A 47,406-nucleotide genomic window follows, 5' to 3' on the forward strand; every position below is an offset into this window, starting at 1 on the left:
GGCTACCTCGCCGACGTCCTCACCAGGATCGTCAACGGCCACCCCAACAGCCAGATCGACGATCTCCTGCCGTGGGCCTACATCCGGGCTCCCGCGCTCAGGGCTGTGGCCTGAGGACACCGCTTACGCTCAAGCGCTGAGGCTCACGCGTGTTAGAGGCTCTCGAATGTGTAGTATTTGAAACCTCCATTCACCTGGCCGATGAGACGTTCATACGGCATCTGATTCCGGCTCAGATCAGTCTGGCGATACGGTCCATGATCGAGAGTCGGCTTTCGCCACAGTATTCTCACCGGGCGCCTGCACTGATGAGGCACGAACCGTCTTCAACAGTTCGTCTCGCGTCAGCCAAACGAGCCAATCGTCGTCATCTATCCCGTGCGCGGGCAAGTGCAGGACTGATCCGTGTGGCTCCTGATGTAGATACCCATACTGATCGACAACGCCCTTTTGGATGTGCCAATCGGCAACCAGCGCATAGATGAAGTCCGGCGACCATTTAGCCCAGGCTAGTCCAAATGCAATGCGACCGATAAAGGTAGAGAGACCGCGGCCTCTGAAGTCCTCGCGCAACCAGATGTCGCCATGATAGGCGACCAGCCCAGTCATGCTGCGGCCAGTGGGCGCATCGCAGCGAGACGAGGAACCAGACCCGGCTATGAAGGTAGGATCCGCGAACCAGGCTCTCAACGACCCAAGGTGCTCAGCAACGTCTGTGTTGGATAGATGATATAGACGCATTGCTTGTACATGCGCTACTCTTCCATACTGATCACGCCCGACGATCCAAAAGGCCTTTCCAGGCGGAAGATAAGAACAGTCGGGACGGAAGCTTGGATACGTCGGTGACTTCCCGGGAAGTCTGCTGGTGATCCCAACGTACTCTTCAAAATCTTCGCCCATGGTAATGTGAAGGCCCATCTTGCGCCCCAACTCGTCTGCCGCACAGATGCACCTCGCAAGCTCTAGGGTCGTGACGTTGCTCTGCATGCCGATGCACCCTTCAGTGCGCTGAACACACGGTGACTTCTAGAGCTTGCGGGAAAGCACTGATACTACGGCATCTAGTAGTTGACGCGTCCGCTTATAGGCGGGAATGACTTTTAGCATGACGAACAGCAAGCGCACGGAACATAGGATATCCTTCGGGATCGTCGCTCGTCCGAGCGCCACGCCGTTAAAGGCGGGCCGCACACGGTCTCGCCAGGGGTGGCGTAACGTGCCGGCGCGAGCTGGAAGAAGATCGGCTAGGTCGCATCGGTGCGATGACTGCAAGATAGCGGCTAAACTTGACGAAATTGCTCACGCGGCCGTCTCGACATTCATTCCGCTTGTCATCCTAGCTGATTCTCGGCCTCTTACCAACTACTAGGGTGTAGTGTGGATTTCCTACGGCACCATGACGTATTTAGCTGCCTGACGAGTGATCCTCTGCTGGGGGGGCCTAATATTGCCCGTTATCCCTCGTCTGAGCATCATGTGAATAGGGGGAGGCTTGTGTGGTTTTCGATTATATCGTGATCGGTGGCGGTTCCTCTGGATCCGTCGTAGCGAGCAGGCTCTCCGCCGATGGACATCGCGTACTGCTCATCGAAGCCGGTCCTGATACGCCCCCGAATGCCGTCCCTGATGACATCTTGGAAGGCAATCCAACACGTGCTTACTTCAATCCTGATTATCAATGGCCTTTACTCGACGCGACCACAGTCCGGGATGGCCGCAAGCCCATTCATTACGAGCAGGCCCGGGTGATGGGCGGCGGCTCCAGCATCAATGCCCAGGTGGCCAACCGCGGTGGTCCCGAAGACTACAATGACTGGGCCTCGAGCGGTGCAGCGGGCTGGAGTTGGGAGGAGGTTCTACCCTACTTCCGTCGCCTCGAATGCGATCTGGATTTCGGCGGCGAATTTCACGGCAAGGCTGGTCCGCTGCCGATAAGACGGGTGCGGCGATCAGACTGGTCCGGCTTTATCCGAGCGGTATCGAGAGCGTATGAAAATGAGGGTATTCATTTCAGGCCGGACTTCAATGGTGGTTTTGGTGACGGCTACTCCGTCGTTCCCTTGACCAACCGAAACGGCCACCGCGTTTCCGCTGCGATGGCCTACTTGTCCGAGAGCGTCCGCTCTCGACGCAATTTGACAATCTTGCCGGCAACGACGGTTGTGCGTCTGGCCTTTTCAGGCCGCACCGTCACGGGGGTCGAGACGGAAAACAACTTCGGCCAGCAGTCGTATCTCGCTTCAAGTGTGATCCTCTGCGCCGGAGCTGTCCACTCCCCCACCATATTGATGCGCTCCGGGGTCGGCCCGGCCGAGCAACTGACAAATCTCGGTATTCCGGTTGTGGCAGATGTAAGAGGTGTGGGCCAGAACCTTCAAGAACATCCAGGGATCGCCGTTTCTGCGTATTTGAAACCAAGCGATCGCATGGCGCCCAATGTGAGCGGCCACATCCAGATGCACGCCCGTTACTCGTCGGGCTACAATGGGTGCCCGTCGACGGACATGGCAATATCGGGAGTTGCGAAGTCGGCCTGGCACCCGCTGGGCAAGCGCCTCGGCTCCCTCTATTTGTGGGTCAACCGAGTTTACTCGACAGGAACGATCGTGCTCAAGGATCGCTCTCATACCGTAGAGCCGCAGGTAGATTTCAACTGGTTGAGCGACAAGCGGGACGCCGATCGACTGAAGCACGGCTTCTGTTTCATGGCCCGCCTACTGAAGCAGGATTCCCTGTCGGCGGTCGCGCTTGACCCTTTTCCCTCAGCTTGGAATGCACGAGCGAAGCAGGTCAGTAAGGTCAATTGCGTTAATTACGGACTCACCTCGGTGCTTGCTTTGCTTATGGACAGTTCTCCACGCTTGCGCCGCGCCCTCATTAGTCATGTCATAACCGATGGTCATAGCATTGCAGATCTTATCAAAAACGAGGAGCATCTCGACCGATTTGTCCGACAGAATGTGACCGGCAATTGGCACCCGACTTCGAGCTGCAAGATAGGGCAAGCCTCCGACCCTGCTGCGGTGACTGATCCGTCGGGCCGGGTTCGGGGCGTTTCGGGTTTGAGGATTGCCGATGCTTCGGTGATGCCGTTCTGCCCCCGGGCCAATACAAACATTCCAACGATCATGGTGGCTGAGAAGATGGCTGACGCAATTTTAAAAGAAAACCGGGAATCACCAGCGAAAAGGTGATCAAAAAACTTCTTGTGGCCGGATTCGTTTTTGGCCAAGCGAATCGAGGTTTATGAGCTGCCAAATGCCAGACAAGTCCCGAAGAGGTAGAACTTGCCGTTGCTTTCACCCACACAAGCTTGGCAATTCCGTCCCTATCAACATGCATACTGATGCTTGCTGTTGCGCATTGCCAACGCACTGGAACGTGGCGGTCATTCGCCTGTATCAACATCGCAAGGCGATACGGGCTGGGTGTACGGCGTCCACACCCTGGCCAGCGTGAATTTGGGCAGATCTCGCGCAGATCATCCAACAGGCTTTCGCATTTGCAGGAAAGTGCTCATCGTCCCTTCTTGAACTCGAGGGCGGTCACAAACCTCGCCTGCTACGGATGTTCAGGGACCGTTAAGTCCAATTGTACAGTAATTTCGCATATTCTTAACATATTTTCTGTTGCGCCGGTGGGTAATCTAGAGGATATTCGCTTCGACAGAGAATAGATCTGTGAATGTAAAACAAGCTTTTGGCTTAAGTAGCCCCACAGGGGCACAGCACCGACGGAGGAGCGACTATGACTACGCTACCGCAAATCTCATTGGCGAAACTGTCATCCGATGCAACGCGACGTGAAGAGCAACAGCGATTATGCACGGCCTGCGAGGAGTACGGATTCTTCTACCTTATCGAGCACGGAATCCCGAAAGAACAGATTACACAAGCGATCGATGCTTCCCGGCGCTTCTTCGCGTTGCCCCTGGCTACGAAGGAACGCTATGGTCACGCCTTTCAAAACGTCCACCCCACCACCGCCCGTGGATACAGTCCGTTGCACGGTGAAATGCTGCATCCCGAGGCCGGACCGGACCCAAAGGAAATGTTCGACCTCGGTATCGAGAATGAAAGCGACCGGCGTCCATTTGCCGGACGCACACGCCTTCCGGACGACGCCTTAGCTCCAGGTTTCGCGCGGAGCCTCCTAGCTTTGCAGGCCACCGTGCTTAATGGCGTCGTCCCGCCGCTCGGGAACGCGCTGGCCGACCTGCTCGATATGGAAAAAGGCTGGTTCCAACGCCATTTCAGCCCGCCGACGGTTCTGCAACGCGTGATCCGATATCCGTCTACCGGTGGCGCGGCCGCTAAGCATACCGACAATGGTTTTTTCACGCTGCTGCTGCAGGAGGAACTCCCCACGCGATCCTTGCAGGTGTGGTTCCACGGGCGTTGGATACCGGCGCCGAGCCTCCCCGATAGTCTCGTTGTCAATCTGGGCGACATGCTTCAGGTGTTGAGCGATAACCGGTTCAAGAGTACGCCGCATCAGGTCGTGCACAGTGGTCCGGCCGAACGAATTTCCCTGCCCTTCTTTATCTATCCCGACATCGATGCTCGCCTGGCTTCGCGGCAAGGCAATCACACCTTTGGTGTCGCGGAGATGATGCTGCGAAACTACGAGTCAATATGGGAAAAGGGGAATGGGGCCGGGCGCGCACGTGAGTTGCAGTAGGTGTTCGGCTTTATGAAACGGGAGCAAACTGCGGCGACGATGTAGCACACCCTGACGTGAGCCCTAGAAGAACTCTCTGAGTGCCGCCGTCGCGTAACGCGGCGGCCTCTAGGCCCTTGGAATTAGGCACGCTGGGACTGCCAAATTGTTTAGATTGCGCCGATCGAGATCCTAGCGCTGCGCTGAGGCGAGGATTTCTGACGCGGAAACTGAGCGATTAATCTGGATGCAAGGAGATAATTATAACCAAAGGGAGTGTTTGTCTGGGTCGAGCCGTGCCCGCACGAGCACGAACTCCAGCTTGGCCTCTGGAACTACTTCGCTACCGGAAGGCCTCTTTTCCAAGGGGGTCATCTGTCAGGCATCGCTTCGCTCGCCACGGACGGAAGCCATTTTTGTGGTCCTCGTCTTTGCAGCGCTAGTCTCGCCTGACCAGGTCAACTTCAAGGCCGATGAGGCGCATTCGAGATCCTGGCAACCTTCAAGGAAATGAGAAAAGCCAATGTGCGCGAGGCATGATTTCAACAACGCATTAGAAGTAACTCAGAATTGGATCAGCGATCTGATGTGGAGACTTCGCTGGCATGATCGCGAGCGGGTCTACCAAGCTCTGATTGCGACGCTGCACGCTCTGCGCGACTGCCTGGATCGCGACCACGCCGTTTACATGGGCGCACGGTTGCCAGCTTTGCTTCGCGGCTTCTACTACGAGGGTTGGAATCCCGGCCGGCGCGCCAACGCCAGAAACCGGAATTCATTTCTCGAACGGATCCACGTCGGCGTCCAGCGAGACCCGGCGGTCGATCCGGAAGTGGTTGCCCGCTTAGTGCTGGCCCAATTTGTCGACCGTTTGTCCAGAGCAGAGGTCAAGCGTGCCAAGGCTGCCACTCCAAGAGTGCTGCAAAACCTTTGGCCCTGAGACGGGCGTCTGCCCACGAGCGCCCGCTGTCCGCGTGGCACTTGGTTCCTTAACGCTGGCCTTGGTTTGGGCAGGGATTGAGTTTGGCCCGGAGGTGTAGGGGGCGGGCCGCAAGGTTGGAACTCGTCGCGGGCATCCCCCGATCCTAGTAATGCCCCGATCGAGCTCCAGAATGCGTTTGAGTGTGATTCAACAAAATGATCGAATGAGCCGAAGCTGTCGATCGCCCTGGCCGAGTTCGTGCCACAGCAATCAACCAATCGGCTGGCCGTGCGAGTCGTCCACTAATCCGCCGGCGTCTGGTTGCTGACGAGCATGCAGGAAACCCGCCGAGCGGCTCCCGCCACCAAGGTCGACGCGTAGCAGCGGTGCTGAGTGGACAACTGGTTGAGCCCTTTGGAAGGATCAGCCTATGTGACGAAAGGCAAAGCAATGACCACGCCAATCAGCTTGATGACAGGCGAGCACACCGATATCTATGTCGACGGCGAGCTCCGGCCGGCCCATTCGTCGGCTAGGATTCCGGTCGTGAACCCGGCGGATGAGCTGGAATTTGCGACAATCCCCAATGGCGACAAGCACGACGTTTCTGCGGCAGTGGATGCCGCACGTGCGGCGTTCCGGAACTCCGGGTGGCCTCAGCTGCCGCCGTCGCAGCGAGCCCATTATTTGCGCAGACTCGCGCGTGCAATCGAGGATCGCGCCGAGCAGCTGGGCGCCGTTGTCACGGCGCAGATCGGGATGCCCCTGGTAAGCTCCGTGCAATCCAATGGGAGCGGCACATCGAAATTTTACCGCTACTATGCCGAGCTTGCCGATCAACTAGAAGTCGAATCCGAGCGCATAGGACACGAGTTGCGAACTGTCATTCGGAGGGAGCCGGTAGGTGTTGCCGGATTGATTGTACCGTGGAACGGCCCTCAGGGCGCAATCGCATGGAAGCTGGCACCAGCGTTGGCCGCTGGTTGTACGACGGTCGTTAAGCCCGCACCGGAAGCATCACTGGACTCATACCTGCTCGCTGAAGCCTTAGGCGAGGCAGGCATTCCCCCCGGCGTCGTCAATATCGTGTTCGGTGCGCGCGAAACAGGAGCATTGGTTGCGTCGCATCCGGGTGTCGACAAAGTGTCATTTACCGGTTCAACGCACGCTGGTCGCCAGGTTGCACTGGCCTGTGCCAAGCGCTTCGCGCGCGTTACGCTCGAGCTTGGCGGCAAGTCGGCGGCGTTGCTGCTCGAGGATGTCGATCTTGACACGTTTCTCCCCTTAGTCGCGCCGGCGTGCATCCCGTTCAGCGGTCAGATCTGTCACGCCCTGACCCGCGTCCTTGCTCCGCGCGCACGGTACGACGAAGTCGTCGAAGGAATTGCGAACAAGGTGGCTGGGCTAGTCGTGGGCCACCCGCTCAATCCAGCGACGCAGGTCGGGCCACTGGTGGCGAAGCGGCAGCGTGTTCGCGTCGAGGAGTACATTGCATCTGGATGCGTGCAGGGCGCGAAGGTCGTTACCGGCGGTCGGCGTCCGCAGGGACTTGACGTCGGATATTATCTCGAGCCAACGGTCTTCCGTGATGTCGACACATCTATGCGGATCGCGCAGGAGGAGATCTTCGGGCCGGTGGTGTCTGTGATCCCGTACCACAACGAGGAGGAGGCGATCGCGATCTGCAACGGCACTACGTATGGCCTGGGTGGTGCGGTGTTCACGTCCGACCCTGAGCGGGGCATGGCGATTGCGCGCCGAGTGGAGGCTGGTGTTGTCGGCATCAACCGTTACGCGCTTCACATCGACGCGCCATTCGGCGGTGTCAAGGAAAGCGGCCTTGGTCGGGAACTCGGACCTGAGGGGCTGGCAGCATTCCTCGAGATTAAGTCGATCTTTCCGGCCCAACGTTCGAGTGCAGTGTAATGCGTGCCCAACTGCGCGGGACCAGTGAGATTATTGAAGTGCAGGGATTGGCGTGGACGCGAGAACCAGAACCTGAGCTCAAAATTTCCAGGCTCGCGTGTCTGTCCGTGCGCGCTTCGGCCCGCGTGGCCGCCCAACGCCGAAGCATAGCTCGTAGGCACGCTCGGCATTCTCGGCCACGGCTTTATCGCTGTTTCGCAAACTCTTCACGTTGTAGGCGTGAGCCGAACCGCGACGACCGAGACCGCGGTCGCCCGGCGCGCCAGCCTTGAGAGCGAGCTGCCTCTGCTTTGCTGCCACCAGCGCCGCGCGAGCCCAGAAGTAGTCCTGCTCTTTCGTCAGCAGATGCCTCATCAACATCGTGAGCTTGCGGGCGACCGCCACGGCTGCGACCTGATGGCCACGCTTGTTGCGGATGCGCAGAAAGAAGGCTCTGAGCGGTCCGGGCGCCTTCGCCGCAGACCAGGCGCTTCGCCGCAGACCGGGCGCCTCGACCAGCATGGCGCGGGCATGGGAACGCCCATGCTTGCTGATCCGCCCATATTGCGCCAAAGCCAAGACCGGATTGGCGCACGCGCGGATTGAGGCCGAAGTAGCTCACCAGCCTCTGCGGTTGCCGGAACCGCCGATGTCGCCCACGGCGGCGATGATACCGCTCGCGAGATCGCATTGAGCCGGTCGTCGTCTGAAGCCGCCGGCTTGCACATCATCAACCGCTTCCCAGGCGATGTCGCGATCGAGGTCAGCCAGATCTTCGGCCAGGCGATCGATCTCGCGGATGTGTGACGATCGCGGCCCCGCTCGTTGTCAGGAAGCACCTGCCGCTCGAGCCAGGCGCGAGCGGCACTTTGGCACGAGGTGCGCCTGCAAGATGCATCTCGTTCTTCACGCGCGTCCGATGCCGCACCGGCCTGGTTGCACCGCGCGACCAGACCGCGAAGCCGCTCGGCCCGCTCATCGGGAACCCAGACCTCAAGCAGAAAGCCGCTGGCATGGAGCTGCGCCAGAACGCCGGCATCGATCTTGCCGGTCCTGATACTGGCATGGGCGATCGCCTTCACCTGCATCGGGTTGGCCACAATCACCCGGCCGAAATAGGGCGACAGAACCCGCACTACCGCCATGCGTCGCAAACTGCGGCCAACCCCTTTTAGTCCCGAGCGGGTCATGTCGACCCCTCCGTGATGGCGCAGCCGGCCGTCTTCCCAAACTACCACCTCCGCAAAGGTGCGGTGGATATCCATTCCAATCACACATCTGATCGGCTCCCTCTCCTCAAACAGTCGGGAGCCAACGGACGGCACACCTACGGATCCGCGCTCTGGGCGCAACCGGGCAAGTCGCAGGGAACGCGAGTCGCAGCTCATCGAATTGATCGGTCTGCCCGTACGTGCTCCCGGCGCTCCTGTCCCGGATGGTCGCACCATCCCCGAAAATCGCTCATCTCCAGCGGGGATCGGATGGCGCCGTCATGGGTCATACCGGTTACAAACGCCACGAGGCGTCGAACCCAACGCGGTCATGTCCCAATGCCCGCAATGAACCTGCTATACTGGTTCTCAACCACGCCGCCGAGGAATGGAAACGCGCCCCGCGCGAGTGGTTCATGGCCAGGACATAATTCGCCATCGTCTTCGGCGAAGGTTCGTCAGCTATGAAGCCGCCGATTTCGCCTTCGCCGATCACCGCCGTATCCATAAGACCGTCGAGCACGTCACGAGGAGCGCCGCTCAACGCCTCGAAAGCAGCGGCATGGCAACGTATAAGCAGCAGCAGATCCTGTCGAAGCGGGCCAAATCAAGCGGCTGAAGCCGAGCACCAGAGAGAATAGCTGCGTGTTTCGGTAATTCCCGGACACCCTTTTCGCTAAATCCCGGACAGTGATTTCAGTAATTCGCGGACAGCGATTCCGCTAAATCCCGGACAGTTTTCGGAAGCGGATTTAGCGGTCGGTTCTTGGCTGCGCCGTTCTGGCAGTTTGGCCTCTCACGATGATGTTGAGAGGGGCCATGCCGAGACGGAAGCAAGCGAGACGAACGAGCGTGAGGGACATCCAAGCGATGTTGCGCCTGACCCATGAGCAGGGTCTTTCGGTGCGTGAAGTGTCGGAACGGCTGAAGATCAGCAAGACGACAGTATCGACCTATTTGCTACGGGCGCGGGAGGCCGGGCTGTCATGCTGGCCTTTGCCGCCGCGACGCGACACTTGAGCGGCTGCTGTTTGGCCGTGCCGGTCGTCCGCCGCAAGACCTAAGCGAACCGAACTTTGCGCTGATCGCCAGGGAGTTGAAGCGCAAGGGGGTGACGCTGACGCTGTTGTGGCAGGAGTATCGCGCCGCCCACCCCGACGGCTACGGCTACACCTGGTTCTGCGAGCACTTCGCCGCTTTCGAGCGCCGGACGAGCGCGACATTCCGCAACCGGCATGCGGCGGGCGCGGTGATGCAGACGGACTATGCCGGGCAGACGGTGCCGGTGATCGATCCGGCGACCGGCATCATTTACCCGGCGCAGATTTTTGTCGCGGTGCTGGGCGCCTCCAATCTGACCTTCGCCTTTGCCAGCTCCAGCCAGAAGCTGCCGGACTGGATCGAGGGCCAGGTGCGAGCGCTCGCCTTCTTCGGCGGCGTCACCAGAGCGATCGTGTGCGACAACCTGAAGGCCGGTGTCGTCAAGGCGCTGTGGTTCGAGCCGACGCTGAACGCGACCTTTGCCGCGATGGGCACTACGACACCACTATCCTGCCGACCCGCAGCCGCAAGCCGCGCGACAAGGCCAAGGTCGAAGGCGCGGTGCTGATTGTCGAGCGCTGGATTCTGGCGCGGCTGAGGAACCGATCCTTCTTCTCGATCGCCGAGCTCAACGCGGTGATCGCCGAACTGCTCGAGGAGCTGAACAACCGGCCGATGCGCCATGTCGGCCAAAGCCGCCGCGAACTGTTCGGGGAGATCGAGCGGCTGCCTTGAAGCCGCTGCCGGCGGCACCGTTCGAATACGCCGAGTGGAAGTCGGCGAAGGTCCATCCTGACTACCATGTCGAGGTCGACAAGACGTTTTACTCGGTGCCGCACCGGCTGATCGGGCGCACCGTCGAGGTGCGGCTCACGCATCGAGTGGTCGAGATCTTCCACGATCACCAGCGTGTCGCCAGCCATGTCCGTCGCTCGCAGCGTTCCGGCCATGTCACCGTCAACGAACACATGCCCAAGGCGCACCAGCGCTACGCCAACACCACGCCGGCCAGCCTGATCAGCAGGGCGGCCAGGATCGGCCCCAACGCCGCCATCCTGGTCGAGCGCATGATGCGCGAGCGGCCGCATCCGGAACAGGGATACCGCTCGGCCATGGGCATCCTGTCGCTGGCGCCGCGCTATGGGCCGGAGCGTCTCGATGCCGCCTGCGAGCGGGCGCTGCTGATCAACGCGATCGCCTACTCCTCCGTCACCGCCATCCTCAAAGCCGGCCTCGACCGGGCCAGCTCCGCAGAACCGGCAAAGCCGACACCCCAGCACGCCAACATCCGCGGCTCCACCTATTACCAGTGAAGGAAAGGAAGAAAGAATGCTGACGAACCCCACCCTCGACCAGATGCAGGCCCTCGGTCTGGCCGGCATGGCTGCCGCCTGGCGCGAACTGGCCGAACGCAACAACGCCAACGAGCTCAGCCGTGACGAGTGGCTCGGCCTGATGCTCGACCGGGAGGTCGCCATGCGGGCCGACAAGCGCGTCCGGAACCGGCTCGCCTCAGCCAGGCTGCGCTTTCCCGAAGCCTGCATCGAGGACATCGACTTTGCCGCGCCGCGCGGACTCGACCGGCGCAGCACCATGGCGCTCGCCCAGGGCGAATGGCTGAAAGCGCATGAAAACCTGATCGTCACCGGCCAGACCGGAACCGGCAAGTCGTGGCTGGCCTGCGCCTTCGGACGGCAAGCGGCACGGCTCGATCATTCCGTGCTCTATGTGCGCGTGCCGCGCCTGTTCGAGGATTTGGCGCTCGCTCGTCTCGATGGCCGCTTCCCACGCCTCATCGACAAACTCACCCGCGCGCAACTGCTCATCCTCGATGACTTCGGAACCCACAGCCTCACCGACCAACAGCGCTTCCATCTGTTCGAAATCGTCGAGGAACGCTATCGCCGCAAATCCACCCTGATCACCGCCCAGGTCCCGGTGGCAAGATGGCATGACCTGATCGCAGACCCCACCGTCGCCGACGCCATTCTCGACCGGATCGTGCACAACGCCCACCGCATCGTGCTCCAGGGCGACAGCATGCGAAAGCAAAAGGCCGCGCCCCTCTTGACCGGCGCCGAAAACGGCGAAATCAATCATCCATGAACGCAACAAGGCACCCAAGGACCGACGCCGCCAGACTGTCCCGACATTAGCGAAACCACTGTCCGGGAATTAGCGGAACCCCTGTCCGGCTTTTGCGAAATACGCAAATAGCCAGATGATCCTCGGTGTCGTTGGTTCGTCGGTGAAGACGACATGTGAGGCAAAGTCGACCTGCGCCTGCTCGCCGGGCGGGGTCTCGAAGAATCCTATCCGCGCTCCTATGCCTTTTCCCGTTCGTCAACAGTGGGCAATGGCGTTATCGACCAACCAATTGAGGCGACGGCACGCTGGACTATCGCTTCCGTCTGAGCATAGGTGGGTGAAGCGGCGACGACATGCCCGATGCAGTCTCGGTAATCGCCTTTCCTTACGATTGGCGCCTTAGACTTAACATACAATCTTATCTCTGCGACACCTGGTAAAGCAGCTGCCCGGCCAGCGCCATCGGTCCAATCGAGGGTGCCATCGCTATCAGCAACAAGAAATCGCCCAACCGCAGTCCGCGAGTCTCTTTTGCGCAAGTTCGGTTCATCGCCGATGACAAGCTTGATGTGCTCGGTAATGAGATCGACACCGTGAGCAAGCTTAATCAGTAGAGGAGTGGGCGCACCACTAAGACGCGGATTGACTTCAATGACGACTGGGCCACGTTTGGTCAACCGGAGTTCAACACTTTTTGGCCCCCAGTCAAGGCCGAGAGCTGGCAAACAGCTCAGCGAAACATCGGCCATACGCTCATGCTCCTCATCAGTTAGCGGGGCCGGAAAAGTGCACTCTCGATAGACGAAGTGCGGTGGCGGATGGTAGTCAGCGGCGACAATCCCCACGACCTCATGTCCCATCACTGCAGCGACATACGCAGGGCCTTCTGCGAATTCTTCGACCAGCACTCTTGGCGGAGACCGCCATATGTGCTTCCCCTCCAACAGATAGGCCGTATGTTCGGCCAGCTCATCGGGGCTGCGGCACAATCGGACACCCATGCTGCCACTGCCTACGGCTGGCTTAACAATCACGGGAAGGCCGATCTCCGCGGCAGAGCTTTCTACGTCCGTCGCATTCGCTGCCAGGCGATAAGCAGGTATTGCAACGCCGGCCTCTGCGAGGAGCTGACGTTGAACGAATTTGTCGTAGCATTGTTCAATCGACGCGGGATCGGGACCCGGTAGATCAAAACACCGGCAGAGCTTACCAACTGTGGCAGAGACCGACTCGTCGTCGCCCGCAAAGCCGGTGATGCCGGCAATGCCAAATGTGGCATGCAGCCGGGAACATTCCTGGATTAGCGCATCGAGATTGTCTATATCGACACGGATTGTCTGAAGGTTTTCCGCTGCAAGATATTCGTACTGAGTCGGATCAGCCGACAGTGTAATCGGATGTAAGCCAAGACGCTGAGCCGCTTGGACATAGAGCTGACCATTACCCCTATGACCTTCGATCAGGATGAGCGCTTTCCTTGCCATTGGCTGTCTCCTACGTTGTGTTCCTGCGACCTGCAGGAGCAAAAAATTGGCATCAGCCCGTTCGGCTTAGCCTGACCTCAGAAGTGAAAGTACCATCGCCGACGATTTGCGGTTGCAAAGATTGTGTATTTTTATGCGAAGGATCTGCAACGGCTGGGCTAGCGGGTAGTGTGCCGAGAGTTCGGCAATACGCTGAGGGAAGCCCCACGAATGTGACACCCGCCTTGGAATTGATCTTTCATTCTCGATTGAAGACAAGTCATGCGAGGCGTGGAGCCAGCTTGGGTCGGCCTATTGCGGGGCGGTGCGGTAGTAGCTTAGTTTCGACGTTGAGGCTTGGGCAAGGTTCAGAGCTGACACGTCTGATCGGGGTGCCAAGTCGTCTCAAGTGAGCGGGCCGAACACGTGGATAATCAGATCGAGCTTCGCGCCCTCAGGCATTTCATCCGAGTGTCCGAACTTGGCAGCATCAGCCGAGCTGCGGTCGAGTTGCGCATAGCGCAACCCGCTTTATCCAGGCAAATGCGTCGCCTGGAGGAAACGCTCGGGGTGCAATTGTTCATTCGCGATGGCCGCGGAGTGAGGTTGACGGAAACTGCCGCCAAGCTCCGCGACGAAGTTGCGAATGTCTTGCTGCGGCTAGACAACGCTTGCCTTCAAGCTCGGATCGATGAAGGGAGTCCCTCCGGCGTCATTCGCGTGGGAGTTCTGCCCAACCTGGGTCCAACCTTCATGGCGGAGCTTATTTTAGGCTGCCGTCAACAATTCCCCCGTGTTAAGCTGAAATTGATCGAGGGGTTCACCTTTCAAACCGCGAACTGGATCCAGAGCAAGCAGATAGATCTAGGCTTCGCTTACGATGTCGATAGTTATCGCCATCTGAGTCCCGAATTCCTTTTCAAAGAAAAGGTTTATTTGGTTGGATCAACAAAGAATTGGCCCTTCGGTGAGAGGGTCTTGTTGTCTGAATTGGAGGGCCTTCCGCTGATTATTCCGGCGCCGCCGAGTTACACGCGGCGACGCCTGGAGGCAGCCGCACACGACCAACAGGTGGAATTGACATTCAAGTACGAGATCGACTCGATACCTCTCATTAAGCGAATGATTGCACTGGATGAAGGCTACGGGATTTTTAGTCGTGCGTGCTTGTGGGAAGATCTCGAAGGCCCGAATCTATCTGTCGCGGCGATTGAGCGGTCTTCGCTAAGCTTTGAATTGGCGCTAACAACCGCATATGGGACAATACTGCCGCCCGCCGCACGGCACATCATATCATTTGTTGAGCAGATGGTTCGACGTTATGTCGAGCTCGGGCGCTGGTCGGGCGAGTTTATCACTGGCGGCCCGAGTTCATCGACCAACACTTGAAGTGGCTGGAGCACCGGCGGGCCGCTGGCTAACTGACTATTTGTGATCGCCTGCAACGCACCTACTCGCGAGGTGGTTGCCGATCTTCGGAGGGCGCAGGTGTGCTACTGGCGCGCTTCCATTCTATTCGTCAATTGGTAGAGCCAATGATGCCTTAATTCGATCCATTACGACCATGGTTTTAAAGCCCTTGATATCGGGGTGCTCATGAAAAAAGCGACGGGTAAATGCCTCGTACTCGACCATATCACGCACCGAAATTGCGAGAACAAAATCGGCCTCACCTGTCACGTAATATCCGTTCATAATCTCGGGCGTGCGCCGGATCGCTTGTTTGAAACGATCGATGATGTCAGCGCGATCGCGCTCTAAAGTGATAGAGGCTAGCATGAGCATGGGCCTGCCGATCGCTTCTGGCGAGATTACAGCAACATCTGCCTGAATTACGCGCGCATCTCGAAGTCGCTTCAATCGCCGCTGGCATGCGGTTGCCGAAAGGCCTGCAAGTTCGCCCAATTCCTCTGTGGTAAGGCGATTATTACGCTGTACGGCAATGAGGAGTTTCCGATCAATTCGGTCCAAGTCTGGCGGCGGGGTATGCAACATTGGGGGCTCCTCGCAGGAAAACTGCACGTTCTTGCCAATATTAGCCCAACTTCTGCGATGTCTCGCTCATACCGATTCCATATATCCGTTATGCGCTGGCTGTCTCCGGGTCGCCTGGCAGGGCGCGGACGCCCAATACGACCGCGTGATTGGGAACGGCCCGGCTGCTACGGGTGAGGCCATCATCGCCCTCGGCGCATCGGAAGAGGCATGGTATCGATTTCTTGAGATGCGCCCGTCATCGGACCGATCCACGCCAATGGATCGAAGTTTTTTTATGTTGCCCCGATCATCTTAGATGGCAGTGGCGAAGGAGGTTACGGTGATAGGTGATGCCGTGTGATGCCTGGGCCGGAAATGGGTGGGTCGGTGCCACTTGGGCTCCTCCTCGGCTGCCTCGAGGCCGCAGTTCACAGTTGCGCTCGGCGGCTTCGACTTCCACCGCATCCTGGCGGCGCGACATCCGATGCGGTGCTGCGATGCTGTTACCCGCAACCAGCACTACTCGCTCAGCGAATTTGCAGAACTCTAGGCAAATACGGCCAGCACATGGCGGTGCCACAATCCAGTACCTGTTTTTCCGTTCCTTTGGTCTGTCCAGTGGAGGGACAGCGCCCCAAAAACGCCGGTTTCCTGCGCGACAAAGTAAAACTTTGCGCAGCATGGTGACCGCGGGCTTGGTAGGGTTGGGGCGCTCGCTGGCAGGCTGCAGTTTCCGCACAGCGCTTCAAGGCCTGCGGCTCGTCTTACGTCAAGGAAAAAGATGATCTCTGAACGCAGCATTTCAGTCAGTGGTATCGGGACCTCATACTATGAGAGCGGAATAGGCGAGCCTATCGTATCCCTGCACGGTGCCGGCTTCGGCGCAGACGGAAAAAGTTCCTTTGTGCGTCAGCTCAACGACCTATCCGATCAGTTCAGGGTTATCGCGGTAGATCAACTGCAGTGTGGCGGGACCGATTATCCCGCCGATCAAAAATTCGTAAATCGCCTTGGTCGTGTAGACCACGTGATTGGCTTCATCGAAGCGCTGGGGTTGAAGCAGATCACCCTCGTCGGTCATTCAGAAGGGTCATTCGTCGCCGCGCGGGTCGCGATCCTGCGTCCGGATCTTGTCTCGAGGCTTGTATTGCTGACAGCCAGTTCCGTCTCTCCGGCCTATGGGGACGACCGCGACGAAACTTGGTGGCAGGCCTATACGGAAGCTTACGACAATTCCAGTCCGATGCCGAGCGAAGAGGAATACGTCGCCGCCTGGCGAAAGAGCACCCGCGCCTATGGGCAGGATGTGGAAGAGGCTAAGAGAGAGGCCTATCGGCGGGCCGCGGCGCGCGGGCAATACGAGATTCTCCAGAGCCTGCCCGAAGAAGAAACCAATCTCCGTCTGTATGTTGTGCTGCAGCAAACCCATGTGTTCCCGTACCTTGATCGGCTTCGGGCCGAGACATTGATTATCTGGTCCAAGAACGACCCCACAGTGCCGCCTGACCGCGGTATAAAGCTGGCAAAGCTGATCAAGAATTCGGATTTCCACCTGCTGAACAATGCGGGGCATGACGTCCAGATCGACCAGAGCGAAGCAGTGAACAGACTCATCCGGCACTGGACTGCTAAATCACCAACTAAGGGAAACTAGCAACTGTTCGATCCCAGGTGGCTGCGGGGGCGAATACTGCAACGCCCTTGCGCGGGTGCGCCATCTGTTTCTGAGGAAGAGATATGCAGAACAAACTGAGGGTCGCTCAATCAAAGCTGATTGGCAACGCATGCCATGGCAATCTCGACCGGGGGCAGGGCAGTTGTACCTACATGTTTGCCGGTATTCTGTTAATTAGGGCAGGAGTTTTGACGATGGATTTGACGGCGCAACTCATCAGGCACGTTATTGAAACGCACAAAGAGACAATACCTAAGGAGTCGATTGAACGCGCGAAACTTTCCATTCTCGACACGCTTGCCAGCGCGATCGGCGGATCGGATGACCAGATCGCGCACTTCGCTCGTCGGCTGGGCAGCTTGTCCGGCGGCAAGGCAGAATGCACCGTCTGGGTTTCTGGAGAAAAGCTTCCTGCCTGCTTGGCGGTCCTTGTCAACGCCACCACAGCTAGAGCCATCGACTTTGATGATACCTACGAGCTTTGTATCAACGGCTGCCACGCCAGCGCTTACAATGTGCCGCCGGCGCTGGCGCTCGCGGAACGCGATCCTTCGATTACCGGGAGCGAATTGCTCATCGCATTAGCGACGGCTATGGATCTGCACATGCGTCTTGCGCGTAGCGTGACGAGCCATTCTTTGAAAACCGGCCGCGATAATATTGTCGCAGTGTGGGGCACCACCGCGGTTAGCACAAAATTGCTGCGGCTCGATGAAGAGAAAACCCGTAATGCATTCGGCATCGCTTACGCCCACGCCGCCGGGGAAGTACAGATGTATGAGGAAGGCGCGCACACTGTGGCGCTGCAACAAGGATTGCGGGCGCGTTCGGGGGTGGAATCGGCCCTGTCTGCTATGGTGGGTTTCAACGGTCCGCGGGAGCCGTTCTTTGGTAAGTATGGCTTCTACAGAGCCTTCGAACCGAGCTACGACGTCGATTTGCTTATGGAGAAGCTTGGTGAGGATTATGTGAACACTGAGATCAGCTTCAAAGCTTGGCCGGCTTGCAGGGCTATGCATCCCGGGATCGATGGACTGAAGCAATTGCGCGACAAGCACGGCTTCAAGGGGGAGGATATTGTCTCACTTGAGCTCGGGGTGAACCGTCTCGTCGCTGAGAGTTATGTGGTACAGCCGCGCGACCAAAAGTGGAACCCAAAGGACCCGGTCGTCGCGCGCTTCAGCCTGCCTTACGTCATCTCTGTCGCGGCCCAACACGGCAGAGTAGGAATCAACGATTTCCATCCGGAAGCATTTGAGGATCCGGCTGTGCGCCGCATCATGGCTGTCACGAAGATTGAAGTTGATCCAGAGATCGATCGTACTCACGGTCTGCATCAAAATTCGCCGACAGCAGTTACTGTGAAGCTAAGGGGCGGCGCAGAACATTTCATTCGGATTGACAAGCCATTCGGCCATCCGGACAATCCGGCTTCGCTCGCCGATGGCATGCGTAAACTCAAAGCTTGCGCCGAAACGTCCATGTTGCCGTTCTCCGATACACAGCTCGAGTCGATTGGGGAATTCGTCGAGGACCTTGATAGGCGGCCCACGTTGGCACCGCTATTCGAGCTGCTTGTTGGCGGTAAGTAGTCACGAACGTGCGAAATCAATGCTGGATCTCGGCCGCACTGGCTGCGCGCTTGCGATGTTGCTCGCAGACGAAGCCAAGCGCAACCGTTCGCGGCCTCAGCACGGCGTGGTCTTCGCTGGAAAAGCATATCGTATTCAGAAAGCCGCTTAACCGAAGGTCGATCGGACGGACTTGAAGGTGCTGAAGACATTCAACTCGACGTATACGGGGCGACGGTTGCGTGTTTGAAGCCGGCCCCGCAGTCGTCTGCTACTCAAGACGTCCACCACGAAATTCATGCATCCAAGGCGACGGCTCAAGGAGTGAGCCCGTCGGCCGGCCTGGAAGGCGGCTTTACGCTTTTCCTGGTTGCCCGATCACGTCGGCTCACGTCGAATGTCCGGCGCTTACGGTTGTGATAACTCCGCTCAATTCCCCGTGTTTCAGACCGGTCATCTGGGCGATCGTGCGCGAATGACGCCTTAAACGCCGATTTCCTGCGGCGTTAGAAGGACAGTTCGTTCAATGCGGCACATTGGTGCTGGTACTGTACTCAAAATAGAGGCCGCATTGTCCGGCCCCAAGGGAACATGTCTGAAATGAGGAGCATCCAAATGTCGCAGGAACTTGACTATCTTAGCCTCCGCGTCGCTGCGGGCGGGCTGAGCCGGCGTGAATTTCTCGGCCGTGCGACGGCGCTCGGCGTGAGCGCCGCCTTCGCCAACTCGCTTCTTGCCGGCGGCGCGAAGGCGCAGGTGCCGCAAAGGGGCGGCATTCTGAAAGCCGGCCTCCAGGGCGGTGCGGCGACCGACAGCCTCGACCCAGGGGCCTTCTCAGCCTCGGTCGCGATTGCCTTCAGCAAATGTTGGGGCGAGTTGCTGATGGAACTGACCCCCGACGGTGGCGTCGAAAGCCGTCTCGCCGAGGAAGTCGGTTCGTCCAAGGACGCCAGGACCTGGACGATGAAGATCCGCAAGGGTGTCGAGTTCCACAACGGCAAGACCGTTACAGCGCAAGATGTGGTGGCGACACTTGAGCGTCACTCCGACGCGAAATCAAAATCCGGCGCGCTGGGCTTGCTAGGGACCATCGACACGATTAAGGCGAATGGCGACGAGGTCGTGGTGACGCTGAAGGGCGGCAATGCTGATTTCCCTTATATGATGACCGATTATCATCTCGTCATTCAGCCAAACGGGGGCAAGGACGATCCGGCCGCCGGCATCGGCGCCGGCCCCTACAAGGTCACGGTCAACGAGCCCGGCGTACGGCACGGGGGCGAAAGATTCAAGAACTACTGGCAGGGCGACAAGCGCGGCCATGCCGATCAGATCGAGATAACCGTCATCAACGACGCCACGGCGCGCATTTCGGCCTTGCGAAGCAACCAGGTCCACATGATCGACCGCGTAGAGCCGAAGGTCGTCGACCTGGTCAAACGTATCCCCGGCGTGACCGTCCAGAACGTTTCGGGGCGCGGCTACTATTGCTTTAACATGTTCTGCGACACGCCTCCCTTCGACAACAACGATCTCAGGATGGCGCTCAAGCTCGCCATGGACCGCGAGCAGATGCTCGACAAGATCCTGCGCGGCTACGGCTCGGTGGGTAACGACTTCCCAATCAACGAAGCCTACCCGCTATTTTCCGACGATATTGAGCAGCGGGCCTTCGATCCGGACAAAGCCAAGTTCCACTATCAGAAGTCGGGCCACAGCGGGCCAATCCTGCTCAGGACCTCCGATGTTGCCTTCCCCGGCGCCGTCGACGCCGCCCAGCTCTACCAGCAGAGCTGCACCAAAGCCGGCATCACTATCGAGGTCAAGCGCGAGCCGAGCGATGGCTACTGGTCCGAGGTCTGGTTAAAGCAGCCGTTCGCGACTTCCTTTTGGACCGGTCGCGCGACGCAGGACCAGGCTTACTCGGTCGCCTATCTGTCGACGGCGGCGTGGAATGACACGCGCTTCGCTAACGAGAAGTTCGACAAGCTTCTCATCGAGGCGCGCGCCGAACTCGACCAGGACAAGCGCAAGAACCTCTATCGCGAGATGGCCATCATCGTTCGCGACGAGGGCGGCGTGATCGCACCGTTCTTCAACCAGTTCATCGATGCGACAGGGCCGGGCGTGAAGGGATTCGTGAAGCATCCTGCGCGGGATTTTAGCAACGCCTCCGCATTGGCGGAATGCTGGCTCGAAGCCTGAACGGCGTGACTTACGGCCTGATGCCGGTTGCCCAGCGCCACGCGCTGGGCAACGGCATCAGGATTTCGACATTAGGAGCACATGAAACGTGTCGACGCTCTCCTCGACGCTGGCCGCGTCGGCTTCATGGGTCTTGATTGAGGACGTGGGCCTCATCCTGTAGCCACGGACGGCCTAGATCCGCATGAGCTCAGCAGTCCGCGCTTAAACCGACCGGGTCACTGCGCCGCGCTGTGGCGCGGCTCAAGTGGCCGGCACCTCGACGCGCGAAGCCGCGTTTCCTAAGAGTCCGGCGGGGTTGGCTGCCACACCTTCAACGCGCGCGCTGCGGAGGCACAGGACCGCACGCCCGCCATTCGAATGTGACCGAGAAGCGCGGGCGGGTCATCTAGGTAGGGTCATGATCACGTCGTGCCCTGCTGAACACTCCCCCTTCGAGCGGCAAGGTCATGTGACGGATCCTGCGCGATTGGGGGCCAAAACGCCGATTTTGTGCTCGGACAGACGAGCGATACATGCAAAGCGACACATTGATGCTGGTACCAATGGTACTCTAAATAGTGGCCGCGTCGTCCGGCCCTAAGGGAACGATATTACCGAGGAGCATCCAAATGTCGCAGGAACTCGATTATCTCAGCCTCCGCGTCGCTGCGGGCCGGCTGAGCCGGCGTGAATTTCTTGGCCGCGCAACGGCGCTCGGCGTCTCGGCGACGTTTGCGAATTCGCTCCTTACTAGCGCTGCGCGAGCGGAGGGGCCCGTACGCGGCGGTATCCTTAAGGGCGGCCTTTCTGGAGGTAGCGCGACCGATAGTCTCGATCCGGCGACGTTCTCGACTTTGTCATCGATTTTCGGCGCCTGCTGGGGCGAGTATCTCGTTGCGATGGTGCCAGACGGCGGACTGGAGAACCGCATAGCTGAAAGCGTTGAGGCCAGCAAGGACGCCAAAACCTGGACGATGAAGATCCGCAAGGGGCTCGAGTTCCACAACGGCAAGGCCGTGACAGCGAAGGATGTGGCGGCGACTCTCGAGCGTCACTCTGACCCGAAGTCGAAGTCCGGCGCGCTCGGCGTGCTGAAGAGCATCGACACCATCAACGCGAATGGTGACGAAGTAGTCGTAACGTTGAAGGATGCCAATGCTGACTTCCCTTACCTTATGACCGACTATCACCTCATTATTCAGCCGAATGGGGGGAAGGACAATCCAGCCGAAGGCATCAGCGCTGGGCCGTACAAGGCGAGCGTCAACGAGCCCGGCGTTCGGTACGGCGGCGAGCGTTTCGCCAATTTCTGGCAGCCAGATAAGATGGGTTTTGCCGACCAGGTTGAGCTCCTCGCCATCAATGACGCGACGGCTCGTATCTCCGCGCTGCAGGCCGGCCAGGTGCATATAATCGACAAGGTCGAGCCCAAGGTCATCGATCTAATCAAGCGGGCGCCCAACTTGATAGTGGAGGCCGTCTCGGGTCCCGGCTACTATTGCTTCAACATGTTCTGCGACACCGCGCCCTTCGACAACAACGATCTGAGAATGGCATTAAAGCTTGCAATCGACCGTCAGGAGATGCTCGATAAAATCCTGCGCGGCTACGGCACGCTCGGCAATGACTTCCCGGTCAACAACGCATACAGCCTGTTTCCCGAAGACATCCCCCAGCGCGAATTCGATACCGACCAAGCCAAGCATTATTACAAAAAATCTGGTCACAACGGCCCAATCCTCCTTCGGGTCGCCAACGCCGGCTTCCCTGGAGCGGTCGATGCTGCACAACTCTACCAGCAGAGCTGTGCCAAAGCCGGCATCGCCCTTGAGATCCAGCGCGTGCCAGACGACGGCTTCTGGTCGGAGGTCTGGAACAAACAACCCTTCTGCAATACTTACTGGTCAGGCCGAGCGACGCAGGACCAGATGTACTCGACCACGTATCTGTCAACGGCCGAATGGAACGACACCCACTTCTCTAACGAGAAGTTCGACAAGCTTCTCATCGAAGCGCGCGCTGAACTCGATCAGGATAAGCGGAAGAACCTCTATCGCGAGATAGCCATCATTGTTCGCGATGAGGGAGGCGTGATCGTGCCAATGTTCAACCAGGCCGTCGACGCTATTTCCGACAAGGTTGGCGGCTATGTCGCTTGGCACGACGCTCTGATGAACAGCTTGGCTTTTACCAAATGCTGGCTAAAGGCCTAGTTCGTCGGCGTCGTTAACCTTCAGCTCGGACGCTATCCGGCAACTCTCTCATCGGCTAGGCATAGTTCGCATGATCCGAACAGGGACAGCTCATAAGATCTTGTTGGTGACGCGATGTAGGTGACCCCCCTCGCCGAGCTGCTTGTTGGGGATAAGCGCGCCAATTACCCTCACGTTCGAGGGCCGCTATTCCCATCCCGCGATGCCCCGCCGCAAGGCAGGTAGCGTGCTCAATATCGGCATTACAGTGGCAAAGCGGTTGCCGCGGAGTGGCCTGCTGCCGGTTTTTCGGACACGAGGTTAAGCTAGCATAGCTTGTTCCTCGAACTCGACGGGGCTCAGGTAGCCTAGCATCGAGTGCCTTCGCCGAGGGTTATAGAAGCGCTCGATGTAATCGAACACATCCGCCCTGGCGTCATCCCTCATCCTGTAGACCTTGCGGGCTGTCCGCTCGGTCTTGAGCGACGAGAAGAAGCTCTCCATCGCAGCGTTGTTCCAGACGTTGCCCGACCGGCTCATTGAACAGGTGATGCCGTGGTCGGCCATCAGTCGCTGGAACTGCTCGCTCGTATATTGCGATCCTTGGTCGGAGTGGTGCAGCAGGCTGTCCGGCTTGCCTCTCCTCCAGATCGCCATGATGAGAGCGTCGGTGACGAGCTGCGCCGTCATCTCGGCCTTCATCGCCCAGCCGACGACACGCCTGGAGAACAGATCAACGACGGCGGCAACGTAGAGCCATCCTTCGGCGGTCCAGATGTAGGTGAAGTCCGCAATCCACTTCTGGTTCGGGGCCGATGCCTCGAAGGCGCGGTCGAGTAGGTTCTCCGACACCGCCGCTCGCTCTCCGGTGTCCTTCGGCAGTCCGCGGCGCCGAGGCCGGACCCGCAGCCCGTTCTCCCGCATCAGCCGTTCGATGCGATGCAGTCCGCAGGAAAGCCCCTCTGCCAGAACGTCGTGCCAGACCCGACGCGCGCCGTAAGTGCGGTCGCTGCTCTTGAAGCTTCGGCCGATCCTGGAAACGAGGATCTCATCATGCCGGGAGCGAACGCTGGGGCTGCGGTTGAGCCAGGCATGGAAGCCCGAGCGGGACACATCCAGCGCACTGCACGCCATGCCACGGCCAGATGCCCCGGTGCCTCGCGATGAAAGCGAACCTCATGTCACTTCCCTCGCGAAGTAGGCTGCGGCCTTTTTTAGGATGTCGCGCTCCGCCTTCAGCTTCGCGACTTCCTTGCGCAGCCTGGCGCCCTGAGACTCGATGGCCCTCGTTATAGGGTGCCTGCAGCCACTGCTGTTGATGGCCATAAGGCGAGGATTTGTCACCCCCCATTAGTCGTCGCCTTTTGGTCGTGGGCAGCGAGTAAACGGCGGTTTCCTGCGTCGGTAAAGGCAAATTAGCGCGTTTCGCGCTCATTTAGGTTGATACGTTCACCATACGCGGCCGCCTTGTCGGCCTTAGGGGAACAGTAGTGAGGAACGTCTCATGTCACTTAAACTCGACTATCTCAACCACCGTGGCCATGGCGGCGAGCACACCAATCCCATGAATGACTCCGCGCTATCCAAATGCTGGCTGACGGCGTAATGCGGTTGTCGGCGATGTCCCCCATTGTAAGACTGATCACCCAGCGCATCACGCTTGGAATCCTGCTCCTTTTCCTTGTCTCGATTCTAATCTTTGCCGGCACGCAGATCCTGCCAGGCGACGTCTCGCAAGCCATTCTCGGCCAGTCTGCGACCCCGGAAGCGCTCGCCAACCTGCGGGCCGAGCTGGGCCTTAACGATCCAGCGTACATCCGCTATTTCCGCTGGTTGGGCGGTGTGCTGACTGGCGATCTCGGCACCGCGCTCACTTCGCGACAGGAGATTACCGCGACGTTGCTGCCCCGGCTGTGGAATACACTCTTTCTGGCCTTCTGCGCGGCGACTGTGGCTGTCCCGCTCGCTATCATCCTCGGGCTGCTGGCGGTGCGCTATCGCAACGGCGTAATTGACAAGCTGATCTCCGGCTTCGCGCTTACCTCAACCTCGCTTCCCGAATTCTTCATCGGCTACCTCCTGGTTTATTTCTTCGCCGTGAAGCTGCAGTGGCTTCCGGGTATCTCCACTGTCTACGTTGGCATGCCGTTCCTGGAGCGCATGGAGGCCATCGCCCTCCCTGCGACGGTGCTCACGCTCGTCGTGCTCGCCCACATGATGCGTATGACGCGCGCCGCGATCCTGAACGTCATGCAGTCGGCCTATATAGAGACGGCCGAGCTCAAGGGGCTGCGGCAGATCGAGATTATCCGTCGCCATGCATTCCCGAACGCCATCGCGCCGGTGATCAATGTGGTAATGCTCAACCTAGCCTTCCTGATCGTCGGCGTCGTCGTCGTCGAGGTGATCTTCGTTTACCCCGGCATGGGGCAGTATCTTGTTGACCATGTCTCGAAGCGCGACGTGCCGGTCGTGCAGGCCGTCGGCCTGATCTTCGCGGCCGTTTATATTGGCCTGAACATCATCGCTGACGTCGCCGCAATCATCGCCAACCCGCGGCTGAGGCATCCCAAATGAGCGTCTCGTCAGCCCCACACGCCAAAGGCCGGCGTCGCATACCCATCGGTGCCGCGATCGGCCTGTTCTTCATCGGATTGTTCCTCTTCGCGGCGACTTTCGCGCCGCTGATCTCACCGCATCCACTGGGCGAGATCGTCGGGGACGTTTGGATGCCCATGTCCGGCGAGCACTGGTTCGGCACTGACAATCTCGGAAGGGATCTGCTCTCGCGCATGATTTATGGCGCCCGCACTACGATCTTGATAGCGGCCGCCGCTACCGCGCTTTCCTTTACGCTAGGGTCGATACTCGGCTTCACCGCAGCCGTCGTCGGTGGCTGGTTCGACATGACGATGTCGCGGTTCGTGGATCTGTTGATGTCGATCCCGACGCTGATCTTCGGTCTTGTCGTGCTGTCGGTGCTCCCATCCAACGTGGTGACACTGATATTAGTCATGGGTACATTGGACTCTACCCGCGTTTACCGGCTGTCACGCGCGGTCGCCGCCGACATCAACGCAATGGACTTCGTCGAGGCGGCCAAATTGCGGGGCGAAGACCGCGCCTGGATCATTTTCCGCGAGATTTTGCCCAATGCGCTGTCGCCGCTAGTCTCCGAACTCGGCCTGCGCTTCATCTTCGCCGTGCTCTTCCTGTCTGCCCTGTCCTTCCTTGGGCTTGGTGTGCAGCCGCCACAAGCCGACTGGGGCGGAATGGTGAAAGAGAACAAAGATGGCATTGTTTTCGGTATTTCCGCTGCCCTTATCCCAGCCGGGGCCATCGCAGCACTCGCCATCTCAGTCAATCTCGTCGCGGATTGGATCCTTAACCGGACCACCTCTCTCAGGGGAGGGCGCGGCAATGCCTAAGGCGGCAATGAAACGACCTCATGACGAAAGCTGCTCCTTGCTCGAAATCAGGAAACTGCGGATCGAAGCAACCTCCTACTCGCCGGGGGGCGATCCGCAGAATACCGTCATTGTGGACGACGTTTCGCTAAAGCTGGAGAAAGGCCGCGTCTTGGGCCTGATCGGCGAGTCCGGCGCCGGCAAATCGACTATTGGTTTGGCCTCGATGGGATATGGGCGAGGCGGCGTGCGCATCACCGGGGGCGAAGTCCTCCTCAACGGGCGCAACATTCTAGCACGGGGCGTCCAGGGATTGCGCAAAGTGCGCGGCAACAAGGTCTGTTATGTCGCGCAGTCGGCTGCCGCAGCGTTCAACCCGGCACTTCGTTTGATGGAGCAAGTCATAGAGTCCGCGTTGCTGCACCGTATCGCGACCCGAGCCGATGCGGAGAGGCGCGCCATAGCACTGTTCAAAAACCTCGGCCTACCCAACCCGGAAACCATCGGCCGTCGTTACCCGCACCAGGTTTCGGGCGGTCAATTGCAGCGCGTCATGACAGCCATGGCGCTATGCTCCGAGCCCGACCTTATCGTCTTTGACGAGCCCACCACGGCGCTCGACGTGACGACACAGATCGATGTGCTCGCTGCAATAAAGGATGCGATCCGTGATACTGGCGTCGCGGCCCTTTATATTACGCATGACCTTTCGGTCGTTGCCCAAGTCTCGGACGAGATCATGGTGCTTCGCCACGGCAAAATGGTCGAGCATGGCGAGACGCGGCAGATCATCGAGGCACCGCGGACGGAGTACACCAAGGCGCTGGTGTCGGTACGTTCGATCGAGCATCAGGAAAAGAGGCCGGCAGCCTGTCCGGTGCTCGAGGTGAGGAATATCACCGCGGCTTACGGCGGTCATGTAAAGGTGCTGCAGGAAGTTTCAATCGAGGTCCATCCCGGTCAGACGCTGGCCGTGGTGGGCGAGTCCGGCTCGGGTAAGTCCACGCTTGCGCGCGCCATCACCGGTCTGCTGCCGCCCACATCCGGCATGATCACCTTTGCCGGCCGCACGCTCACGCCGAGGCTTGCGGAGCGCTCGACGGACGATCTGCGCGAACTGCAACTGATTTACCAAATGGCTGACGTGGCGATGAATCCGCGCCAGACAGTTGGCACCATTATCGGCCGTCCGCTCGAATTCTATTTCGGGATGCGCGGTCGTGAGCGCGATCATCGCGTGGCGGAACTGCTCGACGAGATCGAGATGGGCAAGGGTTTCGTCGATCGCTATCCTGCCGAACTCTCGGGCGGCCAGAAACAGCGCGTCTGTATCGCTCGCGCGCTCGCCGCCAGGCCGAAACTTATCATCTGCGACGAGGTGACCAGCGCTCTCGACCCGCTCGTGGCTGATGGCATCCTCAAGCTGCTGCTGCGTCTGCAGAAGATCGAGGACGTAGCGTATCTGTTCATAACCCACGATCTCGCGACGGTGAAGGCGATCGCCGATTCCATCGCAGTGATGTATCAAGGAAGGGTCGTGCGCTATGGCTCCAAGACCGAAGTGCTCACCCCGCCCTTCGACGCATATACTGACCTTCTGCTCTCTTCAGTTCCCGAGATGGAGCTTGGCTGGTTGGAAAGCGCCATAAAGGGGCGCCGCATGGCAAGCGGGGGGAACTGATCTCTGGCCGCACCATATTGGCGTTGAACGCACTCCGGCGTGTTGAGGAGAGGCCAGGTAGGCGGCGGGAATTCTCGACTTGGCAGCGAATTCCAGGCAGGTCACCCGACTGGGGCAGGCAAGAGCGCCTGCCGGCGCACGCTGATCGGGGTGAATCCCCAGCTCGCTACCCAAGCTCCCAAATCGACCAAAGACGTAACGCGACGCTTTTTTCCTCTCTGGCTTTCCCAAATGCAGCCGACTGAGATGGACGATTTAACTTCCGAACGATGGTGAAGCCCGAATGCGAGAACGTCGTCCCGTGTGTCCGTGGCGGAGACGCGCCCGGCCGTAGGAAAACACCGATCTACTGCATCAATAACGTATGGTCGAAGTACGAACGCACGGTAGCAGCAGTCGAAGCGGTCACTCCGCTGCGTAAATGCCAGCTGACGCGAGCAGCTTCTTGTGGAGAGCCAAATAATGACTTGTTGCGAGCACCATATGTCGAAACCTTTAGAACCCCGTTATGAAGTGGTTCTACAAACTGGGTTGCGAGTTCCTATGCGCGACGGCGTGGAACTTGCGACGGATGTCTACCGCCCTCTCGGGTACACGGGCAAACTCGCTTCGATTTTGATCCGAACGAAGTACGGCAAGGCCGCATATCGTATGCCCGAACCCACACGCCCTGTAGCCATGATGTTCGCGGCTCAGGGTTACGCCGTGATTGTGCAGGAACTTCGTGGGCTCTTTGATTCTGGCGGTCATTTCGCGCTCCTCGAGCATGACGCGAAGGACGGCTACGATACTCTCTCCTGGATCGCCTCCCAGCCATGGTCGACGGGGCGGGTCGGCACGTACGGATGCTCCGCGCTCGGAATCACCCAGGTGCTTACCGCTCAGCTATGCCATCCCGCTCATCGCTGTGCGATCATAGAGGGGGCGGGCGGCACGCTATCTGGCGATCGACAGCGACTGGGGGATTTGCGCCTTTGCGGGTCGCGTCTTGGCGGCGCGCTAGTGTTGAGCATGTGGGTACCCCACTTCCATCAGAGCCATGGCAAGGATCGTTCCCGGCCGCAAGCGAAAGCCGACGAAGAGTACCAGCGCGCATTCGCAACGCTGCCGATCATCGACATCCTCAAGATCATCGGGTCACCGCCCACGGATTGGGAGGACTGGGTTTCACGGGACCCTGGGGATCCCTGGTTCGACAGGTTTGGTTTCCTTCGCGAGGACTCGGCAATTGACCTCCCAGCCCTATTTGTGAACTCGTGGTATGACGTCGGTGCCGCCGACGCCCTCTACACGCGGCGCCTCTTCAGCGCTCGGGGGACGAGCGCTGCGGCTCGTGATCACCAGCACATCATTCTCTCGCCAGCCACCCACTGCAAGACCGCGACACTTGAGGCCCCGACAGTCATCGGTGAGCGTGAGTTGGGCGATGCACGCTTAGATTGCTGGCAAATCTACCTGGACTGGTTCGACGGTTGGCTGAAGGAAATGCCCGACCGCATCGAGGCGATGCCCCGCGTCCGATACTATGTCATGGGTCGCAACGAGTGGCGTGCGGCTTCAGAATGGCCACCTGCCGGTGTGGAACTACAGCGTTGGTTCTTGCGAAGCGGTGGAAATTCCAACACTCGCCTCGGCGATGGCGCACTTGAACTCAACCCACCTGCCGAGGACGAGCCAGCCGATAGTTTTGTCTATGACTCTGGCAATCCGGTGCCGTTTTTGGGGGTTCATGGCGGAAACTCAAGGGGGACGACGATGGGCCCTCGTGACTATCAGGAAGTAGAACTCCGCCAGGACGTTCTGTGTTTTACGTCTGACCTCCTTGAAGAGGGAGTTGAAGTCAGCGGTTTCGTCAAAGCCGTCCTTTTCGTCTCATCTTCCGCCCGGGATACAGACTTTGTGGCCAGACTACTTGACGTGCATCCGGACGGGCGTGCCGTTGACGTCGTCGACGGGATACTGCGCGTTCGGTTTCGCGAAGGCTTCGACCGGTCAGTTCTGATGGAGCCGGGCAACGTCTACCAAGTACAGGTTGACCTGGATGCCACGAGCAACTGGTTCCCGCCCGGTCATCGAATTCGGCTCGAGATATCCAGCTCCTCGTTTCCTCGCTTCGATCGAAATCTGAATACGGGCGGCAACAATTGGGACGAAACGAAGTGGGAAGTCGCCCACAACAGCGTGCATCACTGCGAAGAGTTCCCCTCGTATGTTCTGCTGCCTATCGCGGCCGCCTGACCCTCGCGCTGTAGGGAATCGAACTCCGCTGAGAGTCTTCTAAGATGAGCGGTCGGACTGGCACTCACGCAACGGCGATTCGAAAGCCGTGCTCCTGGAACGAGGGTCGGTTGCAGTGGTGAACTGACATTCTGCTTTGCTCGCGCCGGGTAGCTGGGACGCGCCGCTCGGCGGCGTGATGGTGCAATGTGAGCCGGCGCAATCAACAGCAGCAGTCTATTCGGCCGAAGCGCATTCGCCGGGAAATCATTGCTTCACGTTAATCAAGCCATGTAGGGCAGATCAGGCGCATAGCTCAGGATCATTGGCGTTGCTTGCGTCCTGCTCCCTACTAGCGAGCCTTCGGCTCGTCAAGGTCAGACATGTGGCCAGCCTTGACCCTTCCGTTTACCGTAGAGTGAGTGTCTCCGAGTCTGACGTGCGGCTGGAAGCTCGCCGCTGTAAGTCCATCTTTGCGGTGCCATTCAAATCCAAGCTCTCAAGCAGCCAGCCATAATCGGCTGCATAGCTCATTAGGGGCATTGGGGCAGAAAAAAATTCGCCCTCTTTCGGCTGGCCTGTGCGCTGAGGTCGGATGCGGCGAGGGATGCACGGATGCACCAACATCCACCTACAGCTACATCACAAGGCGACTGCCCCCGCCATCAATCACTATTGTCGTGCCATTCAGGTATCTTGCTCGGTCACCGACGATGAATCCAACTAGCTCCGCGAGTTCGTCGGCAGTTCCGATACGCCCCAAGGGATTGGTATTGGCCACACGTTTGATAGCGGCATCTCGATTGAGACCTTCGTCGACCATCAACGCCTCAATTCTCTTGTGAACTCTGCCTGTGTCAAAATAACCAGGCGCGACAACGTTCACGCGAACGCCACTTCCCGCAAGTGTATCTGCGAGGTGCTTAGCTAATACTGCTATGCCGGCACGCATGACGTTCGACAGCAGTAGGTGACCTGTCGCCTCGTGCACGCCTCCCGAGGTAACATAGACGATATCGCCCCCACGACCAGACGCTTTCATCGCAGCGGCTGCCGCTCGCGACACCCTTACTGCACTCATGAGAAGCGTCTCGTAGGAATGATCCCAATCATCGTCGCTTAGGTCTTCGATAGTTCCGTGCGGCATATGACCGGAATTTACGACGAGGCAATCAATGCTCCCGAGGAGCTCCAAAGTGCGTTGCAACAACATGTCGACATCTGATCGCCGGGATAAATCTGCAATTATGCCATGAGCGCCAGCGCATCCCTCAATTTTCTGTAGATCACCTACGGCTTGGTCTAATGCAGCCTTGTTACGACCACAGATAACGACTTCCGAGCGATTTTTAGCTAATCGTTTTGCGATGGCCAAGCCAAGACCCTTGCTACTGGCCATCACCAGAACTTTTCGACAATGATCATTCATAGCGATGATCCCTTCCCGATTGAGAGTGGTCGAGCCGGACCACGGCTCTCTCTCACGACGTGCCGCGTAAGCATCCGTGCTATCTCTGCAGTTTCGAATCTAATAACTGAGCATTATTTGTCTATATATCTGAACGCACATTTCAAGCTGATCCAATTCAATGAACTCATTGTTTGTGTGAGCGCGATCAATGCTTCCTGGTCCTAGCACAATGCAGGGAATGCCGGCCAAAGATAGCTGACTAGCATCCGTGCCGTACGGCACTCCAATGTACGTGCCCGTGCCGGCAATATCGGCACACGCCTGCGCTGCCACAGAAGCTATCTTGCTTGACTCGGCACTGTCCGGAGCAGGATCTTCAAGCGCGGGCAGTAATGATCGGACCTTGATGTCTTCGCGATCCCGCAAACCTTGCAGTATGTTCTCCACTTCTGCCAATGCCTGCTCTGGTCGCTCCCCTGGAACGAGGCGCCGATCCACCCAGATGCGGCACGATGGAGGAACCGTCGTCAATTCCAAGCCACCCTCAATCAGACTTATCGTCAAAGTGGGAGGGCTGACCAAAGGTTGGGTGCGCGAAGCGAGATTCTCGCCGTGTTCGTTGAGCGCCAATATCACCTTTGCCATGCCTGAGATTGCATTGACTCCTAGGTGCGGCTTCGAAGTGTGAGCAGGGACACCCTGAACCTCGATTTGCCAGCGGACTGACCCTTTGTGGGCGACTACAAGCTCGAGCTCGGTTGGTTCGCCAACAACGGCGGCATCATACGACTTGCCGGAGAGAGCGATGGCGCGAGCGCCGATCTTGCGGTACTCTTCATCAATGCTAGCGGCAACGACAATTGTGGCATTCGGCTGACGGTCACCTAGGGTACTCAGGGCGATCATCATTGCAGAGAGGGAACCTTTTGTGTCGCAACTCCCCCTGCCGTAGAGTCGATTGTCCTTCAATTCGGGAGAAAATGGATCGGAAGCCCAATTATCAGTGGGCACCGTGTCCATATGGGCCACGAAAAGAAGGCGCCGACCAGGGTCTTTGCCTGAGATCCAGGTCAAGAAGTTCGAGCGCCCGTCGACAACGTGCTGGAGTTCATAAGGCAGGTTTCGGTCCCGGCAAAACCCTTCAAGATATTCGGCGACCCGCTGTTCTCCGCTGCCCCTGGGTGAAAGCGAAGGGTTGACGCTTTCAATTTTGACAAGGTCTTGAAGAAGTGCCACCGTATCCGCGCTTTGCGATGACATAAATTCTCCTATCCGGTTGTAATCTGGCGCAGCTAATTCGACCATTTCTTGACTATATCGATAACTTGGCCGACTTCTTCTTCGCTGTTGTAAAGATGAAGCGAGAACCGAAGGAGCCCTCGTCGCGTTGATGCAACGACCTTGTTTTCCGCAAGATAGCTGTGCAGCGACGGTATGTAGGCGGCGACTTCTTGCGTTCCGCCGAGTGCAGCCATGTCGCCAATCGCCACAATACTCCCAGTGTGGTCGCCAGGAGGCCCGCCACAGACAGGCAGTCCGGCTTCTAGCAGCCCTGAAGCCAGTCGAGTTGCCAAAGATGTCACGTGCTTGTCGATTGCTTCTGTTCCGATCTCCAGCAGTTGCCCCAAGGATGCGTGCGCGGCAATCATGCCTGGGAAATTGTAATGCCCGATATCAAAACGAGGCGCTCCAGCCCGCAGCCTGGCGGCGTTGAGAATGGGAGCCGACTCTGGTGCGTTCCCGAGATCGACGCTAAAGCGAGCGAGGTAAGCTGGCTTTAGCTGATCTGCCCACTCCCGGCGGCAGTAGAGAAACCCCGATCCGTAGAGGCCCATCAATCCCTTCACAGTCGAGACGGCCAAACCATCTACTCCCAACCGGTTGACATCAGTATGGAGAATTCCGACCGACTGAGTCCCGTCCGCCAAAAGGAAGGCGCCATGACGCCTGCACGCCTCCGCGACGGGTTGCGTGACTGTCCGAAAACCAGGAACCATTGTTGCGGTCGAAAGCGCCACAACGCGAGTCCTGGAATTAAGGGCATTGACAATCGCATCTACGGGAATGGCACCATTATCCGGCTCCACCAATTTCAGATCAACATCATGTAGAGCTTTCACCTGGAGCCATGGCAGGATGTTGTTAGCATGCTCAAGTTGAGGGCATAAGACAACGCTGTCGCCGGCTCGCCAGTCAATCGCGTTGGCGATTATGTTGATACTCTCTGACGCGTTCTTTGTGATGGCAATTTCATCTTTATCCGCACCAACAAATCTAGCAAATCTGGCGCGTGTCTTCTCGATGGCCGCCAATTGGCTAAGCTCATCGTTTATCCCGTGCAATCTGTTATTCAGATGATCCTCGAACGACATTCTTGTGGTACGAGATATCAATCCTTGGTTGGCAACATCCATGTAAATAAAGTCTTGCGTCGCTGGGAAATCGTCCCTGATGCTGTCTAATGGAAGGGGACTGCCGTTCATAATCATGGAGCTCGTCAATTGCGGTTTACCTTGGTCCAAACGCCGCGGACAGACTCCAGGCGCGAACGCGGCTGGCGGCAGCGGGGAACTAGCTTCGTCTGTGCAGGATTGATCATATCCGTCAGACCATGGGAAATTCCCCCTATTTCTCACCCATGTTGAGGATTTTCTGCATAGATGCGAATTGCGTGCAGACTTTCGAGCCGGGAGGGGGCAGCCAATCGTGCGCGCAGGCACTTTGCATCGGGAGGCCCGCGACGTCAGCGCCTCGGACAGGGGACCCGACGTCAGCGGTGACGGCAGCCGCATTCTTACCCGATCACAAGCCTGCCATCTCAACTGGCAGAACACTCCGACGGCCCGCACGCGCGCCGAGGCTGCCGAAAGTGAAGTGATCTAAGTCGGCGAAGTCCAGGCTCCTGACGCGGGCACAACCTTCGCGCAGATTTCGCCCGACCCGCCGCCATTTTCCAGAGGTTTGGATTGTTGGGATGGCTGTCGATGGAACAGCAATGTCGACGAGGACGGAGGCTTTTGAGCAATCAAGGCCAGATCAACGCAGGTTTCCTGCGCGAACTTGGAAACGACGGCAACGTTATGCGCAGGTCAGGTGCTACGATACACCGTCCAGCGCGTGGCGCGCCTCTTTGTTTCGAAGGGCTCCTATGAAAGTTTCCGGCATAGACACCATAAAGGTAGAAAAAGACTTGGCTTTTACTATCCAGGAGTATCAAAGAAGGCTCAAGGCGGTACGCGAAAGCATTGCAGCCCGGGATCTGGACATCCTCGTGGTGACCATCCCCGAGAACATGCTTTACTTAAGCGGTTACAACACGCTCGGTTATGCCTCCGCCCAGTATCTGCTTATCCCGCTGCAAGGGGAGCCCCTCCATATCACCCGTGGCATTGAAGAGGTGAATGTCCGGGCCTATTCGTGGATAGATAACAGTACCAGCTACATGGACCACGAGGCCCCGCTCGAGCTGCTCGCGGAAACGCTGCGTAACCTGGGTTTTGCCAAGGCGAAGGTAGGGTTCGAGAAAAAGTCTTGGTTCTTCTCGATCGCCGATTACGAAGCGCTCAAGACCCTTCTCCCTGACGTCCGTTTCGAAGATGGCTCGATGATTGTCGAGGCGGTCCGCGTCGTCAAATCCGATGCCGAAATAGACTATATCCGGCAGGCAGCGCGGATTGCCGAGGCCGGCATCGAAGCGGGCATCAACCAGATAAGGGCCGGCGTGAACGAGAATGAAATCGCCGCCGAAATCCAGCGCGTAGTCACGCTCAAGGGAAGTGAATACCCCGGCTACCCGCCGTTTGTGACTTCGGGCGTGCGCACGAGCTATGCGCATGGCACGTGGTCGGGCCGGCAGATTCAGCCGGGTGATCCTGTCTTCCTCGAACTGTCCGGCACCGTTCGACGCTATAGCGCCGCGATTATGCGGGCTTCCGTGGTCAGTCCATCCAACCGTGAACTCGAGAAAATGGAGGACGTGTCACGAAGGGCGCTGGAAAACATGCTCGACGGCATACGTCCTGATCGCCCCCTCGGTGAGGTGTGGAGTATCTGGTCGCAGACTGTCAACGATGGAGGCTATGAAGGCCGCTTCAAGCGTACGGGGTATTCCATCGGCATCAGCTACCCGCCGGATTGGGGCGAAGGGCACATCCTGTCGTTTAAGCGAGGGGAAACGCGGATCCTCAAGCCCAATATGGTCTTCCATATCCCCTCGATGGTCAAGGCTTTCGGCTTTGCGGACGTCGGCACCAGCGAGACTGTTCGCGTGACCGAAACTGGCTGCGAGATTTTGACGAACTACAAACGTCAGCTTTACGTCCGCTAAAACAGACGCAGGCTTCTGATGATACCGGGCTGGGCCAATCGAGAACAACTTGGGGGTGTTCCGATCGCGGCCCGGTTCGCTGCCAGGCCAGTAGACGCGCAATGTTAACGCACCTGCAAACGCTGCTTCGTCCAACACAGCAGCAGCTGGCGAACATGCGCGTGATCCCGATAAGTGCTTGTAGGTCCGTTCCCAAGTGAAACCTTCTTCACGGGCGGTGTCGCCTTGATCAAGTATAGGCCTGATGAGGGCTGAAATTCAGAGAGTTAGCGATCTGCCGCCAGGTCGTGATGGCATTGGCCGAAGTCAAAGGAGCATTCCGGTGTCTCAGGAATTCGAAGATATCAACCGCCGCGTTGCCGGAACCTCACAGACCAATCCCGAGTTATGGCGGCCCGATGCGACGCTGGGTGCGCCTATGATCCCACCCGACGAGTGGTCTTTTTGGCCTTATAGCAAATGGACATACTCGCACGTAAGCGAATCTACGCGAACCGCCCGGGTTTGGCGCGGGCCAGGACCGGTCCTGCCGCTTCCAAGCCGGATCAGGGGGGATATCGGTGATATCGAAGTTGAGTCCAGCGACGGCCAACGCGCCACGATCCGCGAATACCTCGAGAGGGACTATACTGACGGGTTTCTGGTTTTGCACCAGGGCGAGATCGTGTTCGAAACATACATGAATGGCATGGAACCGCATTCTCAACACATCGCTAGATCGGGTTCCAAGTCCATCACCGGGACGGTGTTCGGGATTCTAGTGCACCGTGGGCTTATTGATCCTGAAAGTCTGGTAACACGGTATCTGCCGGAACTGCAGGCGACCGCCTATCGCGGGGCCACGGTGCAGCACTTGCTGGACATGACTGCGGGCGCCACTCTCAAGGGTTTGTGGTACGTGCCAAACAACGATTACTTTAATTACGTTGTAGCAACAGGATACTTCGGCCCCCCGGAGGGACATCCTGACGCACCCGCCGACATATGGCAGGCCATTCTGCGGATAACCGAGCAGGAGGCGCCGCACGGCGCGCGGTTCAAGTACTTTGACCCCAACATCGACGTGCTAGGGCTAATCATGCAGCGCGTATCAGGCAAGTTTCTCCCGGAACTGTACAGCAGCGAATTGTGGAGTCCGATGGGGGCGGAGGAAGACGCCTGCCAAATCGTAGACAAGTCTCGTTTTTCAATGTCGTCCGGTGGATTTCAAGCCACACTCCGTGATTTCGCGCGCTTCGCGCTGCTGCATCTTCGCGGCGGCAGGCTCAACGGCAGGCAGATCGTTCCATCTGAATGGATCGAGGCGATAAGACGCCCTAAGCCTCTTCTGTTCGACTTGTTCGCGCCGAACGGTTCTTATGCCGATGCCAGTTCAGACCTGCCCAATGGCGCTTATCACAATACTTTCTGGATTGAAGACCAAGAGAGAGGCGCCTACATCGCGTGGGGGTATGGTGGCCAGGTGATCTATATTGATCCTCAAGCAGACTTCGCGGCGGTGAAGCTCTCACACCAGCCTGGCCAATCACCGGTGAAGCGGGCACAGTGGCCTGACCAAGTTTACCAGGCCCCCAAAGCCCTTCCCTTTGATGCGTTCGGGGCGATTCGCGCCATCCGAGATGCGCTGGAAAGTTAAGAAACCGGTGCGAGATCGAGCGGTTCGGCGATGCAAGACCGCCGGAGGGGCAGGGTCGGGTTACGCACGAAGGTAAGCTGATTTTTGCGATCGAGATCGAGCGCGGCCTGGATTGGTTGTGATAGCCGATGTTGCTGCCGAACTCCAGACCGGCGCAGTCAACCGGCTGTCACGCGCCGCCCCGCCGACATCAATACGATCGACTTTGTCGAGGCGGCCACAATGCGGGGCGAAGGCCGCGGCTGGATCATCTTCTGCGAGGTTCAGCGGAATGTCTCTCGCCGCTACTCTCGGAACTCGGCCTTCGCTTCATCTTCGCCGTGCTCTTCCTTCTGACCCGTCCTTTCGTGTCCTCACGGTGAGGTACAGTGACGGCTGGCTTGCTGAGTTGGCTGAAGGCAGTGCAAAGCACTCGGAGTAGCCCTGTGACGAAGCATCAGGTTGAGCGGCTGGTCGCGGCGACTTTCGAGGGCTGGGGCCAGTGTTTCGGCGATCGCGCGATCGGGCGAGCCTCCAGTGCCAGCTTTTCCGGTCGCAAGGAGCTCTGCCAGATCTCCGTGCCGTCCGTGCCGCAGCTTGTTACCGTGGAGGTCGTTTTGGCGAAGCCAGCGCATATGTTCCGTCCGGGCGATGAAGAGCAGCATGGAAAAATGGAGCCTGGCGGCATCCGTCGGCTGTGGATCGAGAGTATCGACACCTACGCGCTCGGCCGGTTCCTTGATGTGCTGGAGCGGTCTATCCAGTCTCGAACGGCGTGGAGGTGTGGGTGGCCACTGGTTATATAGACATGTGCAAGGCTTCTCCGGCCTCGCATTGATACTGCAGGAGACCTCGAAGCGTGTTTCAGAGGATGTGGCCATCCCGGACGAGTTCGTCCATCACCGAGCGCACTGCGCTTTCGGCGATTGCAGCGATCTCTTCGACTTCTGCCTTGGTTGCTATCAACGGCGGAGCAATGCCCAAAATGTCCCCGAGCGGCATGGCACGAGCGATAAGACCACGGTCACGGGCAGCCTTCGAAATTCTGGCACCAACCTTGAGCGTCGGATCAAAACCTTTGCGTTTGTGCCGATCGGCGACAAATTCGATTGCGCCCATAAGACCGACGCCGCGCACTTCGCCGACGATCGGCAACTGCGCGAATCTTTCCTTCAATTGCGCCTGGAAGAATGCGCCAACGTTGCGAGCATTGCCGGGTAGGTCTTCCTTCTCGACAATGTCGAGAACCGCGTTCGCCGCCGCCGCTCCGATCGGATGACCTGAGTAGGTATAGCCGTGGGAGAATGCACCGACTCTGTCGGCTCCATCTTCCAGAACCTTGTAGACCTTTTCACCGACGATTGCCGCGGAGAGCGGGAAGTAGGCCGACGTCAAACCTTTCGCGATCGTGATCAGATCTGGCTCGATGCCATAGTGCTGGGAGCCGAACATTTAGCCGATCCGGCCGAAACCGGTGATGACTTCATCAGCAATGAGCAGCACATCATGCTTTTTGAGGACCGTCTGTATCGCTTCCCAGTAACCTTCCGGCGGAGGCGTGATGCCGCCCTGCCGAGCACCGGCTCGCCGATGAAGGCGCCAACATTGTCCGGGTCCAGGCGTTCGATCAGCTGATCCAGCTCGGCGGCGCGGCGAACGGAGAATTCGCGCTCGGTCTCGCCCGGGTGTGGAACACCGGTGTGAACAATCTGCGGGAGCGGCAGATCCATGTGGTCGTGGTAAAAGCTCATGCCGGTCATGGACCCCGACACGACGCTGCAGCCGTGATAACCGCGCTCGCGCGAGATGATCTTTTTCTTGTTCGGCTTGCCCCGAAGATTGTTGTAGTACCAGACCAGTTTGGCCTGCGTCTCGTTGGCGTCCGAGCCGGACATGCCATAAAAAATCTTGCTCATCTTACCTGGCCCCATTTTCACGAGACGGTCAGACAGGATAGCAAGTTCGTCGGTCGTGTGCGCGGCGTAGGAATGGTAATAGGCGAGACGGTGAGCTTGGCGGGAGACCGCCTCTGCGACTTCGGTGCGGCCGTAGCCGACGTTAACGCAGTATAGGCCAGCGAAGCCGTCGATAAACTGGTTTCCATGCGCATCCTGGATGCGGATGCCTTTGCCCGTTTCGATGATCGTTGGATCACCAAGCTTGCCGCTAGCGAAATCCCTGAGCTGCGTGAAAGGATGCAGGACAGAGTTCCTGTCCTTCTCGCTTACTTCTTTAATGTTGATAGCCATCAACGCATCCTCTTATGCTGCAAGGTTTCCGAAGCAGGTGTATTTGGGTTCCAGATATTCGGTAATGCCATGTTTTGAGCCTTCCCGGCCGAGTCCGGATTGTTTCCATCCGCCGAAGGGGATGGCCGCTCCCGTAAATTTTGGGGTGTTGACCGCCACCATGCCGTATTCGAGCCGGTCGGTAAGCCGCATCGCGCGGTTAAGATCTCGGGTGTAAACATACGCCGCAAGACCCATCTCAGAGTTGTTCGCGCGCGCGAGCACCTCCGCTTCGTTGTCGAAGGGCAGAATTGCAGCCACTGGCCCGAACGTTTCTTCTTTTGCAACCCGCATGTCGTCGGTCACATCGGCGAGCACTGTCGGCATCACGAAGTTCCCATCAAGAGCGGTATCCTGTGCGCCGACTATCATTCGAGCCCCTGCTGAAAGGGCCTCGGAGATCTGCCGCCTGCATTTTTCGGCACCAGATGCCTTGGTCATTGGACCGATGTCGACGTCGAGCTCCAATCCGTGTCCGACTTTCAGTTTGCTGGTGGCCTTGCCGAATTCTTCTACGAATCGGTCGTAGACTCCCTGCTGAACGTAAATCCTGTTTGCTGCCAAACAGTCCTGGCCGGATGTAGCGAACTTTGCTGCCATGCAGCCTGCGACCGCAGCTTCCATCGGCACGTCGTCGAAAAGAATGAACGGAGCATTGCCGCCCAGCTCGAGCGAAGCTTTCTTTATAGTCCTTGCGGATTGCTCAAGCAGGATTCGGCCGACCTCGGTCGAGCCCGTAAAGGAGAACGCGCGCACATCGGTATGTTCCAACAGCCGCTTGGCAATTGGGGGAGCTTCGCCGGTTATCACCTGAAACACGCCGGCGGGGATTCCTGCGTCTTCGGCAAGACGGGCAAGCGCGAGAGCTGACAAGGGGGTTTCTGGAGCGGGCTTTACAATCATGGTGCAGCCAGCGGCCAATGCCGCTCCAGCTTTTCTAGTGATCATTGCCGATGGAAAGTTCCATGGTGTGATAGCAACGGTCACTCCGATGGGCTGCATCTGCACGGCGAGCCGGCTTCCAACTATATGGCTGGGGATGGTTTCGCCGTACGCTCGCTCGCCCTCCGCTGCAAACCAGTCCAGAAAGCCCGCAGCGTATGAGATTTCGCCGCGAGCCTCCGTGACGGGTTTGCCCTGCTCGGCGGTCATGATGACGGCCAGATCTTCCGCGTTTTCGCGCAATCCTGTCGCCCACTTCCGGAGGTATGCGCCCCGTTCTGAAGGAAGCAAGTCGCGCCACCGCAGGAATGCGCTTCGCGCGAAATGCACCGCGTTATCTACATCAGACATTTCGCAGGCTGCCACCTGAGCCAATTCTTCGCTAGTAGCGGGATCCACCACCGGGAGGGTTTCCGGCTTCCAGAGCCAAGCGCCATTCACATACGCGCCTCGTTGCAGCAGGTTCGGGCGTTTGAGGCCCTCCAATGCAGCGGTTGCAGAACCTTTCATCTAAAACTCCGGATCGGGCGTTCAATCTTATCAAAATTAGCCCTGTAAAATCGTCGATTGGCAGCGCAGTTACAGCCTACCAAGCCGTTCTCCTGCGAACACTGACATGCAGACGAATTGTTCCGCCTTATGAGACTGGTGAATGGTCGTTGGTTGAAGAACGGATTGATGAAGAGAAGCATGTTTGCGGAAGCACTCTGCGCCGGGCTCCTACTCGCACAGAACGACCGAGATTTCTTTTGTGTGTCCGGTGTCAGCACCAATGAGGCAATATCGGCTTAACTGAGAGAGGAGGATTTCTGGCTCATCGTAGCCCTTCAAGGAGCGAAGATGAGACAGAAAGCCGAGACACCGAAACAGCAGAGACGGTCATCAAGGACATGCGCCGGGCCACCCGCAAGCAGTATGGAGCGGAAGATAAGATCCGCATCGTGCTGGAAGGTCTGCGCGGCGAGGAATCGATCGCGCTGTGCCGGCGCGAAGAAATTGCCGAGAGCCTTTATTACAACTGGTCGAAGGAATTCCTCGAGGCCGCCAAGAAACGGCTGGCAGGTGACACGGCGCGTGCCGCCACCAGCGAAGAGGTCAAGGTGCTGCGCCGCGAGACCCGTGATCTGAAGGAGGTCGTCGCGGAGCAGGCGCTTGAACTGCGGCTGCTCAAAAAAGCATGATCGCGGATGGGAGCGACGACGAATGAGATACCTCGCCTCCGAGAAGCTCGAGATCATCCGGGTCGTCGAGCAGTCGCACCCGCTGGCACGCCTCACACTGGACAAGCTCGGCATTCCCCGCGCCACCTTCCACCGATTGGAACCGCATTCCCGACGAGGTGCGGGAGCAGATCGTCGAATTCGCCCTAGACAGGCCGGAGCTGTCGCCACGCGAACTGGCGGTAACGTTCACCGACACAGAAAGCTATTTTGTCTCGGAGGCTTCGGTAAGGCCCACGATCTGATCACCAGCCCGGCCTTCACCTCATCAAGGCTGCCGACGAGTTCCATGACAAGACAACTGCGCCGAACAGCTGTGGCAGACCGACTTCACCTATCTGAAGGTCATCGGCTGGGGCTGGTTCTATCTCTCCACCATTCTGGACGACTTCTCCCACTATATCATCGCCTGGAAGCTATGCACGACCATGAGGGTGGAGGTCACCGACACGCTGACCTGGCGCTCACGGCATCGGGCTGCGATCGGGCGACGGTGTGTCAGCGGCCGCGGCTAGTCTCCGACAACGGCCCGTGCTACATGGCGGCGGCTTGGCCGATTGGCTCTCGGATCAAAACTTCGAGCGCACCCGCGGCGCGCCCAGCCATCCGCAGACCCAGGGCAAGATCGAGCGATGGCACCAGACGCTGAAGAACCGCATTCTATTCGAAAATTACTTGCTGCCCGGCGATCTCGAAGCCGGATCGCCTCCTTCGTCGAGCACTACAATCACCGGCAGCTACCACGAGAGCCTCGACAACCTCACCCCGGCCGACATTTACTTCGCCCGAGGCCAGACCATTCTGTTGCAAAGGGAAAGGATCAAACGAAAGTCCAATCGAACAACGGCCCTGCGACACCCAGAGCCGCCAAAATGACAACCGAGACGCGCCAGAGCCTCCGCTAAATCAGCGCTCCAGTTGTCTCAAATTCCCTGACGACGGAGGACACTGCACTAGTCGGCGGGTCTCGAGTGCGACGCGCCTGTTCAGGTAAGCTAGGGGTTCTTGCCTTGCCTGACATGTCCGGATCGGAATTCCCTTTCCCCTGCGGGCATGCGATGCGTATGCGCGCCGGAATATCTCTCACCGTCTCGCTGTTTGACCATGGGCGTTTGGTTGCCTTGGTGTGGCAGGAGCGCTTCGCTACTGCAGGCTTCGAGGGGCTACTTCGTGACAAGACAGGCTTTCGCCCATTGCGCAGATCGGGCTCAGATTGCCGAGCGCGTGGTGGGTTCATGCTCGCCGATCCTCCGGTAAGACGACGCACTGGACCGCAGGCGCACGGCCTGCAGCCAAATGGGACCAAAGCTTTCACCTGGACCGCCGACCCCGACAAAATCATTCGCTGCCGCCCAACGCCGGCAGCAAGTGTTAAATTCCATCCAATAGCTGTTCAGCAGGTCCTCGTACTTAACTCTGAGGCTTTCAGAAGCCATCTTTCGTGAAGTGACGGTGAGCTGGTATTAATCGAGCTTGCCGGCTTCTCGGATACAGCAGGTCACCGAAGTTTCTTGGCGGTTCGTGCTCACGCTTGATGGCGGTTGCCGTGACCTCGGTCGATAGCGCTGCGCGTCACGTTCCCGTCAAGTGGAGACCCTGGTGCTTTCCATCAGCTGCCCACGTGGGACCGTCGTGACGGCGCAATCGGCCTGAGGCTGGAGTTGCAAACGAAGTGCGTACGGAGTGAAGATGGTGATTGTCGGCGTCGGATCGCGTTGGCGGGCCGGGAGGTTGAGGCAGCGGCCGCGTGTAGACGGTGGCCGAGCGCTTTCCCGGCAGGCAGCTTCTGCCCGCTGGACGTGTTGCGGAGAACCTAGGTGTTTGATCCCGGACTTTAATGGCGCATCATTGCCGTCCGAATCAAAGGATGCGCTATGGGACAGGTTCTACACCGCCGCGCCACGACGACAGAGGCAGTCCGTCAAGCGATACAGCATAGTCAAGAGAGCCTGAGAGCGCTGGCCAAGCGCTACGGCATCGATCAGAAGACCGTTAGAAAGTGGAGGAACCGGACCTCGACCGCCGCTTCCCACCGGCCCGAAGAAACCAAGATCGACAGTGCTGTCGCTCGAAGAGGAAGCGGTGATCGTCGCCTTTCGCAAGCACACGTTGCTGGCGCTGGATGATTGCCTCTATGCCCTACAGCCCTCGATCCCGCATCTGACGCGCTCGTCGTTGCATCGCTGCCTTCAGCGCCATGGCATTTCGCGGCTGCCGCAGGACGCCGACAAGCCGGCCAGGAAGAAGTTCAACGCCTATCCGCTCGGCTATTTCCATATCGACCTCGCCGAGGTGCAGACCGCCGAGGGCAAGCTGCGCCTTTTCGTGGCCATCGATCGGACGTCGAAATTCGCCTATGCGGAATTGCACCCGACGGCGGGCAAGATGGCGGTGGCCCAATTCCTTCGCAACCTGATCCCGACTGTGCCCTATGCCATCCATACCATCTGACCGACAACGGCATTCAGTTCACCAACCGGACCTGCGACCGGCATGCCCTTCAGCACATCTTCGACGGCATCTGCGACGAACATGGCATCGAGCACCGGCTCACAAAGATCAACCATCCCTGGACGAACGGCGAGGTCGAGCGGATGAATCGGACCATCAAGGACGCCACCGTCAAGCGCTTCCACTATGACGATCACGATCAACTGCGCCGGCATCTCGCCGACTTCATCTTAGCTTACAATTTCGCGCGCCGGCTTAAGACCCTCAAGGGCCTCACACCCCACGAGTTCATCTGCAAAATCTGGGCAAAAGAGCCTGAACGGTTCCGATTCGATCCCACCCATCAAATGCCGGGACCAAACACCTAGGCGCCACTCGCCGGCCGACATCGTAGACCCGCCGGCCCACATCGTGGACGGACTGCAGTTTGCGCCGTATTGCTCCAACGGAACCTAAGGGCACGGCTAGCCTTGGAACGAAGAGCTGTTGGTCAGCGCGTCGAGCTTGCGGCCGGCACTGGAACATGGTGTTAAGGATCGTAGATAAAACGCCCCCGCTTGTGAGGCCATCGCGTGCCCAGATGACTGCAATATGGAAAATGCATTTGACCGGAGCGGGTGTGAAAGGGATCCTCCCGATCAAGCGGCGGATGGTATCCGAGTGTGCGGATTCGCGGCAAACCTCCGTCTAGCGGGTGGATGAGCTTTAGAACAATTTGAGGTGACCAAATGACTAGTACATCGTCAGTTCCTCTGGTAGGCCTTATTTTCCCAAGTGCCGAGTACGAATGCCGCCTTCAGAGAGTATTTGAGGCGATGGAACGCGCAAACCTTGATGCTTTATTGGTCACCGCGCACGGTAACCTTCAGTATCTTAGCGGATACGACGGGCGCGGCGCAATCTTCATGCCGTTTCCATTGATTCTTGTGCCGGGGCAAAAGCCAACCTTAGTCGTCCGAGAATTTGATTTAAGAAGTGTCCGCCTAGCCAGCTGGGTGGAGGATATCGTCCACTACAGAGAACAAACAGAGTTCGCTCAAGTATGCGCCGATGCCATTCGAAAATTCGGCTTGAAGGGTAGGATTGGCCTTGAGCTTGGTTGTTGGAATCTTGCACCGGCGGACGTTAACGCGCTTCAGGCGGAACTTCCAGATTTGAAATTTGTTGACGCGTCTCGTCTAGTGGCGACAGTCGCAGCCGTTAAGACGAAGATGGAACTAGAAGTCATGCGTTCCGCAATGAAAATGACAGACCTAGCCGTTAAAGTTTTCCAGCGGTCTCTTCGGGAAGGCATTTCAGAGGCGGAAGTGGCGGCGAATATAGAAAGCGAAGTCGAGCAAGCCGGGGGTACGGTACCCGCAAGCGCGAGTTCCTCAACATTGCTCTTTGGCGAACGAACTAAGCTACCGCACGGCAGTGCCAAAAACAATGCAATCAGGAACAATGAGCCTGCGTTTATGGAAATGGGCGGAGTTCAAAGCGGGTACCACTGTGGGCTTGTTCGAAGCGCCGTACTCGGCCGCCACCCCGAGACTGAAAGCCTGCACGACCTTTCGATTGAAGTACTTGAGGCGGCCATTTCTGTGATCAGGCCTGGCGCCACGGCCGGCGAAGTTGATGCGGCAGGCAGAAAGGTACTCGAACGACATGGCCGCCCCGGGCTTCTTAACCACCGGGTTGGCTATCAAACCGGTATTAATTGGGTGGAGCGTGGTTATATAAGTCTTGAACCTGGCGCAAAAGACATTCTCGAGCCCAATATGACCTTGCACATGCCAATCATTCTGTGCGGCGAAAATGGCTACGTGTTTGGAACCAGTGAACACGTTGTTGTGACAGAGCAAGGGTCGGAAATCCTGAGCAGCACTCCTCACACGCTCTATCGTGCATAACTGAGTGTGCGATCCGGAACTCGATAATAAACGTTTTCCGGACTGTGGACGTGGGGCTCACGAGGATAGGATGCGCAAGGGCCAGCCGTGATCGGGTATCGGCGGTGGGCGAATGTCGATGTACCGGCGAACATCGCTAAATGGCGCCGCAAGGGCCTGGCGCCGCGGTCGCTTGATCTGGCGTATCGACAAAGTGTACAGCGTCACTACGATCGCCCGTGTAGCCCTGCACACCGCGCACTTGAGCGGCGACGGCGACTTTGCCGCGATTCTGAAATGGGTATTGACCCCAGGCTTTGGCCGTGTTTACGGGCCATTTTCGGGAGTGGTGTCGATCTGTGAGGTTGCCGGTTCTGCATTGGAGTCGGAGATCGGCAGGTGTCTTGACTTGACCTTACTTGACTCGGAGCGGCAGCCTCGACGTTTCGAGGTGATCACCGGTGCGGGCGGCCGGCGCCGGTGATCTGTGCGATGACAAAGCGCGGATCATCGATCATCGCGGAGAACGCGGGGCCGAAAGTAATCACTTCCGAGGTCGCCCGTTATGGTCCCAGCCACAGCGGTCTTCGCCTGGCGCCGCGAACCGCGCAAACAGGCAGCTTCGGTGCAGCAAGATTCTCCTGCCTTCCTGCCGGCGGTTGTGGCGGCGCCGGGACCTGTAGCTGGGCATCCATCGAAGCAGCGGAAATGGAAAGCCACCCGAGACGCAGGCGTGATCGAGTTCGAGATCGACGGCGTCGTGATGCAATGGCCCGGTGCCAATGCCAAGACGGTCGAAGCAGTGATACGCGCGCTGAGGGCAACGTCGTGTCCGGGCCGACTGGTGCGGTCAACGTCATGGTGGCGACACGGCGCTGGTGCGCAAGACGATCGAGGCCGATCCGAGCCGGCATCGCGCACCAGGGCCAGAAGGCCGTCGGGACTTTTCTAAGTTCGACGGGATGACTGGCGACCAACACCTTCACGCCAGCCGGGATCATGCCTTGCGAACCGCCCGGATGATCCGCACCAGCTGCTCCTCATTGATATCGGCACCGGCGCGAATGACCACGCCACCCAGC

The 47,406-nt window shown here is 58.5% G+C and carries 29 protein-coding genes and 6 pseudogenes; 26 read left to right on the forward strand and 9 right to left on the reverse strand.

The genetic code is table 11. The features are described from left to right. The 5 genes from EN824_RS18580 to EN824_RS18605 all read left to right on the forward strand — a co-directional run. A partial coding sequence (locus EN824_RS18580) for a transposase domain-containing protein (protein WP_135932099.1) occupies positions 1-114 on the forward strand: 114 nt, incomplete at its 5' end. Between the two features lie 1,385 nt (positions 115-1,499). Next, the gene (locus EN824_RS18590) at positions 1,500-3,197 is read left to right on the forward strand and encodes a GMC family oxidoreductase (RefSeq protein WP_095489416.1); all 1,698 of its coding nucleotides are present in this window, start codon (positions 1,500-1,502) and stop codon (positions 3,195-3,197) included. Positions 3,198-3,750: 553 nt separating this feature from the next. After that, entirely contained in the window at positions 3,751-4,683 is a 933-nt protein-coding gene (locus tag EN824_RS18595) for a 2-oxoglutarate and iron-dependent oxygenase domain-containing protein (protein ID WP_095489417.1), read from the forward strand. Positions 4,684-5,185: 502 nt separating this feature from the next. Further along, positions 5,186-5,602, forward strand: a complete 417-nt coding sequence (locus EN824_RS18600; protein WP_095489418.1) for a DUF2267 domain-containing protein — start codon at positions 5,186-5,188, stop codon at positions 5,600-5,602. A gap of 387 nt (positions 5,603-5,989) precedes the next feature. Then, a complete protein-coding gene (locus EN824_RS18605) occupies positions 5,990-7,510 on the forward strand; it encodes an aldehyde dehydrogenase (RefSeq protein ID WP_245330128.1) in 1,521 nt (506 codons plus the stop codon). 78 nt (positions 7,511-7,588) lie between these two features. On the opposite strand, the gene EN824_RS35985 is transcribed toward EN824_RS18605, so the two are convergent. After that, a complete protein-coding gene (locus EN824_RS35985; protein WP_245521001.1) occupies positions 7,589-8,068 on the reverse strand; it encodes a hypothetical protein in 480 nt (159 codons plus the stop codon). Positions 8,069-8,292: 224 nt separating this feature from the next. Between EN824_RS35985 and EN824_RS35995 the strand changes: the two genes are divergently transcribed. From EN824_RS35995 to istB, 4 genes and pseudogenes are all read left to right on the forward strand, one after another. Further along, positions 8,293-8,664: a hypothetical protein gene (locus tag EN824_RS35995; protein ID WP_245475475.1), complete on the forward strand. Its 372-nt coding sequence runs from the start codon at positions 8,293-8,295 to the stop codon at positions 8,662-8,664. A 424-nt stretch (positions 8,665-9,088) separates the two neighbouring features. Next, positions 9,089-9,319, forward strand: a complete 231-nt coding sequence (locus EN824_RS35625) for a hypothetical protein (RefSeq protein ID WP_189526555.1) — start codon at positions 9,089-9,091, stop codon at positions 9,317-9,319. Between the two features lie 200 nt (positions 9,320-9,519). Next, a pseudogene (istA, locus tag EN824_RS18615) lies at positions 9,520-11,054 on the forward strand (IS21 family transposase). A 16-nt stretch (positions 11,055-11,070) separates the two neighbouring features. Continuing rightward, positions 11,071-11,847, forward strand: coding sequence for an IS21-like element helper ATPase IstB (gene istB / locus EN824_RS18620; protein ID WP_127248680.1), 777 nt, complete (start codon positions 11,071-11,073; stop codon positions 11,845-11,847). A 218-nt stretch (positions 11,848-12,065) separates the two neighbouring features. Here istB and EN824_RS18625 read toward each other — a convergent pair whose 3' ends face one another. Continuing rightward, on the reverse strand, positions 12,066-13,313 hold the full coding sequence (locus EN824_RS18625; protein ID WP_127248679.1) for an acetyl-CoA carboxylase biotin carboxylase subunit family protein: 1,248 nt from the start codon (positions 13,311-13,313) through the stop codon (positions 12,066-12,068). A gap of 405 nt (positions 13,314-13,718) precedes the next feature. Between EN824_RS18625 and EN824_RS18630 the strand changes: the two genes are divergently transcribed. Further along, complete coding sequence (locus tag EN824_RS18630) at positions 13,719-14,681, forward strand: LysR family transcriptional regulator (RefSeq protein WP_127396060.1); 963 nt, start codon at positions 13,719-13,721, stop codon at positions 14,679-14,681. 123 nt (positions 14,682-14,804) lie between these two features. On the opposite strand, the gene EN824_RS18635 is transcribed toward EN824_RS18630, so the two are convergent. Then, a complete protein-coding gene (locus tag EN824_RS18635) occupies positions 14,805-15,287 on the reverse strand; it encodes an Lrp/AsnC family transcriptional regulator (RefSeq protein WP_095489421.1) in 483 nt (160 codons plus the stop codon). Positions 15,288-16,050: 763 nt separating this feature from the next. Between EN824_RS18635 and EN824_RS18640 the strand changes: the two genes are divergently transcribed. From EN824_RS18640 to EN824_RS18655, 4 genes are all read left to right on the forward strand, one after another. Next, a complete protein-coding gene (locus EN824_RS18640; protein ID WP_127396061.1) occupies positions 16,051-16,923 on the forward strand; it encodes an alpha/beta hydrolase in 873 nt (290 codons plus the stop codon). Positions 16,924-17,006: 83 nt separating this feature from the next. Next, positions 17,007-18,536: an MmgE/PrpD family protein gene (locus EN824_RS18645; RefSeq protein ID WP_245521000.1), complete on the forward strand. Its 1,530-nt coding sequence runs from the start codon at positions 17,007-17,009 to the stop codon at positions 18,534-18,536. A 594-nt stretch (positions 18,537-19,130) separates the two neighbouring features. Next, complete coding sequence (locus EN824_RS18650; protein ID WP_095489423.1) at positions 19,131-20,720, forward strand: ABC transporter substrate-binding protein; 1,590 nt, start codon at positions 19,131-19,133, stop codon at positions 20,718-20,720. Positions 20,721-21,331: 611 nt separating this feature from the next. Continuing rightward, positions 21,332-22,915, forward strand: a complete 1,584-nt coding sequence (locus EN824_RS18655) for an ABC transporter substrate-binding protein (protein WP_128314547.1) — start codon at positions 21,332-21,334, stop codon at positions 22,913-22,915. A 300-nt stretch (positions 22,916-23,215) separates the two neighbouring features. Here the strand turns inward: EN824_RS18655 and EN824_RS18660 are convergent. Next, positions 23,216-24,157 (reverse strand): annotated as a pseudogene (locus EN824_RS18660) (IS3 family transposase); the annotation flags it as partial. A gap of 324 nt (positions 24,158-24,481) precedes the next feature. On the opposite strand from EN824_RS18660, the gene EN824_RS18665 reads away from it, so the two are divergent. The 4 genes from EN824_RS18665 (at position 24,482) to EN824_RS18680 (ending at position 30,220) form a co-directional block, all read left to right on the forward strand. Continuing rightward, complete coding sequence (locus tag EN824_RS18665) at positions 24,482-25,471, forward strand: ABC transporter permease (RefSeq protein ID WP_245501460.1); 990 nt, start codon at positions 24,482-24,484, stop codon at positions 25,469-25,471. Continuing rightward, positions 25,468-26,322, forward strand: coding sequence for an ABC transporter permease (locus EN824_RS18670; RefSeq protein ID WP_128314546.1), 855 nt, complete (start codon positions 25,468-25,470; stop codon positions 26,320-26,322). The genes EN824_RS18665 and EN824_RS18670 overlap by 4 nt, the downstream gene beginning before the upstream one ends. After that, a complete protein-coding gene (locus EN824_RS18675; protein ID WP_128314545.1) occupies positions 26,315-27,982 on the forward strand; it encodes an ABC transporter ATP-binding protein in 1,668 nt (555 codons plus the stop codon). The genes EN824_RS18670 and EN824_RS18675 overlap by 8 nt, the downstream gene beginning before the upstream one ends. 543 nt (positions 27,983-28,525) lie before the next feature. Further along, on the forward strand, positions 28,526-30,220 hold the full coding sequence (locus EN824_RS18680) for a CocE/NonD family hydrolase (RefSeq protein ID WP_189341901.1): 1,695 nt from the start codon (positions 28,526-28,528) through the stop codon (positions 30,218-30,220). 616 nt (positions 30,221-30,836) lie between these two features. On the opposite strand, the gene EN824_RS18685 is transcribed toward EN824_RS18680, so the two are convergent. From EN824_RS18685 to EN824_RS18695, 3 genes are all read right to left on the reverse strand, one after another. Further along, a complete protein-coding gene (locus EN824_RS18685) occupies positions 30,837-31,628 on the reverse strand; it encodes an SDR family oxidoreductase (RefSeq protein WP_128288320.1) in 792 nt (263 codons plus the stop codon). Between the two features lie 99 nt (positions 31,629-31,727). Further along, positions 31,728-32,870: a M20 family metallopeptidase gene (locus EN824_RS18690; protein WP_095489429.1), complete on the reverse strand. Its 1,143-nt coding sequence runs from the start codon at positions 32,868-32,870 to the stop codon at positions 31,728-31,730. Between the two features lie 32 nt (positions 32,871-32,902). Beyond that, positions 32,903-34,093 carry an aminotransferase class V-fold PLP-dependent enzyme gene (locus EN824_RS18695; RefSeq protein WP_245501459.1) on the reverse strand — a complete coding sequence of 397 codons (1,191 nt, stop codon included), beginning with the start codon at positions 34,091-34,093 and terminating at the stop codon, positions 32,903-32,905. A gap of 665 nt (positions 34,094-34,758) precedes the next feature. On the opposite strand from EN824_RS18695, the gene EN824_RS18700 reads away from it, so the two are divergent. From EN824_RS18700 to EN824_RS18715, 4 genes and pseudogenes are all read left to right on the forward strand, one after another. Continuing rightward, positions 34,759-35,937 carry a Xaa-Pro peptidase family protein gene (locus EN824_RS18700; RefSeq protein WP_095489431.1) on the forward strand — a complete coding sequence of 393 codons (1,179 nt, stop codon included), beginning with the start codon at positions 34,759-34,761 and terminating at the stop codon, positions 35,935-35,937. A 322-nt stretch (positions 35,938-36,259) separates the two neighbouring features. Continuing rightward, positions 36,260-37,573, forward strand: coding sequence for a serine hydrolase (locus tag EN824_RS18705; RefSeq protein WP_189341900.1), 1,314 nt, complete (start codon positions 36,260-36,262; stop codon positions 37,571-37,573). Positions 37,574-37,730: 157 nt separating this feature from the next. Continuing rightward, positions 37,731-37,923 (forward strand): annotated as a pseudogene (locus EN824_RS36000) (ABC transporter permease); the annotation flags it as partial. Between the two features lie 75 nt (positions 37,924-37,998). Beyond that, complete coding sequence (locus tag EN824_RS18715) at positions 37,999-38,358, forward strand: hypothetical protein (protein ID WP_128314541.1); 360 nt, start codon at positions 37,999-38,001, stop codon at positions 38,356-38,358. Positions 38,359-38,416: 58 nt separating this feature from the next. On the opposite strand, the pseudogene EN824_RS18720 reads toward EN824_RS18715, so the two are convergent. Next, positions 38,417-39,801 (reverse strand): annotated as a pseudogene (locus tag EN824_RS18720) (aminotransferase). A 12-nt stretch (positions 39,802-39,813) separates the two neighbouring features. Next, positions 39,814-41,292 (reverse strand): NAD-dependent succinate-semialdehyde dehydrogenase, encoded by a 1,479-nt coding sequence (locus tag EN824_RS18725; RefSeq protein ID WP_128314540.1) that lies wholly within the window; start codon positions 41,290-41,292, stop codon positions 39,814-39,816. A 380-nt stretch (positions 41,293-41,672) separates the two neighbouring features. Here EN824_RS18725 and EN824_RS18730 point away from each other — a divergent pair. The 4 genes and pseudogenes from EN824_RS18730 to EN824_RS18745 all read left to right on the forward strand — a co-directional run bounded on the left by EN824_RS18730 (position 41,673) and on the right by EN824_RS18745 (position 46,808). Then, positions 41,673-42,878, forward strand: a pseudogene (locus EN824_RS18730) (IS3 family transposase). Between the two features lie 998 nt (positions 42,879-43,876). Continuing rightward, positions 43,877-44,821, forward strand: a pseudogene (locus EN824_RS18735) (IS481 family transposase). 360 nt (positions 44,822-45,181) lie between these two features. Beyond that, positions 45,182-46,345 (forward strand): Xaa-Pro peptidase family protein, encoded by a 1,164-nt coding sequence (locus tag EN824_RS18740; protein WP_128314539.1) that lies wholly within the window; start codon positions 45,182-45,184, stop codon positions 46,343-46,345. A gap of 172 nt (positions 46,346-46,517) precedes the next feature. Beyond that, positions 46,518-46,808, forward strand: coding sequence for a hypothetical protein (locus EN824_RS18745; RefSeq protein WP_128314538.1), 291 nt, complete (start codon positions 46,518-46,520; stop codon positions 46,806-46,808). Positions 46,809-47,406 lie beyond the last annotated feature (598 nt).

The sequence above is a fragment of the Mesorhizobium sp. M8A.F.Ca.ET.181.01.1.1 genome (genome assembly GCF_004792025.1).
In the GTDB taxonomy this organism is placed as follows: Bacteria; Pseudomonadota; Alphaproteobacteria; order Rhizobiales; family Rhizobiaceae; genus Mesorhizobium.

Coding starts and splice junctions, on each gene's coding strand:
- EN824_RS18695 (WP_245501459.1), bottom strand. CDS start 34,093: ATGAACGGCAGTCCCCTTCCATTAGACAGCATCAGGGACGATTTCCCA.
- EN824_RS18635 (WP_095489421.1), bottom strand. CDS start 15,287: ATGTTGCATACCCCGCCGCCAGACTTGGACCGAATTGATCGGAAACTC.
- EN824_RS18670 (WP_128314546.1), top strand. CDS start 25,468: ATGAGCGTCTCGTCAGCCCCACACGCCAAAGGCCGGCGTCGCATACCC.
- EN824_RS18650 (WP_095489423.1), top strand. CDS start 19,131: ATGTCGCAGGAACTTGACTATCTTAGCCTCCGCGTCGCTGCGGGCGGG.
- EN824_RS18700 (WP_095489431.1), top strand. CDS start 34,759: ATGAAAGTTTCCGGCATAGACACCATAAAGGTAGAAAAAGACTTGGCT.
- EN824_RS18740 (WP_128314539.1), top strand. CDS start 45,182: ATGACTAGTACATCGTCAGTTCCTCTGGTAGGCCTTATTTTCCCAAGT.
- EN824_RS18690 (WP_095489429.1), bottom strand. CDS start 32,870: ATGTCATCGCAAAGCGCGGATACGGTGGCACTTCTTCAAGACCTTGTC.
- EN824_RS18625 (WP_127248679.1), bottom strand. CDS start 13,313: ATGGCAAGGAAAGCGCTCATCCTGATCGAAGGTCATAGGGGTAATGGT.
- istB (WP_127248680.1), top strand. CDS start 11,071: ATGCTGACGAACCCCACCCTCGACCAGATGCAGGCCCTCGGTCTGGCC.
- EN824_RS18665 (WP_245501460.1), top strand. CDS start 24,482: ATGCTGGCTGACGGCGTAATGCGGTTGTCGGCGATGTCCCCCATTGTA.
- EN824_RS18645 (WP_245521000.1), top strand. CDS start 17,007: ATGCAGAACAAACTGAGGGTCGCTCAATCAAAGCTGATTGGCAACGCA.
- EN824_RS18675 (WP_128314545.1), top strand. CDS start 26,315: ATGCCTAAGGCGGCAATGAAACGACCTCATGACGAAAGCTGCTCCTTG.
- EN824_RS18600 (WP_095489418.1), top strand. CDS start 5,186: ATGTGCGCGAGGCATGATTTCAACAACGCATTAGAAGTAACTCAGAAT.
- EN824_RS18595 (WP_095489417.1), top strand. CDS start 3,751: ATGACTACGCTACCGCAAATCTCATTGGCGAAACTGTCATCCGATGCA.
- EN824_RS18685 (WP_128288320.1), bottom strand. CDS start 31,628: ATGAATGATCATTGTCGAAAAGTTCTGGTGATGGCCAGTAGCAAGGGT.
- EN824_RS35625 (WP_189526555.1), top strand. CDS start 9,089: ATGGAAACGCGCCCCGCGCGAGTGGTTCATGGCCAGGACATAATTCGC.
- EN824_RS18680 (WP_189341901.1), top strand. CDS start 28,526: ATGCGCGACGGCGTGGAACTTGCGACGGATGTCTACCGCCCTCTCGGG.
- EN824_RS18655 (WP_128314547.1), top strand. CDS start 21,332: ATGTCGCAGGAACTCGATTATCTCAGCCTCCGCGTCGCTGCGGGCCGG.
- EN824_RS18725 (WP_128314540.1), bottom strand. CDS start 41,292: ATGAAAGGTTCTGCAACCGCTGCATTGGAGGGCCTCAAACGCCCGAAC.
- EN824_RS18640 (WP_127396061.1), top strand. CDS start 16,051: ATGATCTCTGAACGCAGCATTTCAGTCAGTGGTATCGGGACCTCATAC.